The 57,671-nt window shown below is 37.1% G+C and carries 41 protein-coding genes, 2 tRNA genes and 1 rRNA gene (1 of these 44 running past the window's edge); 33 read left to right on the forward strand and 11 right to left on the reverse strand.

The window, feature by feature from the left end:
• Positions 1 to 12: 12 nt before the first annotated feature.
• From rrf to NDQ75_RS07045, 4 genes are all read left to right on the forward strand, one after another.
• Positions 13 to 122: ribosomal RNA gene (gene rrf / locus NDQ75_RS07030) — 5S ribosomal RNA — on the forward strand.
• Between the two features lie 349 nt (positions 123 to 471).
• Positions 472 to 765, forward strand: a complete 294-nt coding sequence (locus NDQ75_RS07035; RefSeq protein ID WP_202026752.1) for a hypothetical protein — start codon at positions 472 to 474, stop codon at positions 763 to 765.
• Entirely contained in the window at positions 765 to 2,600 is a 1,836-nt protein-coding gene (gene mutL / locus NDQ75_RS07040; RefSeq protein ID WP_202026753.1) for a DNA mismatch repair endonuclease MutL, read from the forward strand. The genes NDQ75_RS07035 and mutL overlap by 1 nt, the downstream gene beginning before the upstream one ends.
• A gap of 21 nt (positions 2,601 to 2,621) precedes the next feature.
• Positions 2,622 to 3,365, forward strand: a complete 744-nt coding sequence (locus NDQ75_RS07045; protein ID WP_202026754.1) for a rhomboid family intramembrane serine protease — start codon at positions 2,622 to 2,624, stop codon at positions 3,363 to 3,365.
• A 47-nt stretch (positions 3,366 to 3,412) separates the two neighbouring features.
• On the opposite strand, the gene NDQ75_RS07050 is transcribed toward NDQ75_RS07045, so the two are convergent.
• Positions 3,413 to 3,655 (reverse strand): hypothetical protein, encoded by a 243-nt coding sequence (locus tag NDQ75_RS07050; RefSeq protein WP_202026755.1) that lies wholly within the window; start codon positions 3,653 to 3,655, stop codon positions 3,413 to 3,415.
• Positions 3,656 to 3,845: 190 nt separating this feature from the next.
• Here NDQ75_RS07050 and NDQ75_RS07055 point away from each other — a divergent pair, with 190 nt between their 5' ends.
• From NDQ75_RS07055 to NDQ75_RS07070, 4 genes are all read left to right on the forward strand, one after another.
• The gene (locus NDQ75_RS07055; protein ID WP_202026756.1) at positions 3,846 to 4,721 is read left to right on the forward strand and encodes a peptidyl-prolyl cis-trans isomerase; all 876 of its coding nucleotides are present in this window, start codon (positions 3,846 to 3,848) and stop codon (positions 4,719 to 4,721) included.
• 7 nt (positions 4,722 to 4,728) lie between these two features.
• A complete protein-coding gene (locus NDQ75_RS07060; protein ID WP_202026757.1) occupies positions 4,729 to 6,198 on the forward strand; it encodes a peptidylprolyl isomerase in 1,470 nt (489 codons plus the stop codon).
• A 19-nt stretch (positions 6,199 to 6,217) separates the two neighbouring features.
• Positions 6,218 to 7,171 carry an AAA family ATPase gene (locus NDQ75_RS07065; RefSeq protein WP_202026758.1) on the forward strand — a complete coding sequence of 318 codons (954 nt, stop codon included), beginning with the start codon at positions 6,218 to 6,220 and terminating at the stop codon, positions 7,169 to 7,171.
• A gap of 444 nt (positions 7,172 to 7,615) precedes the next feature.
• Complete coding sequence (locus NDQ75_RS07070; RefSeq protein WP_202026759.1) at positions 7,616 to 9,877, forward strand: aconitate hydratase; 2,262 nt, start codon at positions 7,616 to 7,618, stop codon at positions 9,875 to 9,877.
• A gap of 436 nt (positions 9,878 to 10,313) precedes the next feature.
• On the opposite strand, the gene NDQ75_RS07075 is transcribed toward NDQ75_RS07070, so the two are convergent.
• Positions 10,314 to 11,246, reverse strand: a complete 933-nt coding sequence (locus NDQ75_RS07075; protein WP_202026760.1) for a DUF4380 domain-containing protein — start codon at positions 11,244 to 11,246, stop codon at positions 10,314 to 10,316.
• A gap of 358 nt (positions 11,247 to 11,604) precedes the next feature.
• Between NDQ75_RS07075 and NDQ75_RS07080 the strand changes: the two genes are divergently transcribed.
• Genes NDQ75_RS07080 through NDQ75_RS07100 form a run of 5 tightly spaced genes read left to right on the forward strand, consistent with a single transcriptional unit; the run spans position 11,605 to position 21,118 of the window.
• Positions 11,605 to 13,224: a sulfatase family protein gene (locus NDQ75_RS07080; RefSeq protein ID WP_202026761.1), complete on the forward strand. Its 1,620-nt coding sequence runs from the start codon at positions 11,605 to 11,607 to the stop codon at positions 13,222 to 13,224.
• Positions 13,225 to 13,236: 12 nt separating this feature from the next.
• The gene (locus tag NDQ75_RS07085) at positions 13,237 to 14,421 is read left to right on the forward strand and encodes a mandelate racemase/muconate lactonizing enzyme family protein (protein ID WP_202026762.1); all 1,185 of its coding nucleotides are present in this window, start codon (positions 13,237 to 13,239) and stop codon (positions 14,419 to 14,421) included.
• Between the two features lie 10 nt (positions 14,422 to 14,431).
• Positions 14,432 to 17,098, forward strand: a complete 2,667-nt coding sequence (locus tag NDQ75_RS07090; RefSeq protein ID WP_202026763.1) for a glycoside hydrolase family 2 TIM barrel-domain containing protein — start codon at positions 14,432 to 14,434, stop codon at positions 17,096 to 17,098.
• Between the two features lie 4 nt (positions 17,099 to 17,102).
• Positions 17,103 to 18,587: a sulfatase family protein gene (locus tag NDQ75_RS07095; RefSeq protein ID WP_202026764.1), complete on the forward strand. Its 1,485-nt coding sequence runs from the start codon at positions 17,103 to 17,105 to the stop codon at positions 18,585 to 18,587.
• 53 nt (positions 18,588 to 18,640) lie between these two features.
• Complete coding sequence (locus NDQ75_RS07100; protein ID WP_251762022.1) at positions 18,641 to 21,118, forward strand: alkaline phosphatase D family protein; 2,478 nt, start codon at positions 18,641 to 18,643, stop codon at positions 21,116 to 21,118.
• A gap of 9 nt (positions 21,119 to 21,127) precedes the next feature.
• Here the strand turns inward: NDQ75_RS07100 and cysS are convergent, their stop codons facing one another.
• Positions 21,128 to 22,612, reverse strand: coding sequence for a cysteine--tRNA ligase (cysS, locus tag NDQ75_RS07105; protein ID WP_202026766.1), 1,485 nt, complete (start codon positions 22,610 to 22,612; stop codon positions 21,128 to 21,130).
• Between the two features lie 64 nt (positions 22,613 to 22,676).
• Positions 22,677 to 23,357 carry a GTP cyclohydrolase I FolE gene (gene folE / locus NDQ75_RS07110; protein ID WP_202026767.1) on the reverse strand — a complete coding sequence of 227 codons (681 nt, stop codon included), beginning with the start codon at positions 23,355 to 23,357 and terminating at the stop codon, positions 22,677 to 22,679.
• 181 nt (positions 23,358 to 23,538) lie between these two features.
• On the opposite strand from folE, the gene NDQ75_RS07115 reads away from it, so the two are divergent.
• The 4 genes from NDQ75_RS07115 (at position 23,539) to NDQ75_RS07130 (ending at position 27,099) form a co-directional block, all read left to right on the forward strand.
• Entirely contained in the window at positions 23,539 to 24,891 is a 1,353-nt protein-coding gene (locus NDQ75_RS07115; RefSeq protein ID WP_202026768.1) for a T9SS type B sorting domain-containing protein, read from the forward strand.
• Between the two features lie 125 nt (positions 24,892 to 25,016).
• Complete coding sequence (locus NDQ75_RS07120) at positions 25,017 to 25,457, forward strand: SRPBCC family protein (RefSeq protein ID WP_202026769.1); 441 nt, start codon at positions 25,017 to 25,019, stop codon at positions 25,455 to 25,457.
• 54 nt (positions 25,458 to 25,511) lie between these two features.
• The gene (locus tag NDQ75_RS07125; protein WP_202026770.1) at positions 25,512 to 26,426 is read left to right on the forward strand and encodes a bestrophin family protein; all 915 of its coding nucleotides are present in this window, start codon (positions 25,512 to 25,514) and stop codon (positions 26,424 to 26,426) included.
• A gap of 28 nt (positions 26,427 to 26,454) precedes the next feature.
• Positions 26,455 to 27,099, forward strand: coding sequence for a class I SAM-dependent methyltransferase (locus NDQ75_RS07130; protein WP_202026771.1), 645 nt, complete (start codon positions 26,455 to 26,457; stop codon positions 27,097 to 27,099).
• An 83-nt stretch (positions 27,100 to 27,182) separates the two neighbouring features.
• On the opposite strand, the gene NDQ75_RS07135 is transcribed toward NDQ75_RS07130, so the two are convergent.
• Both NDQ75_RS07135 and NDQ75_RS07140 read right to left on the reverse strand, forming a co-directional pair.
• A complete protein-coding gene (locus NDQ75_RS07135; RefSeq protein WP_202026772.1) occupies positions 27,183 to 28,715 on the reverse strand; it encodes an OmpP1/FadL family transporter in 1,533 nt (510 codons plus the stop codon).
• 187 nt (positions 28,716 to 28,902) lie between these two features.
• Positions 28,903 to 30,069, reverse strand: a complete 1,167-nt coding sequence (locus tag NDQ75_RS07140) for a hypothetical protein (RefSeq protein ID WP_202026773.1) — start codon at positions 30,067 to 30,069, stop codon at positions 28,903 to 28,905.
• A 98-nt stretch (positions 30,070 to 30,167) separates the two neighbouring features.
• On the opposite strand from NDQ75_RS07140, the gene proS reads away from it, so the two are divergent.
• The 6 genes from proS to NDQ75_RS07170 all read left to right on the forward strand — a co-directional run bounded on the left by proS (position 30,168) and on the right by NDQ75_RS07170 (position 33,886).
• The gene (proS, locus tag NDQ75_RS07145) at positions 30,168 to 31,643 is read left to right on the forward strand and encodes a proline--tRNA ligase (protein ID WP_202026774.1); all 1,476 of its coding nucleotides are present in this window, start codon (positions 30,168 to 30,170) and stop codon (positions 31,641 to 31,643) included.
• A gap of 86 nt (positions 31,644 to 31,729) precedes the next feature.
• Positions 31,730 to 31,801: transfer RNA gene (locus NDQ75_RS07150), tRNA-Glu, on the forward strand.
• Positions 31,802 to 31,860: 59 nt separating this feature from the next.
• Positions 31,861 to 31,932 (forward strand) — tRNA-Glu (locus NDQ75_RS07155).
• A 62-nt stretch (positions 31,933 to 31,994) separates the two neighbouring features.
• Positions 31,995 to 32,246 carry a 30S ribosomal protein S20 gene (rpsT, locus tag NDQ75_RS07160; protein WP_202026775.1) on the forward strand — a complete coding sequence of 84 codons (252 nt, stop codon included), beginning with the start codon at positions 31,995 to 31,997 and terminating at the stop codon, positions 32,244 to 32,246.
• 94 nt (positions 32,247 to 32,340) lie between these two features.
• Complete coding sequence (locus NDQ75_RS07165) at positions 32,341 to 33,273, forward strand: peptidylprolyl isomerase (protein WP_202026776.1); 933 nt, start codon at positions 32,341 to 32,343, stop codon at positions 33,271 to 33,273.
• A gap of 67 nt (positions 33,274 to 33,340) precedes the next feature.
• A complete protein-coding gene (locus tag NDQ75_RS07170; RefSeq protein WP_202026777.1) occupies positions 33,341 to 33,886 on the forward strand; it encodes a YfiT family bacillithiol transferase in 546 nt (181 codons plus the stop codon).
• Between the two features lie 108 nt (positions 33,887 to 33,994).
• Here NDQ75_RS07170 and NDQ75_RS07175 read toward each other — a convergent pair whose 3' ends face one another.
• From NDQ75_RS07175 to NDQ75_RS07195, 5 genes are all read right to left on the reverse strand, one after another.
• Positions 33,995 to 36,835, reverse strand: coding sequence for a M16 family metallopeptidase (locus tag NDQ75_RS07175; protein WP_202026778.1), 2,841 nt, complete (start codon positions 36,833 to 36,835; stop codon positions 33,995 to 33,997).
• 108 nt (positions 36,836 to 36,943) lie between these two features.
• On the reverse strand, positions 36,944 to 38,287 hold the full coding sequence (locus tag NDQ75_RS07180) for a RagB/SusD family nutrient uptake outer membrane protein (protein WP_202026779.1): 1,344 nt from the start codon (positions 38,285 to 38,287) through the stop codon (positions 36,944 to 36,946).
• 10 nt (positions 38,288 to 38,297) lie between these two features.
• Positions 38,298 to 41,696: a TonB-dependent receptor gene (locus NDQ75_RS07185; RefSeq protein WP_242513600.1), complete on the reverse strand. Its 3,399-nt coding sequence runs from the start codon at positions 41,694 to 41,696 to the stop codon at positions 38,298 to 38,300.
• A 161-nt stretch (positions 41,697 to 41,857) separates the two neighbouring features.
• Positions 41,858 to 43,000: a FecR family protein gene (locus tag NDQ75_RS07190; RefSeq protein ID WP_202026781.1), complete on the reverse strand. Its 1,143-nt coding sequence runs from the start codon at positions 42,998 to 43,000 to the stop codon at positions 41,858 to 41,860.
• Positions 43,001 to 43,080: 80 nt separating this feature from the next.
• Positions 43,081 to 43,617 (reverse strand): sigma-70 family RNA polymerase sigma factor, encoded by a 537-nt coding sequence (locus NDQ75_RS07195; RefSeq protein ID WP_202026782.1) that lies wholly within the window; start codon positions 43,615 to 43,617, stop codon positions 43,081 to 43,083.
• 284 nt (positions 43,618 to 43,901) lie between these two features.
• On the opposite strand from NDQ75_RS07195, the gene NDQ75_RS07200 reads away from it, so the two are divergent.
• The 10 genes from NDQ75_RS07200 to NDQ75_RS07245 form a co-directional block, all read left to right on the forward strand.
• Positions 43,902 to 45,050 (forward strand): helix-turn-helix domain-containing protein, encoded by a 1,149-nt coding sequence (locus NDQ75_RS07200; protein WP_202026783.1) that lies wholly within the window; start codon positions 43,902 to 43,904, stop codon positions 45,048 to 45,050.
• A 460-nt stretch (positions 45,051 to 45,510) separates the two neighbouring features.
• Positions 45,511 to 46,644 carry a COG3904 family protein gene (locus NDQ75_RS07205; protein ID WP_202026784.1) on the forward strand — a complete coding sequence of 378 codons (1,134 nt, stop codon included), beginning with the start codon at positions 45,511 to 45,513 and terminating at the stop codon, positions 46,642 to 46,644.
• 75 nt (positions 46,645 to 46,719) lie between these two features.
• On the forward strand, positions 46,720 to 47,097 hold the full coding sequence (locus NDQ75_RS07210; protein ID WP_202026785.1) for a hypothetical protein: 378 nt from the start codon (positions 46,720 to 46,722) through the stop codon (positions 47,095 to 47,097).
• A 397-nt stretch (positions 47,098 to 47,494) separates the two neighbouring features.
• Complete coding sequence (locus NDQ75_RS07215; protein WP_202026786.1) at positions 47,495 to 47,914, forward strand: HYC_CC_PP family protein; 420 nt, start codon at positions 47,495 to 47,497, stop codon at positions 47,912 to 47,914.
• A 126-nt stretch (positions 47,915 to 48,040) separates the two neighbouring features.
• Entirely contained in the window at positions 48,041 to 51,820 is a 3,780-nt protein-coding gene (locus NDQ75_RS07220) for an efflux RND transporter permease subunit (protein ID WP_202026787.1), read from the forward strand.
• A gap of 91 nt (positions 51,821 to 51,911) precedes the next feature.
• The gene (locus NDQ75_RS07225) at positions 51,912 to 52,256 is read left to right on the forward strand and encodes a four helix bundle protein (RefSeq protein WP_202026788.1); all 345 of its coding nucleotides are present in this window, start codon (positions 51,912 to 51,914) and stop codon (positions 52,254 to 52,256) included.
• Between the two features lie 50 nt (positions 52,257 to 52,306).
• Complete coding sequence (locus NDQ75_RS07230) at positions 52,307 to 53,521, forward strand: TolC family protein (RefSeq protein ID WP_202027704.1); 1,215 nt, start codon at positions 52,307 to 52,309, stop codon at positions 53,519 to 53,521.
• A 99-nt stretch (positions 53,522 to 53,620) separates the two neighbouring features.
• On the forward strand, positions 53,621 to 54,202 hold the full coding sequence (locus tag NDQ75_RS07235) for a DUF3347 domain-containing protein (RefSeq protein WP_202026789.1): 582 nt from the start codon (positions 53,621 to 53,623) through the stop codon (positions 54,200 to 54,202).
• Between the two features lie 84 nt (positions 54,203 to 54,286).
• Complete coding sequence (locus NDQ75_RS07240; RefSeq protein ID WP_202026790.1) at positions 54,287 to 56,902, forward strand: heavy metal translocating P-type ATPase; 2,616 nt, start codon at positions 54,287 to 54,289, stop codon at positions 56,900 to 56,902.
• Between the two features lie 20 nt (positions 56,903 to 56,922).
• A protein-coding gene (locus tag NDQ75_RS07245; protein ID WP_251762023.1) for an efflux RND transporter periplasmic adaptor subunit crosses the window boundary here: on the forward strand, positions 56,923 to 57,671 show its 5' end (the start). It continues 1,015 nt past the right edge of the window; the window shows 749 of its 1,764 coding nt (coding positions 1-749); it begins with the start codon at positions 56,923 to 56,925; its stop codon lies beyond the right edge, outside the window.

Below are 57,671 nucleotides of genomic sequence, written 5' to 3' on the forward strand. Positions count from 1 at the left end.
ATGGCCAAGACTTAAGGTGGTTATAGCGACGGGGCTCACCTCTTCCCATTCCGAACAGAGCAGTTAAGCCCGCCAGCGCCGATGGTACTACATCCTTGTGGGAGAGTAGGTCGCCGCCTTCTTTTAGGATCCCGACTTCCATTTGGAACGTCGGGATTTTTTTTGCCCAATCCGGCCGTCCCCGCCCGAAAGGAACTCTACAGTAAAAATCTTCATTTATATTATTTTTCTTAATTACAATAGGCATACCTTCCCTACATACTTGAATATGTTATTTGTTATTGGAATATAGGATATGTGGATAATCACTTTTTTGAATTAATAGATTAACAATTTTTGGGAGCAAGAGACCTCAAAATTGCTTGTTTTTGACTAATTTTGATGTTCAGCGCTAAATACAAGAAAACGTAACGTAATTGTTTATTGGAATAGATTGTATTTAAACCTGTGTAAACAAAAAACAACACTATTTTGGGACTTCCATCACTTTTTAAGACTAGAGGGAATAAGTCGTATAACTATACGCCTCGATATTATGATGAAAGAAAAGAACGTTTAGAAGAGCTTAAAAAAAGTAAGGAAAAACGTTCTGATGATGAGTATTTTAAAGGATATCGAAGAAAGAGTTTTAGGGATGATTGGAAAACAGTGCGAAAATCCCGATCCAATGACAATTCCCGACTTCGTCTTGTTGTTATTTTCATAATCCTTTTAATGTTTGCAATTGCAGCGATACGTTATATTAATTTAGATTCTCTTATTTAATGGCAGATATTATTCAGCTTTTACCAGATCATGTTGCTAATCAAATTGCGGCAGGAGAGGTGGTACAAAGACCGGCTTCTGTTGTTAAAGAACTTATTGAAAATGCGGTTGATGCTGGCAGTTCTTCTATTAAATTGATTATAAAGGATGCTGGTAAAACGCTTATACAGGTTGTTGACAATGGCAAGGGGATGAGTCCAACCGATGCTCGTCTGTCTTTTGAGCGACACGCAACTTCTAAAATTAAGTCGGCTGAAGACCTTTTTCAACTTCATACCAAAGGATTTCGCGGAGAAGCTTTGGCTTCTATTGCAGCGATTGCACATGTAGAAATGAATACGTGTTTGGAGGATGAAGAAGTAGGTACGCATCTTAAAATTGAGGGAAGTGAAGTGGTTGCTCAGGATGTTACTGTTACCCCGAAAGGAACTTCTTTATTGGTTAAAAATTTATTTTTTAATATTCCCGCTCGCAGGAATTTCCTGAAATCTGATACGGTAGAATTACGCCATATCATAGATGAGTTTCACCGAGTAGCACTAGCACATCCTTCTATTGAATTTGATTTTTATAACAATGGCAGCGAGTTATTTAAACTTCCAGCTTCCAATTTGAGACAACGTATTGTTCATATCTTTGGAGGAAAAACCAATGAAAAATTGGTTCCCGTAGAAGAAGATACCGAAGTTGTCAATCTTAGTGGTTTTATTTGTAAACCCGAATTTGCAAAAAAAACAAGGGGGGAGCAGTTTTTCTTTGTCAACAATAGGTTTGTTAAAAATTCTTATTTACATCACGCTGTTTGTAGTGCGTTTGAAGGTTTGATAAAAGAACAAACGCATCCGAGTTATTTTTTGTTTTTAGAGGTAGATCCATCAGGAATAGATATTAATATTCATCCGACTAAAACAGAAGTGAAGTTTGATGATGAACACGCGTTGTACGCTATTTTGCGCTCTTCCGTAAAACATAGCTTGGGTCAGTTCAACGTAGCACCGGTGTTGGATTTTGATCGAGATTCTAATTTGGATACTCCATACAATTATAAAACTAGAAGCGCTGACTTTCCTTCTGTAGAGGTAGATGTTAATTTTAATCCGTTCGAGAAAGAGAATAAGGGGAGTGTTTCTGTTCATTATCCCAAGAAAGAAAAGCAAACGGGGAGCTGGGAGAGTCTTTATGTAGGTTTGGAAAGAAAATCAGATTTTAGTTCTATTGAGTTAGAATCAGAAGAAGTTACAGGCTCATTATTTAAAGATGAAACTGAAGAACCTTCCGCAACTACCTATCAATTACATCGAAAATATATTGTTACTACAATAAAATCTGGCATGGTGATCATCAATCAGCATCGGGCACATCAAAGGGTTTTGTATGAACAATATTTAAAGAATATTACGGTAGACAAGGGAGTTAGTCAGCAGCTACTTTTTCCGTTGACATTGAGTTTTTCCCCTTCAGAAATAGCATTACTTAAAGATCTTCAAGATAGTTTGGAGAATACAGGATTCATTTTTTCTGACTTTAAAGAAGATGAAGTTGAAGTTACCGGTATACCGTTGAATATTTCAGAAAGTGAAGTGGGGATGATTGTAGATCAACTATTGTCGGATTTCCAAGCGGAAGTTCCCGAAAGTTCTCTATCCCAAGCCGATATTCTGGCCAAAGCTATGTGTAAAACCTTAGCTGTTAAGAGTGGAGAGGTTTTGAATTTGGCATCTCAAGAAGCGTTGGTTAATAATCTTTTTGCTACCAAAGAACCCACGGTTTCTCCTTTTAATAGGCCAACATATATTACCATGACCGTAGAAGAAATAGATAAAAGATTTTTATAATATTGAAATAAATTCCAAATAATGGGCAGAATTACAGATGCAGTAAAGCATTTATTAATTATAAACGTGTTGTTTTTTATAGCGACACAGCTTTTAGGACAGCAGATGTATGACCTGTTTTCCTTATGGTTTCCTAAAAACGAACATTTTCAGCTCTGGCAAGTAGCCACCCATATGTTTATGCATGGAGGATTTATGCATATTCTTTTCAATATGTATGCCCTATGGGCTTTTGGAACTCCATTGGAACAAATGTGGGGCAGAAATAAGTTTTTCTTTTTTTATTTTTCCGCAGGATTAGGGGCAGCACTTATTCATACTCTTGTTAACTATTATTATTTTAATGATGGTTTGCAGACATTGGTAGCCAATGGTTATAATGAGGCGAATATTATGGATATCATCAGTCAAGGAAAATACGACACTTCCTGGCGAGAGATTATGGGCGAATCTACCATGAAAAACTTTTTAAGTGCTTACATGACGCCTGCCGTTGGAGCTTCCGGGGCGATTTATGGAATTTTAGTCGCTTTCGGGATGATGTTTCCAAATGCAGAGCTTATGCTTATTTTTCTGCCGGTACCTATTAAAGCAAAATACTTTATCCCGGGGTTAATATTATTGGATTTATTCTCGGGCATTACAGGTTTTTCGGTGTTCGGCGGGGGTATTGCACACTTTGCCCATATTGGAGGCGCACTTTTTGGTTTTATTATGATGTGGTATTGGAAACGAAATCAATTTAATAATAACAGGTGGAATTAACCTTTATCTCGATACATCAATTTCCCGATAGTTGAATAAAAGCTTTTTTATTTTTCTTTGTAATACACTCCTCGATGGGGTTTTAAGGCATCGCGAACGGGAATCATATTTTCTTGTTCTACAACGAGGAAGGCTATAGAATGTTCGTTTGGGATTATTTCTTCAGTGCCAGATTTTAGGTAAGGTAAATTTTGAGTGGTCATGAACTCCTGTAAATGAATTTCATAATGTTCTGCAGTTTTTAAAGCGGTGGGACTTCTAAAATCCCATATAAGTTTCAATAAAGGCATTTTGTTATTTTTTGCAAAGATAGTTTCATTTTCAAAATGGATGCCCTTTTTTTCTTCAGCAGAAATAAAAATGCATTTTAGCGTCTAATGCCTACCAACTATCTTATAGCGTTGTTAAAATACTTGATTAGTACCCCCTAATTGTTATTTTTGTCGGAATTGAAGCCTGGGCTTTAATAATAATTCTAGAATGCGCAAGAATCTTTATTTTATATTTTCGTTTTTATTGATGACTTCCTGTGGTTATTTTACTTCAGAACCAGTGGAAAATCCTGTGGCCAGGGTAGGCGAAAATTACCTTTTAAAATCCGATTTAAAAAAGAATATCAATACCGATAAGATTTCAAAGGAAGACAGTATTGTCATAGCCAATGACATCATAAAAAATTGGGCACAACAGCAATTACTTTTGGAAAAAGCAAAGCTGAACCTTTCGGATGAAAAACAAATGGAGTTTGAAGAATTAGTAAGGCAGTACCGAGCAGACCTTTATATTAATGCTTACAAGGAAGGGCTAGTGGAAAAATCCATGGACACGACCGTTACGTATGCAGAGTTGGAACGTTTCTACCAAGAGCACAAAGAGAATTTTAAGCTGAATGAAGATTTAGTAAGGTTACGTTATGTTATGCTTTCCAATGATTTTTCGGAAACGGATAAAGTGCGGGATGCTTTCAAGAGATTTAATAGTAAAGACAAAAAGTATCTTAAGAATGCTGCGTTGAAATTTAATGCCTATTCTTTTAATGATTCCATTTGGGTAAAATCTTCTTCAGTTGTACAAAAAATACCTGGAATCCACTCAGATAATAAGAACGATTATTTAAAAAAATCACATTTTTTTCAGCTATCCGATTCTTTAGGAGTATATTTGGTGGTTGTAAATGAAGTGCTTAATAGAACGGAAATTGCTCCGTTGGAATATGTAGAACCAACGGTAAAGAAAATTATATTGAACAAAAGAAAGTTGGAATTCATTAAAAACTTAGAAAAAGATCTTTTAGATGAAGCCACACGAAAGAAAGAGTTTGAAGTATATACCAAACAAAAGAATAGTAAAAAATAGAATGGAAATGAAAAGAATTATAGGTGTCGTAGGAGGAATGTTGATGATGGCTACCATGCCAATTTTTGCCCAAGAAACAACGGTGGATACTGTTGCCGTTGAGAGTAATAGTTTTGTGGTAAGTAACGACACTACCAATGTTGGAGAAGGGGTTTCTGTAAAGAATGATAGCGTACCAGTGGATAATACTCGTGAAAAAATTGATGGGGTTGCTTCTGTGGTAGGTGATTACGTTATTTTGGAATCTGATATCGATAAAAGTTTTCTAGATATGAAAACCCAAGGAGTTGCCACAGCTAACATTTCTCGTTGCCAAGTTCTTGGGAAACTAATGGAAGACAAGCTTTATGCACACCAAGCGATACAAGATAGTATTGTGGTTTCCGATGTAGAAATAAATAGTACCGTAGATAGACAATTGCAATTCTTATTGTCGCAACCGCAAATAGGTTCAATGGAAAAGCTGGTAGCTTTCTATGGAAAAGAGGATGAGCAAAGTTTAAGGGAAGAACTTTTTAAGGTTGTGAAGGCACAGGAACTTTCACGAAGAATGCAGGCAAAGGTGGTAGAGGGAATAGAAATTACACCTGAAGAAGTGCGCCAGTGGTATACCAATATCCCAGATGACGAGCGCCCTGTATTTGGTGATGAAGTAGAGATAGCACAGATTGTGAAAATCCCTGAACCTTCGAAGGAAGAAGTGGAAAAAACCATAAATAAACTGAAAGAGTTTAAAAGGGATGTAGAAGAGAACGGCTCTAGTTTTGCCATCAAGCAAACTTTATATTCTGAAGATCCTGGGAAAGCTCAGAATGGAGGTGTTTATTCAATTACTAAAAAATCGGGATTCGTACAGGAATTCAAAGATGCTGCCTTTAGTTTAAAACAAGGGGAGATTTCCGAGCCTTTTAAAACTGAATTTGGGTACCATATTTTATATGTAGAAAAAATAAGAGGGCAGGAGCGCGATGTTCGCCATATATTATTACGTCCAGAGATTTCCAGCGAAGCTATTGAAGATACTAAAGCAGAATTGGATAGTATCCGTTCTAAAATTATGCAAGGTAAGTTTACATTTGAGGAAGCTGCCCGAAATTTTTCTGATGAAAAGGAGACACGTTTTGATGGAGGTGTATTAAGAAACCCAGAAACATTCGATACTAAGTTTGAGCTTACTAAAATGGACCCTGCGTTGTACGGACAAATTAGTCCGCTACAGGGAGATGAAATTTCCCAGCCTTTAATGGAGGAAACACGTACGGGAGTTCAGTTTAAGCTGCTGAAAGTTATTAATCGTTTCAAATCCCATAAGGCAGATTACTCACAGGATTATGTTAAGATTAAAGAGTTGGCATTAAAGGAGAAACAGTTCAAGGAAATTGGGGAATGGATGGAAGAGAAAATTGAAGACACCTATATTAATGTAGCTCCAGATAATAGAGACTGCGATTTCGCCAATAACTGGTCAAAAAAATAAAACCACCAACACCAACCCCATGTCTGACGTTACTGCTGTAGAAAATCTAGTAAAAAAGCACGCTGCACTTAAGAAAGAAATAGCCAAGGTTATTATCGGTCAGGAGCATGTTGTAGACGAAATATTGTTGTCTATTTATTCTGGAGGTCATGCCTTGTTAATAGGAGTGCCTGGATTGGCAAAAACCTTAATGGTAAATACTATTGCTACTGCTTTGGGATTGGATTTTAAAAGGATTCAGTTTACACCGGATTTAATGCCCAGTGACATATTGGGGAGTGAAATATTAGATAAGAATCGGGAGTTTACCTTTTTAAAAGGACCCATTTTCTCAAATATTATTTTGGCGGATGAAATTAACCGAACACCTCCCAAAACGCAGTCCGCTTTGTTGGAGGCTATGCAGGAAAGAGCGGTAACGGTAGCTGGACATCACTACAAACTTGCGTTGCCTTATTTTGTGTTGGCTACCCAAAACCCTATTGAGCAGGAAGGGACGTATCCATTGCCCGAAGCCCAATTAGATAGGTTTATGTTTGCCATTAATTTGGAGTATCCATCTTTTGAAGAGGAAGTGGCCGTTGTAAAGGCTACTACAACAGACGACGCTGTTACAGTTAATTCGTTATTTACAGCGGAAGAAATTGTTTCCATTCAGCATTTAATACGTCGTGTGCCAGTAGCAGATAATGTTGTTGAATATGCTGTTAAATTAGTTGGAAAAACCCGTCCTGGAAGTAATTTGGCAACCGACAACGTTAATCAGTACGTAGATTGGGGAGCGGGACCGAGAGCTTCTCAAAATCTAATTTTGGCCGCAAAGGCGCATGCCGTGGTAAACGGAAAATTCTCTCCTGATATCGAGGATATTCAAGCCGTTTCCAAAGGAATCTTAAGACACCGTGTACTTAAAAATTACAAAGCTGACGCAGAAGGTGTTTCCATAGAAGAAATAATTACTTCTTTATTTTAGGAAAGAGCCTGATGCTGGAAGCCGGAAGCTCGATGCTGGAAGTCTGAAGTTAAAGGTTAAAAGTTAAAAGTATTCAGTTTTTAAATTGACACACTTTATTGAACGCTCCGTACAACCTCGAACCCCTCCAACACCCAGTAGCCAAACCCAACTTCCCAATTAACTAATCAACCATCCCATTTCCCTCTCAACTTTTTTAACAAAAAACTACGAGTTTGATAATCAAACCATCGGAATCTTAGTAAATTAATTTTTTAGCTTCAGTGTTTTTGCTTAAATCTCAAAAAAGAAGAATTTATTTTGCCTAAAATCGGCTAAAAATTATTTTTAACTGAATTATTTTTAAAATTTCAGCAGGTGCTGAATGTTTTCTTAAAAACTTTATTAACTCTAGGGTTTTTCGTATTTTCGCATCACTTTCAAATTAAATAATATACAAATAATATGGCTTTTGATATTGATATGATTAAGAAGGTGTATGCTACTATGGCAGAGCGAGTAGACAAGGCTCGTGAGCTTACTGGCAAGCCACTCACCTTATCGGAGAAAATACTTTATTCGCACCTTTGGGACGGGCAACCTACCAAAGCTTTTACAAGAGGTAAAGATTACGTAGATTTTGCACCAGATAGAATTGCCTGTCAAGATGCAACAGCGCAAATGGCACTTTTGCAATTTATGCAAGCTGGAAAGCCTAAAGTGGCAGTTCCAACTACGGTACATTGTGACCACTTAATTCAAGCAAAACAAGGAGCCGCTCCAGATTTAAAGCGTGCGAACGAAACAAGTAATGAAGTATTCGATTTTCTTGGATCAGTATCAAACAAATATGGCATTGGTTTCTGGAAACCAGGAGCAGGTATTATTCACCAAGTAGTATTGGAAAATTATGCATTCCCTGGAGGAATGATGATTGGTACCGATTCCCACACTGTAAATGCAGGTGGTTTGGGAATGGTAGCTATTGGTGTTGGTGGTGCCGATGCAGTGGATGTGATGGCTGGAATGGCTTGGGAATTAAAATTTCCAAAACTTATCGGTGTTAAATTAACTGGTAGCCTAAACGGTTGGACATCAGCTAAAGATGTAATTCTTAAAGTTGCTGGTATTCTTACTGTAAAAGGTGGTACAGGGGCAATTATAGAATATTTTGGTGAAGGAGCTAAAAACCTATCTTGTACTGGTAAAGGTACAATTTGTAACATGGGTGCGGAAGTTGGTGCAACTACTTCTACTTTTGGTTACGATGATTCTATGGAGCGTTACCTACGTTCTACCGATAGAGCAGATGTAGCTGATGCGGCCAATGAAATCCGTGAGTATTTAACAGGGGATGATGAAGTATACGCAAACCCAGAGCAATACTTCGATGAAGTTATTGAAATTAACCTAAGCGAGTTAAGACCACACTTAAACGGTCCTTTTACGCCAGATTTGGCAACTCCTGTTGGTCAATTAGGTGAAAAAGCAAAAGAAAACGGTTGGCCAATTAAAGTAGATTGGGGACTAATAGGTTCTTGTACGAACTCTTCTTATGAGGATTTAACACGTGCCGCTTCTATTGCAAAACAAGCAGTTGACAAAGGGATAAAACCAAAATCCGATTTTGGTATTAATCCAGGTTCAGAACAAATTCGTTACACAGCAGAACGTGATGGAATCTTAAAGATATTTGAAGATTTAGATGCTACCATCTTTACCAATGCTTGTGGACCTTGTATCGGACAGTGGGACAGAAGCGATCTTAAAGGGGAAGAAAAGAATACCATTGTGCATTCATTCAACAGAAACTTCTCTAAGCGTGCCGATGGTAACCCAAATACACACGCATTTGTAGGTTCTCCAGAAATGGTAGCGGCTATCGCTATCTCTGGTCGTTTGGATTTCGATCCAATGAACGATACGCTTTTGAATGAAAATGGTGAAGAGGTGAAGTTGGAAGAGCCTCGCGGAATTGAATTGCCGCCAGAAGGTTTTGCAGTTGAAGATGCTGGTTACGTAGAGCCTCGTGAAGATGGTAGTGGTGTAGAAGTTGCGGTTAGTCCAACATCGGAAAGATTGCAATTGTTAACGCCTTTCGAGCCTATCGGAGATGAAATTAAAGGAGCAAAATTATTGATAAAAGCCCACGGTAAATGTACTACTGACCATATTTCTATGGCGGGACCATGGTTACGTTACCGCGGACATTTGGATAATATCTCTAACAATATGCTTATTGGTGCGGTTAACGCATTCAATATGAAAACAAATTTTGTAAAAAATCAATTATCGGGTGAATACGGTGGTGTTCCAGATACTGCTCGTGAATACAAGGCCAAAGGCGTTTATTCTGTTGTAGTAGGAGACCACAACTACGGTGAAGGTTCTTCACGTGAGCACGCAGCTATGGAGCCAAGACACTTGGGCGTAGCCGCTGTAATTGTAAAGTCTTTTGCACGTATCCACGAAACAAACCTTAAGAAACAAGGTATGTTAGGATTGACTTTTGCAAATGAAAAAGATTACGATTTAATTCAAGAAGATGATACTTTTAACTTCTTAGATCTTAATGAATTTGCGCCAGACAAACCGCTAACGGTAGAAGTTGTACACGCAGATGGTTCTAAAGACGTTATTAAGTTGAATCACTCATACAACGATTCCCAAATTGCTTGGTACAAAGAGGGATCGGCATTAAACCTTATTAAAAAGCAGAACGCTTAAGAAAATAAGATTATTATTTATAGAAAAGCTCCTGAGAAATCAGGAGCTTTTTTAATTATGCACTATTCTTAAAAAAGTAACAGCATACTTACCCATGCTATTTTTAGAGGTAAGCGACGTAAAGGATTACTACACTTTATATTCTGGTCGTTGGACTTTATATTCCGGCTATTGCATTTTATATTCTAACTATTGAACTATATATTCCCGCAATTGTACTGTATATTCTTGTCGTTGCACTTTATATTATAGCAATTGTACTTTATATTCTTGTTGTTGCACTTTATATTTAAGCGATTGCACTGTATATTCTAGCTATTGTACTTTATTTTCTTGTTGTTGCACTTTATATTTAAACGATTGCACTTTATATTCTTGTCGTTGGATTTTATATTCGAGCTATTGCACTTTAAATTCTTAAGTGTTTATTTTTTAATCAATGAGATACAGTTTTCTCAACAAAATCAATTAATTCAGTTGAGATTTTATTTGAAGGGATTTCTTTGGGCAATGGTAAAACAATCCAGGTCACATCATAATCTACTTTTTCATTAGTTGCTAAAGTGCTGTATTTACCGTGGTTTTCCAGTTCTATATACTGTAATTCGGTATTCATAAAAATTTCAATCTCGCCGTGATTAGGGGCAATCTGGGAAGGTGTCAAATCCTTCATTTTTTTTATGAATAGAAGTCCGCTAGCATTAACATGTGCCAGCCAGCCACCTTTTGTAAATCCAAATAACTTTTGTTTTCCTTGGTAGCGTTCGTCGTGAATCACGTAAGTTATTCCCAAAGTTTCCTTTGCGGAAAGGCTAGAACGTGATAATGGATCGGTTTCTTTTCTGAAGAAACTCATGCCGCCATAAGGCACTACGGTAACCTCCCATGGTCCGTTTTTTACGGTTTCTTTACCTTTATTTATAAGTTCGTATGCCAGTTTTAGGGCGTTCTTGCTATCGCCCTTTTCAAACTTCTTGATCATTTGTAAGCTACTTGTAGTATCTACTTCGCTTTCGAATGCGTAATTAGCTTTACTTTTTTCAACCTTATAAGCACCTTTATGTAAACTATAATAAGGCGGCCATCCCCATTCGTTTTGAGGCGCAGGCCATAAAGTAGAACCGAAATTAGGTAAGCTATCTGCCGCCTGCTTTAAGATTTCATTACCATCATAGGTTAAAGACGTAATACGGGCTCCTGTATTGGCATCTATCTTAATTTTAACATTCTTATTTGTGACCTGATATACATTTTCATTGGTTTGGCAATAGGAAAATGTCGCTGTGAGACCTACAAAAAACGTGTATAAAAGTTTTTTTTGAATGTTTTGCGTAATGATTGATGATACGCGTTTGATTGGTTTTTTCATAAATAGACAGTGTCTTGTGGGTGGTTTTAAATTAATCAAATAAAAGTTTTTTGTTATTTACTGAATTATAAAAGTTCTAAGCAGTTTAATTTTCTGGTATTGAGTCATTTAACATGATTTAGTACCCTACATGGTTTTTACGTTTTTTATAAACAGATGATGTTTGATAAACTTTTTTTTCTGAAAAAGAAACATTAAGTATTTTTAAAGTCTTTTTGACGTTTAATCTAAAAAACATAAAGTTTCATTCGTAAATATATATTTTTTTATGAAATGTCCACTAATCACGTTTAAACTCAGAAATAGGATTCTTTGGGCATTCCATTTGATCTATAATTAATAAACAAAATTCCAACAGATGAAATATCAACTCTCAATCGTAATTGCCTTATCGGCTTTGTTTTTTTCATGTAATACCAGTTCCGAAGGAGGAAAAAATGAAGAGAAAAAACGACCGAACATTCTATTTATAATGTCGGATGACCATGCTTACCAAGCCATCAGTGCTTATAATAATAAGCTAATTGAAACCCCGAACATTGATAGAATAGCCAAAAAGGGAATGCTGTTCACCAACGCAAGTGTTACCAATTCCATTTGTGCTCCATCGAGAGCTGTAATTTTAACAGGGAAACACAGTCATATAAATGGAAAAGTAGATAATCAACATCCTTTTGATACAACACAAGTTACTTTCCCGCAGTTGTTTCAAAAAGCAGGCTACGAAACTGCTATGTTTGGTAAACTTCATTTTGGGAACAATCCAAAAGGTTTTGATGAATTTAAAATTCTTCCAGGACAGGGCGCATATTACAATCCGGAGTTTATTACGAAAAAAGAAGGAAATGTAACCATTCAAGGCTATGTGACGGATATTATTACTGATATGACGTTGAATTGGTTTCAGAAAGAAAGAGACACTACAAAGCCTTTTTTAATGATGTACCTGCATAAGGCTCCACACCGTGAATGGTTACCGGCCTTGCGTCACATTGAAAAATTTACCAGCCAAGAATACCCAGAGCCAGAAACGTTGTTCGACGATTATGAAGGTAGGGGAACGGCTGCTAAAACTGCTGAAATGAGTATTCTCAAGCACATGAATTATAGCGGTGATAACAAAATTGTACCGGAAATAGTTGAAGAGTTGGGAATTACTACCGATTCTTTATGGAATCCCGGTGGATTTGCCCGTGAAATTGGTAGGATGACTCCTGAACAGCGTGCCGCTTGGGATTCTATTTACATGCCAATTAACGAAGATTTTAAAAAGCGTTTTGCATCAATGGACAGCGTGGAATTAATGAAATGGCGTTACCAACGATACATGCAGGATTATTTAGGAAGTATTGCTGCGGTGGATGAAAACGTAGGCCGTGTATTGGATTATTTAGAGGAAAGCGGTCTGGCAGATAATACCATTGTAGTTTATACCTCCGATCAAGGGTTTTACTTAGGCGAGCACGGTTGGTTTGATAAGCGTTTCGTGTATGATGAGTCTTTTAAAACACCTTTATTGGTTCAGTGGCCTGGTGTTATTGAAGAAGGCTCCAAGAATACACAAATGGTACAGAATTTAGATTTCGCCCCAACCTTTTTGGAGGCTGCTGGCATAGAAATTCCCAACGATATGCAGGGAGAAAGTTTGATTCCGCTTTTTAAAGGGGACACTGAAAACTTTAGGAACGCTGCTTACTATCATTACTACGAATATCCTGGGATACATTCCGTAAAAAGACATTATGCAATAGTAACCGAGGAATATAAATTGATTCATTTTTATTATGATGTGGATGAGTGGGAGCTGTATGATAGAAAGAAAGATCCAAAGGAGTTGAAGAATGTTTACAACGACCCAGAATATGCGGAGGTTAAAGAAAAACTACATGAAGATCTTAAAGCTTTAAGGAAAAAATATAAAGACTCAAAAGAGTTGGATCAAAAGTACATCGATCAATACGAGAACGGAGGACACTAGATTAAAAAACACATGGAACGAAGAAGCTTCATAAAAACAACAGGGTTGGCTTTGGCAGGGTCGGCAATACATTTTTCTTTTTCTGAATCTGTTATAGAGGAAATTAATTTATACTTGATACAGGTTGATGCAAAGAGGGATTTTAGCCACGGATCTTGGAAAACAAGACAGCACGTTTTTATGAGTGTTCACAGTGGAGGAAAAATAGGATGGGCAGAAGCCAATCCTTCCCATAATAATGCCAATTTCGATTTTAAGAAGTGGGCCTCTTTCATGGAAATGTGTAAAGGGGAAACCGTCGCCGATGCCTTGCTAAGGTTGGAAAAATTATATGCTGAAGATTCCATAAAAAGAGGTCAAATTGAATTCGGACAAATGGCGCTATATGATCTTTTGGGGAAGCTGGAAAACAAAAGCGGACTTGAAATTTTGGGATATTTCGGAAGATCACCTGTAAATGCCCTTTACACGATTTTAGATAAAGACGTGGAAAAGGCGATTCTCAAATTGAAAGATTTACAGAAAGCTACCAAATTCAATGCGCTAAAAATTAAACTTTTCGGTAAGCTTGAACTGGATGAAAAACTAATAAAGGCAGTTCGAGATGAAATTCCCAACAATTGTTATCTGTTGGGCGATCCCAATAGAGGGTACAAAGGGGAAACCATTCCTTCTTTGATTTCTATTGTAACTAAGTTGAAAGAAGCCGGACTGGATGGTTTGGAAGATCCTTCAGAAATGACTGAGGAAGAATGGGTGCAACTTCAACAAGCTGTGCCAGCAATAGACTTGGTACCAGATCATCCGTTGAGGCCTGCCAAAAAAGCGCTCCATAGTTATAAAAAAGGGATGGGAAATCTGTATAATTTCCATCCAGAAACTATGGGGGATTGCAACGACTTAAAAAAACTTTTTCTCCAGATAAGAAAAGATGACCAAAAGATAATGGTGGGCGACGATAGCTTTGTGGGACCGGCCTGTAATTTTTGGCAACATATTGCCATTGGTATGAATGCTGAATGTTGTGAAGCTATTGAGAAACCTAATGAAAATGACATTTTTCAAAAAGTATTGGAACATAAACCTACGAAAGTTGATAGAAATGGGAAGGTTTCATTGGTGCCAGAAGCTGGATTTGGAATGTTTATTAATGAAAAGAAACTAAAAGGATTAGCACAGGGATATGCAAGTTTTTAAAATGATAGCGATGAATAATTGTAAGCAGTTTTGGTATGTTTTTTTGGTGTGTATTCTACTTCTTAACGGACTGAATGCGCAAACTATTAGTATAAACAGTGGCTGGAAGTTTCATAAAGGTGATTTGGAAGATATTTCAAATACTCAAACTGAAAACTGGGAACTGGTTAACCTTCCTCATTCTTGGAATAGTGAAGATGCTTTTGACGACGAAGATGGATTTTATCGTGGAACAGGGTGGTACCAAAAAAGTATTTTTATCAAAGAGACTTCCAAAAATCAACGATTGTTTATTTCTTTTGAAGGAGCCAATCAGGTTACGGGGGTTTTCGTAAATGGAATTGCTGTTGGAGAGCACAAAGGTGGCTATACAGGTTTCCGTTTTGATGTTACCGATGCCGTAGAGTTTGGAAAAGAAAATGTATTCAAGGTTAAAGTAGACAATAGTTTAAATGAAAACATTCCTCCACTTTCAGCTGATTTTACTTTTTATGGTGGAATTTATAGGGATGTGTATCTATCACATAAAAACCCAATTCACTTTAGTACTTATCAAGGTGCAGAGCATGTATTTGTTAATCAGGAATTGTCCAACGGAAAAGCGGTTCTTTCCATTGATGCGGGCGTAAGTAACCTTTCAAATGCTTCAGAAAGAATTGTTGTTGAAACCACTGTTTTCAATACAAATTGGGAAGAAATCGTAAGTGCTTCAGAAAAAATTAAAGTAGGTAAATCGGCAACAAAGGATTTAGAACAAAAATTGGTGTTGAAAAATCCAAAACTGTGGACTCCTGACCGGCCTTACCTTTATAATTTGGATACTGAAATTAAATCTGCTAACGGTGAAGTTCTAGATAGTTACAGGACAACTATTGGTGTTCGCAGCATTGCTTTGGATGACAATGGGATTTTTCTGCTAAATGGAAAACCTTTAAAGCTTGTTGGGACTAACAGGCATCAGGATTTTGAAGGTTTGGGGAATGCTTTGCCTAATCAATATCACGAGAATGATATAAAACCAGTAAAAGAAATGGGGGCTAATTTTATGCGTATGGCCCATTATCCTCATGATCCAAGAGTGTTGGAGATGTGCGATAAATATGGAATTTTGGTTTGGCAAGAAATTCCCATCGTAAATAGAATTACAGAAACGGATGCTTTTACGAAGAACAGCGAAACCATGCTTAAGGAAATGATTGCACAATACCGGAATCATCCTTCTATCGTGATGTGGGGTTTTATGAATGAAGTAATTCTTCGGCCGTTGGATGATGTAAAAGGGGATACCGTTAGAAGAAATGAATACTGGGGAAATATTTCAAAATTGACCAAGCATTTAAATTCGGTAGTCAAAAAAGAAGACCCTGCCCGACTTACGGTAATTGCCAATCACGACCGATACGATGCTTATGAAAGGATGGGCTTGAATAGTATTACCGATGTTATCGGTTATAATATTTATTACGGTTGGTACGGTGCGCGCTTTGAGGATTTGGATGATTTTACGGATAAAATTAAAAGGGATCATCCTGAAAAAGGTTATATTATTGCGGAATACGGTGCAGGAGCCGATCCCAGAATACATTCTTACGTCCCAGAACGCTTCGATTTTTCGATTGAATGGCAACAGCAATATCATGCCTATTATTTAAATCATATTTTGGAAAGCGATAAAGTTACGGGTGCTACCATTTGGAATTTAGCCGATTTTGGTTCGGAAGAAAGGGTAGATGCCGTCCCGAATATTAACAGCAAAGGGGTTTTAAATTTTGACAGAACTCCCAAAGATGTGTTTTACTTGTACAAGGCCGCATTAAATGAAGAGCCTTTGGTAAAAATTGCCAGCTCCGATTGGAATTACCGTGCAGGTGAAGGAATAGCAAGCAGTACTCAGGAAATAACGGTTTATTCCAATGCTAATGAGGTGGCATTATTTCATAACGGTAATAAAACAGCTACAAAGCCTACCGAATTTTATACAGCTACATTTGATGTGCCTTTTGTGAATGGAAAAAATGTTTTAAAAGCAGTTGCTACGATTAATGGTAAAACAACGGAAGACATTTTATCAATTGACTTTAATTTAATCCCTGAGAATTTAAAGACTGCGGATTTACCCAACGATTTTCAGTTAAAAGTAAATGTGGGGTCGCCATTTTATTTTGTGGATCCTGCTGCAAAGGAAATTTGGCTTCCTGAAAAAGCCTATACTAAAAATAGTCACGGATACCTTGGCGGAACTAAATATCAACGACAAAGTTGGAATAGCAAAAAATTAGGGAGCGATCAGTCCATTGCATTGACCAATTTAGACCCGCTTTACCAAACCATGCGTGATAGCATTGAAGGATACAAGTTTGATGTCCCGAAAGGACGTTATGAAATTACGTTGCATTTCGCAGAATTGTACAGCAAAAAGCCAAGTAAAGAACTGGTGTATAACTTAGGCGATGATGCCGCCAGTGCTGTGGCCAAAGAAGACCGTACTTTTAACGTATTGGTAAATAATAAAGAATACCTGCATCATTTTAGTCCAATAAAAAACCATGGTGAATTCACACCCATCGTTGAAAAGATGGAGGTTTTTGTAGGTGATGATGAAGGGATTTCCATCGATTTCCAAAGTAAAAAAATCGGAGCGATTTTGAATGCAATTGAATTACGAAAAATTAACTGATCACATGATGAAAAAACTAGCAACTATATTTCTTGCTGCAATTTTGCTTTTTAGCTGCAAGCAAGAAGCCGAAAAGAAGGAAACTTCCGAAGAAAATAAAAAAACGAATGTTCTACTTATCGTAGCGGATGATCTTGGCGAAGAGGTTGGATGTTACGGAGATCCGTTTGCGATTACTCCAAACATGGATAAATTTGCTTCAGAAGGATTGCAATTTACGAATGCGTACGTTACCCAAGCTTCTTGCAGTCCGTCCAGAAGTAGTATTTTAACAGGGTTGTATCCGCATCAGAACGGGCAAGTCGGACTCTCACATTTGGGGATTTCAATGAACAAACAATACCCCAGTTTGTTTTCTATTTTGAAAGGAAATGGCTACCGAACGGGAATAATTGGAAAATTGCATGTAGAACCTTATGCCTCTTTTCCGTATGATTATGGAATGGGCGGTTTCGATACGAATGACGTGATGCTTTCCAAAGAACAATTAACAGTAAATGTGATTAACGAAGACGGAAAAGAAGTTGTTGAAAAGGAAAAATTCACCCGTTTTCATATGCCTGCTGTAGCAGATTCTGCAAGTGCTTTTATTGATCGCGGAAAGGAGAAGCCTTTTTTCTTAATGTTAAACTTTTTAGACCCACATCGACCTTTTAAGAATCGAATTAACGGACATCCGAAAAAGATGCTTTCTGCGGAAGACATAGAAATTCCGAAATATTTTTCAAAAGACTCCGATGTTTCCATGGAAGAAGTGGTGGGTTATTACAACGGCGTAACAAGATTTGATGAAGGCTTAGGCTATGTTTTGGAAATGTTGGACAAAAAAGGAATTAGGGATAATACATTGATTATTGTTTTAGGAGATCACGGTGCACCATTGGATCGTGCCAAAACAACATCTTATGAAGCTGGTTTACGAATCCCGATGTTGGTGCAGTTTCCAGATAACAAATATTCTGGGATGAAAAATGAAACTTTTGTTTCTACACTGGATATTTTGCCAACCATTTTGGACCAACTGAATATTAATGAGTTGCCAAAAGATGCACAAGGGATTTCATGGTTACAATTATTGGATAATAAAGTGAAACCGAGAACCTATATCGCTGGAGAATACACGCAGCATCTACCAGAGCATCTTTTTCCGCAGCGAACCATCAGGGAAGGGGATTTTAAACTTATTTACAATCCGATGGCGTCTTTTTACAAGGAGAATTTTAAGGCACCCAAGAATACAACAAAATATGATTTGGTTAAACGCTATAAAGAGTATGCTGCTTATGAAACCTTTGAGTTGTACGACTTAAGTAAAGATCCGCATGAGTTCAATAACATAGCAGAGGATCCTGTGTACCAAAATCAGCTAGCTTCTTTAACTAGTATTCTTAAAGATTGGCAAAGAGGAACAGATGATCCATTGCTGAAGGAGTCATATCAAGAAGAAATTAAAAAAGAGATTAAGAAATATATTGATACTAATTTTTAGTCACTATGTCGCCACTTAAAAGAAGGAAGTTTTTAAAAAATCTAAGTCTCACGGTGCCATTCATTTCTACGCCATTTGGTAGCGTTTTTGCCAATGAGTCTTTGGGTGTTTTTAACGAGGTTCAAAAAAGCGATTCTTTCTCTTATGATTTTAAGGGCAAAAACGATCGTATTTGGATTGGTAATGATTTTTTAACCAAACCTTTGGAAGATTGGCGGCAGCAAGACGGAAAGCTCACTTTTACGGGTGCAGGAAATGAAGGCAGTGTTTATGTGCTTACCCATGTGCTAACTGGGCTGGAAGGAAACTTCAAGATGCAGGCCAGTTTAGGATTAAAGAACGTTTCCGAAGAAGGTATAGTTGGTTTTTCGCTAGGCGTTCAAGATAAAACGGATCCCAGTAGTATTAAAGCGGCTTGTTACCATGGAGAAGGACTGTTTGTTGGGGTTTCCACGAGTGGAAAAGCGATCTTGGGAGAAAAGGAAATAAAGCTTCCTAATGACTTCAGTTTTGAGCGTTTTACCATTAAAATTGAAGTCAGCAATGCCAATTCCCGCACTAAATTGGCAATGAATGTTATTGACGGTAACGGATTGGAGTCTACTATTGAAGAGCAATTGGATACTCCGTTAAAAGGATTAGTGGCACTTCAAAATGGAACCAAAAAAATAGCAGGTGTTCCCTTGTCCGTGGAAAACCTTTCAATGGAAGGAACGATGCTGGAATCGGTTCCAGAAAATAGTTTTGGTCCGATTCTTTGGTCTATGTACACCTTGTCTAACAACATCTTAAAAATTACTGCACAGTTGCCACCAATAGGCGAGAAGGATAGCCAAAAAGTACAGCTTTATTTATCTCAAAACAGGAAATGGAAAAAGGCCGCTTCTGCTACCATCGATACCGATGCTTACACTGCTATTTTCAGTATTGATGATTGGAATGCTTCTGAAGAAGTTCCCTATAAATTAGTGTATAAAATTGATGGGGAGCGTCATGAATATAAAGGCACCATAGCAAATGAACCCAAAAATGAAATTCTAAAATTTGGAGCACTCACTTGCCAACATTACGATGCTTATCCATATCGACCTTTGGTAGAGAATTTGGAGAAAAGCAATCCAGACATGCTTTATTTTTCAGGGGATCAGTTGTACGAATATAATGGCGGATATCACATGAAAAGGGAGCCGGAAGATATGTCCATTTTAAGTTATTTAGGCAAATGGTATATGTTTGGTTGGGCTTTTGGTAATTTGATGAAAAATAGACCAACTATTTGCACGCCAGACGATCATGATGTTTTCCAAGGTAATTTATGGGGGGAAAACGGTGAGTTGATTTCTTTGGAAGACTGGAAAAAAAGTCGCGATGCGCATGGAGGTTTTGTTCAAACGCCCAAAATGGTTAACGTGGTAAATAAAACCCAGTGTGGACATTTGCCTGCGCCTTTTAATAAAGAAAAGTTACCTTCTGGAATGACTACTTGGTATACCGACATAAATTATGGTGGTATGAGTTTTGCCGTTATAAGTGACCGAATATTCAAATCTGGGCCTGAGATAATAAGAAAAGGGGATGGACGTATAGACCATATAAAGAAAAGACTTTCGCCAAATGAGCTTGAATCAAACGAGCTTAGTTTTTTAGGTGAAAACCAAATGGAATTTTTAGAGAAATGGGTAGAGGATTGGCAAAACGTATCCATGAAAGTATTATTGAGTCAAACACTCTTTGCCAATGTGGGAACGCACCACGGGAATGAAAAGCAATTTCTGCACGGGGATATGGATTCTGGCGGATGGCCAAAACAGCAAAGGGACGAAGTGTTGCGACTTATTCGTAAAGCCAATGCTTTTCATATTAATGGCGATCAGCATTTACCTTTCATGGTGAAATATGCCATCGACGAATCCCAAGACGCCGGATGGACTTTCTGCTCTCCTGCAATCTCCACAGGATATCCACGTTGGGGACAGCCCGACTTGGTGAATATTCCATACACTAACCGCCCTGCGCACAACTTGCCAAATACAGGGAACTACAGGGACGTTTTTGGAAATGATAATTTTATTTATGCCGTTGGGAATCCGGATGATGATTTTTCTGAAGAGTCGAATAGATACAAAAAAGCACAAAAGAAAGCCTCTGGATACGGACTCGTAAGTTTCAACACAAAAGACCGAACTATAAAAATGGAGGCCATACGGTTTTTAGCTAATTTGGAGTTGGATAAACCAGAGCAAAATACCTATCCAGGCTGGCCGTTAACCATTCATCAATTGGATAATGATGGAAGAAAAGCTGTGGGATACTTACCAATACTTAATTTTAAAAAGGTAAATAGTTTATTGAAAATTTATCATCAAGAGACTGGAGAATTGATTCAAGCGATACGGGTAAGCGGAAATGAGTTTAAACCAAAAGTATTTGAACTTGGAATGTACACTTTGGTAATAGGCGAAGTTTCCGAAGAAAAAAAGATTACCGATGTCAACATAACAAATGACCCTAATGAGATATTGGAGTGTTAAATTTTATAACTAGCTCAAACTAAAAGTAGTACCGTCTTTTCCGTCTTTTAATTGAACACCTAGTGCAGCCAGTTCATCCCTAATTTTATCGGAAGTAGCAAAATCTTTATTGGCTCTTGCTTCTGCGCGAAGTTGGATGAGTAATTCTATAGTGCCGCCTAATTTATCAGAAGAGGTGTCTTGCGTATTTCTTTCATCTTGGAGTCCGAGTACATCAAAAACAAAGGCATGCATCGTTCCTTTAAGAATATTCAAATCTTCTTTGGTGATGGTGGCTTTATCTTCTTTTATAAGATTGATTTGTTTTACGGCATCAAAAAGGTGAGCGATAAGAATCGGACTGTTGAAATCATCGTTCATTGCTTCATAGCAGCGATCTTTCCACGCTTGGGCATCAAACGAAGAAGTGCTTGCAGTTTTCAAACCATCCAAATTATTAATGGCTTCCATAAGTCGATTAAATCCTTTTTCCGAAGCCAATAAAGCATCATTACTAAAATCCAAGATACTTCTATAATTTGCCTGAAGCATAAAAAATCGTGTAACGGAAGGCGAATAAGGCTTGTCTAAAATATCGTTATTACCCGTAAAAATTTCGTTTGGTAAGATATTGTTTCCGGTAGATTTAGCCATTTTTTTACCATTTAAGGTAAGCAAGTTGGCGTGCATCCAGTAATTAACTGGGCTTTGACCCGTAGAGGCTTCCGCTTGCGCAATTTCACATTCATGATGAGGAAATTTTAAATCCATTCCTCCACCATGAATATCAAAGTGTTCTCCCAAATACTTTGTGCTCATTGTGGTACACTCTAAGTGCCAGCCAGGAAAACCATCGCCCCAAGGTGAAGGCCAACGCATAATATGTTGAGGTTCTGCTTTTTTCCAAAGAGCAAAATCCTGTGGATTTTTCTTTTCAGATTGCCCAGCGGTTTCGCGGGTGTTATGGATAAGGTCTTCTACTTTTCGCTTGCTTAATTTACCGTATTCATTGGTTTCGTTAAACTTAAGCACATCAAAATAAACGGAGCCATTCACCACATAAGCAAAACCGTTTTCAATAATCTCTTTAATCACCTCAATTTGCTCAATAATATGTCCGGTAGCCGTTGGCTCGATGCTCGGCGGAAGGTTATTGAATTTATTCAAGGTATTGTGGAAATCAACCGTATATTTTTGAACCACTTCCATCGGTTCGATTTGTTCTAAACGTGCCTTTTTAGCAATTCTATCTTCACCGCTGTCTGCATCATTTTCAAGGTGACCGGCATCAGTAATATTTCTAACGTAACGAACTTTATAACCTAGATGTTTTAGGTATCTAAAAACCAAATCAAAAGACATAAAAGTCCTAACATTACCCAAATGCACATTACTGTAAACCGTAGGTCCGCAGACATACATACCAACGTAGCCTTCTGTAATGGGTTTGAATACTTCTTTTTCTCCGGTAATTGAATTGTATATCTTTAGTTCGTTAGTTTGATAAAGTTGCATTTTTGTTGTTAGGTGCTTAACGATTGTTGAATTATTTTTTTGGAAAAGTTTCGTTCAGCAGAAACTAAAATTGAGTATCTAGTTTGATGTAGTCTAAGAACTCTCTACGAACAGCTGGGTCTTTAAATTTACCACCAAATTCTGAAGTAACCGTACTACTTTCAATATCCCTGATTCCTCTTGAATTTACACATAAATGTTTTGCATCGATTACGCAGGCAACGTCTTTTGTGCCTAAAACATTTTGTAATTCCTGCACTACTTGCATGGTCATACGTTCTTGTACTTGCGGACGTTTCGCAAAATAATCAACAATTCTGTTCATTTTAGAAAGACCTACAACAGTGCCGTTAGAGATATAGGCAATATGTGCACGGCCAACAATAGGTAACAAGTGGTGCTCACAGGTAGAATAAACAGTAATGTTTTTTTCTACCAACATTTCACCGTACTTGTATTTGTTGGAGAATGTAGAGGCTTTAGGTTTTCTGTCAGGATGTAGACCGGCAAAAATTTCTTTTACAAACATTTTTGCTACTCGGCGTGGAGTTCCACGAAGGCTATCATCAGTCAAATCCAACCCTAAAGTCTCCATAATATTGTAAACCTGAGCTTCGATATGTTCTATTTTTTCATCGTCTGCCATGTCAAATGCGTCCGCTCTTAACGGCGTTTCAGCAGCAGATGACGCGTGATCATTCCCTATTTCTTCAAAGTGATCTTCTAAAGCTTTATCTATTTTCATGCTTTTAAAATATTTTTTTTAAAAATAACCAACTATATTAGGTGCTTCAACGTATAATTATAAACCTTGATGATTATCAATAAAAAAATTGACAGCAAAGATACGTATTTATAACCTATTAGCGTTAACTAAATGGTAACTTGCCACTAATTTATTTAATAAACTTTTTTAAACTATACTAATGAAGAACATTGCCCCGATTCTCTTAGTTGTAATTTTTGTTGGAACCTTTCAAAACTACGCACAATCTATTTCTCCAGATTGTATTGATGCTATTCCTATTTGTAAAGATATTTTAAATAGCGGTACCATAGAAGGTATTGGTACAGATGATTTTAATGGCGCACTGAACAGCGGTTGTTTGTTGCAAGGCCAGAATAACGCTGTAGAGTCTAACTCGGTTTGGTTTCGTTTTACGGCCACAGCAACAGGACAACTTGGTTTTAATATCCTACCAAACACTCGAGGAGAAGATCTGGATTTTGCGGTGTATGGCCCGAATCCTGTTTGTGGAAGCTTAGGAAATCCCATTGGTAATGACGGCACGGTAGTAAACTGTGGTGTTTCTAACATTGTGCAAGATTTCTTTAACGATAACGATTACACAGGAGTAGGTATTAATCCAGCTACTGGAGACCAAAGTGTGACATATGCGCCTTATATGCAAGTGCAAGAAGGAGAGGAATATTTGCTTTTGGTAAACAATTATTTTGGTGAATCGGATGGTTTTTCCTTAGAATTTACGGGAAATGTTTTTACTGCTTCTCAAAGTGTTTTGGATTGTTCGGAAGTACCCGATTTGCTTCAAGAGCCGGAAGAGGTTTTGTGTGAAGGTGATGTACAAACGTTAGATGGTACTTTCGCTCCGGCTACTAACTATAGATGGTACGTGGATGATACTCCCGATGATGGAACTGATAATTTTAATTTAATTGCGGGGCAGAACAGTGCTACTTTAGACGTTACGCAAACAGGTATTTACAGGGTTGAAGCAATATATCCGCAGGGCTATTCAGAATACGATGATGTTTTTGTTGAGTTTTTACCGGTTCAAGATCCAATTATTACCAATATTGACTTAGTGGAATTTTCAAACAATAATATCATTGATATAACCGTTGAAAATCCGGAGGAATACGAATTTCAGTTGAATGATGGTGATTTTCAGGAAACAGGGTATTTTACCAATGTTCCTGTTGGTTTAAATACGGTTACTATTAATCATTTAAGTGAATGCGGAACATTGGAAGAGGAAATCATGGTTTCTGGATATCCAAAGTTCTTTACTCCTAATGGAGATGGTATTCACGATACTTGGAATGTAGTTGGCTTAGACATGAACACCACTGGGCGGGTATACATTTTTGACCGATACGGAAAACTATTAAAGCAGCTGTATACCACTTCCCAAGGCTGGGACGGTACTTTTAATGGTACGCCCATGCCAGCCACTGATTATTGGTTTAAAGTGGAATTTATAGATGATAGCAATGAAGAAAAAATATATAAAAGTAACTTTACGTTGAAACGTTAACCCCTAAACAGATACTTCATTTACTTAGTGTGATGTAAAGCCTTTTAGAAGGCTATTCGATTTGATGCTTTGCTGTGAAAGCTGGCAGTTGAGAATTGAGACAATTCACTTAAAATTAAAAATTGATGAAGGATCAAACTATTATACAAGAGATTACATTAAATATTTCTGCGGAAAAAGTATGGGGAGCCCTTACCGATCCCGATAAAATGAAAGATTGGTATTTTGATGTTCAAAACTATTCGTTGGAGCAGTTCAATGAATTTTACTTTTACGAACCAAACGGAACCAATTTTAAACATGTGTGCAGAATTTTGGAGATTATGCCGCAAAAAAGAATTCGCTACACATGGAAATATCCAGACTATTCAGATGGGATTTCGGTGGTAAGTTGGCAATTATCTACTGTCAAAAAGAATGTTACTCATGTAAAGCTTACGCATAGTGGCGTTGAGAATTTTGCTGATGCCGGCAGCGATCTCTCAAGGGACAACTTTGTTGCGGGATGGAAAGAAATTGTGAACAAGGCACTTCCAGCGTATCTAAAGAAACAAATGGTGGGGTAGTTGTTTTTAAAATTGATATCTTTAGCCGTGTATAACAACCAAGCAACATAAATAATGCTCATTTCAAAAAAAGTTAACCTCTATAGGATTTTTAGTGGTACATGGCGCTATTTTTTAACGGAAATAATTGCTTGTGTTTTGGCGTATTTCTTTTTTCGGTATATCGATTCCTTGCAGATTTTTGATACGATTGTAATCAATAGCATTATACCTACAATTTTAGGTACCGCTTTGGCATTTTTTATAGGTTTCAACAACAATCAAGCTTACGATCGTTGGTGGGAGGCAAGGAAAATTTGGGGCGCTCTGGTAAACAATTCCAGAACATGGTGCAGACAGGTTTTGTTTTATATCGAAGATTTGAATGATGTAGATCCTACCGAAAAAAAGATTTTGGTACATCGCCATATAGCTTTTGTGTATGCTTTAAATGAAAGTTTAAGGGATTCCAACGCGAAAGATTATAGAAAGTATCTCTCGAAGAATGATATTGAAATTGCCGAAAAAGAATCTAATGTTCCCAATGCAATTCTAAATATACAAACTGAACACTTAAACGATTTGTACAAAAAGGGCGCGGTAGACGGATTTAAATTTATGGAACTTAACGAAATGCTTATCAATTTTTGTGATGAAATGGGCATGTCCGAAAGAATTAAAAATACAGTTTTTCCAACGACTTACAATTTCTATACCCGCTTGTTTATATGGATTTTTATTGTGTGTGTTACCTGGTCTTCAGTAGACGACATGGGGGCTTGGTCGATAATTGCGGGTATTTTGGTGGGTTATATTTTCTTAACTACACACAAGATTGGGATGGCTCTCTTAAATCCATTTGAAAATATTCCAACGGGTGTCTCTTTAGACCAGATTACGAGAACTATTGAAATTAATCTTTTGGAAGCCCTTAAAGAAAAAGATATACCCGAGCCTTTAGCTTCGGTAAATGGCGAATACATTATGTGATTTTTCTTCGGAATTAAAACCGTTTCCAATGGAAGACAATAAATTAAAAGAAATAGAAGCCCAACTTCGATGTCCGTCTGGGAGTGGGGGAGTAGATATGGGGAATGAAATGTACCGAAGTAACCTTGGGATGATTGCCAAGGCTATTGAAGCGGTATCGCCTGAAAAAGATGATACAATTTTAGAATTGGGTCATGGAAATGCTAGACATTTATCCTTTTTGTTTTCGATGCAAAAAGCCGTGAAATATTTCGGATTGGATATTTCTGAAACCATGCATCATGAAGCTTTAAAGAATTCAAAAGAGTTCAATGAAGCCACATCGTTCAAATTATATGACGGCGGGGAACTTCCTTGCAAAGATGCTTTGTTTGATAAAATTTTCACGGTAAACACCATTTATTTCTGGGAAAACCCATTGGGTATGTTGAAAGAGCTCAGAAGGGTTTTAAAACCCAGCGGACAATTGGCTATTGCATTTGCCCAACAAGAATTTATGGAAAAATTGCCGTTTGTTGGAAAATCTTTCACTTTATACAGCACTACTTCGCTTAAGGAATTGATTCAAAAATCACCTTTTGAAATTAAAAACATTCTTGAGGAATCGGAAACCATAAAATCCAAAACAGGCGAGATTTTTACTCGGAATTATGCTGTGTTTTTATTGAACTGAAAAGGTTAAACTACAGTAATATATGAATAAAGTGGATCTTAAATTTTCTTTATTTTCTAATCTCTATTCTTTTCTCTAAAAAATTATAAATTAAATGTAATAGATGCAGTGATATTTGTGTTCTTATTGTCTATTGCAGCAGTGGACGTAAGTCCTGTATCGTATAATTGAACATTGTATTCTCTCTGCATCTGACTAAAACCAAGATCGAAACGTGTAGGTCCGAAGTTATAGCCTAAACCAAAGGAATATCCCATTAAATCGCCCATGGTAAATTCGTTTTTATAAGGACTGCCTTCATATCGATAACCGCCTCTTAAACTTAGATTTTTAATTCGATATTCCCCACCAACACGAATGGTGGAAACAGCTTGAAATTCGTTGCTTATGGCTGCGTTTTCATCTGCAAAAAATGGATCTCGGCTGGGTCTTAATTCGGCATTAGACATATCCTGGTAGCTGTAGTCCGCACTTATAAGTCCGTGACGGCCAAAAATAAAGGCCAAACTACCGCTGTATTTCCCAGGGATGTAAATATCATAGCTTGGGAAAAATTGAGTTGAATTAGGGGTTGCTTCAGAATAGGATGGTTCAGCATCATTAGGATCAGCAAAAAAGTCACTATTGATGGACTGGAATAATTCATCTGTCATATTATACCAAGTAGGGGATTGGTAGCTTGCTCCTAGACGCATAAAATCATTCAGCTTTGCGATAGCTCCTAAGTTAAATGAAAATCCGTTTCCGTAGGTGAATAAATCGTTATCGAATTGTACGTATTGCAATTTCGAATTTGAATCGTATCCAAACTCATCAAATTGTGTGATTCTTCTTCGTTCAATTCCGTGGAAATTGAAATTTACACCGAGATACAGACTTTCCTCGTATTGAGAGGCAAAGTTTAAGGTGTATCTATTATCGCTTCCTGAGGAAATAACCAATTGCTCTTGATTTATTCCGTTGGAAAAAGTGGCGTTGGAAATATAGTTGGTTTCATCGGGATTATCTGGCGTAGCTGGATCGATTATGAAATTTTGATAGCCCAAAAAACCTTGCTGGGCGCTATAACCTAAATCTCTACCAATGTTAATGTAGGCTTCGGTTATAGATTCTCCAATTCGTGTGTTTAAATCATCAACAGTGGTTCCTCTGGCGTTATTTACAAAGAAGTCCGCAATCGAAGTGTTTCCAGTACCGACTGCAAGATATTCATTTTCAAAATTGTTGCTTAGCTCATAATTAAAGGCCATGCTAAACTTTTTCCAAGGAGAGTTTTGGTTGCCATTTTTAAAAACCATCGCTCCACCAATTTGATTTATTCTGAATTTATTTAAGTCGGTATCACTGGCCCCGTTAAAATAATTGGTAGCATTTTTCACATTATAATTAGTGGCTGAAATCGTAAACACTGTATTGTTGAAAACCGCAGACCCAGCAGGGTTTGCATTAATGGCAGACATGTCTCCACCCAATGCCCCAAAGGCTCCACTCATGGACTGGTAGCGCGCTGTACCATTTAAATTGTCGCTTCCGTAAAGTGCAACGTCATTTCGATTTTGACCAAAGGTTGCAACCGTCAGCAAGGATGCTGCCACTAATAAGAAATAATTTTTCATCTGTTCTTTTTTTATTTTTTTAAAAGGTCAGGCCTGCCTTGCCGGTAGGCAGGTGGGATTTACCATTCATTATTTAGTTAGTTCTATGATTAACCGTAATGATTCATTCCCTGATTCAGAATTAAATTGAAATGTGAAAAGAAACCGGGAAATATATAATTGATAAATCCCGGTAATATATTGTTAATTATCCGCCTCTTCTTGAAGAACCGCCGGAAGATCTTGAACCCCCTCCGGAAGACCTAGAATATGATCCGCTACTTCTACTGGATCCAGAAGATCTTGAATAAGATCCACTGCTTCTGCTTGAAGAGCTCGGTCTCGAGTAAGAACCACTACTTCTACTGGAAGAGCTTGGTCTTGAGTAAGAAGAATTACTTCTACTTCCCGATGAAGACCTAGAATACGTGGAATTTCTGCTCGATGAAGAAGATCTAGCATCACTTCCTCTAGAATATCCAGAAGATCTGCTGTAACCAGAACTTCTATCTACGCCAACTCTTGCGCTGTTAGAATATCCGCTTCTTCTTACAGTACTGCTACTTCTACTTTCTCCGACTCTAGAAGATCTAGAATACCCTCGAGAAGTTCTAGCGCTTGTACTGGTGCGTCTTATATTATCGTTTCGTCTAGCCACGGCTGAAGTTGTTCTACCGTAATAGCCTCGTCTAGAATTTGTATACGCATATCGATTTCCGTAGTAAGGGTGATATGGGCGATACCATCCTGGTCCATACCAAGGGTTGTAAGGTCCCCAACCGGCACCCCAGCCCCAACCAGCGCCCCAGCCCCAGCCGGCACCCCAGCCTACGCCCCATCCAGGGCCGTAAAATCCGCCTCCGTACCAAGGTCCCCAGAAAGGATCATACCATCCTCCCCAGCCGGCACCCCAGCCCCAACCAGCGCCGTAACCCCAGTTGTTGCTGTATACATTTACAATCGTCTTCTCAGGATTTTCTCCCCAACCTGGGTTTCCTTCCCTGTATTCAGAAGCGTAACTTTTTACAATATCGGTGCTGTCAACTTCCGCACTGGAATAACTGTCCACATCGGTAAAAACATCGTTTTGTTCTTGGTAGGCAATAGCGTTGTCCAACATTTGCGAACGACTACTAAAATAACTCTCATAGTCGGTTATGGCCAAGCCACTAGACTCAGTTTGTTCTCTTTCCTGTTGTCTGTTGTTATTGGTGTTGTTTGCATCATCGTAATAAACGATTTCATCATTATAGATTCCATCATTATCATAATAAGATGCTTGTTCATAAGAACCGCACGAAGCTGCAAGGATTCCAATAACAAAAACAGTTAAAAAGTGTATTGATTTTTTATGTATATGTAGTGTTTTCATCATTGCAAAAAATTATTGTTGAACATAGCAAAAATAGTTAGTTTTGTCAAACTATATTTTACATTTAACAAAGGTGCAACATTTGTGCCAAACTATATATAATGGGTAAGAATTTAACGAAACGAAGCGAAGATTATTCAAAATGGTATAACGAGTTGGTGATGAAGGCCGAACTTGCTGAAAATTCTGCGGTTAGAGGCTGTATGGTGATAAAACCTTACGGATATGCTATCTGGGAAAAAATGCAAGCACAGTTGGATAAGATGTTTAAGGAAACAGGACACGAGAATGCCTATTTTCCTCTTTTTATACCAAAATCCTATTTAAGTAAAGAGGCCGACCATATTGAGGGATTTGCTAAAGAATGTGCTGTTGTTACGCATTATCGATTGAAAAATGCTGAAGATGGAAGCGGAGTAGTAGTAGATCCTGACGCTAAACTGGAAGAAGAATTAATTGTAAGGCCTACATCTGAGACCATTATTTGGGATACTTACCGAAAGTGGGTACAATCCTACCGCGATTTACCTATTTTGGTAAATCAATGGGCGAATGTGGTTCGTTGGGAATTGAGAACACGAATGTTTTTAAGGACTGCTGAGTTTTTATGGCAGGAAGGTCATACCGCACACGAAACAAAGGAAGAAGCTATTGCAGAGGCAGAGCAGATGATGAATGTGTATGCGGATTTTGCTGAAAATTTTATGGGAGTTCCTGTAATTAAAGGAGTGAAAACGGATAGCGAGCGTTTTGCAGGTGCTTTAGAGACCTATTGTATCGAAGCTTTGATGCAAGATGGAAAAGCATTGCAAGCCGGAACTTCGCACTTTTTAGGACAGAATTTTGCTAAAGCGTTTGATGTAAAGTTTGCCAATAAGGAAGGAAAGCAAGATTACGTTTGGGCAACTTCTTGGGGAGTTTCCACTAGGTTGATGGGCGCTTTAATAATGACACATAGTGATGATAACGGTTTAGTGTTGCCACCTAAATTGGCGCCTATTCAAGTAGTGATTGTTCCTATTTATAAAGGAGAGGAACAATTGGATGCCATTAGTGAACGCGTGGAACCTTTGGTAAAAGAATTGCGCGCAAAAGGCATTTCGGTAAAATTTGATAATAGGGATACGCATAAGCCTGGTTGGAAGTTTAATGAGTATGAGTTGAAAGGTGTACCCGTGCGATTGGCTATTGGAATGCGGGACATGGAGAACAATACATTTGAAGTTGCAAGAAGAGATACCCTTTCAAAGGAAGTTGTAGCGGCAGATTTGGTAGTAGATAAAATTGAAACACTTTTGGAAGAGATTCAAGAGAATGTCTTTAATAAAGCTCTTGAATATCGGGAGAGCCATATCACAAAAGTGGATACTTTTGAAGAATTTAAAGAATTGTTGGAGTCCAAGGGCGGATTTTTATCAGCACATTGGGATGGAACCGCAGAGACTGAAGATAAAATTAAAGAGCTAACAAAAGCTACAATTCGTTGTATTCCTTTGGATGCTGAAAAAGAATCTGGAAAATGTATTTATTCCGGAAAGCCTTCAAATCAGCGAGTTCTGTTTGCTAAGGCATATTGATGGAAAAAAAATCCAAAAAAAACTTTTCTAAGTATTGCATGATTTAAAAATAGTTGTATTTTTGCATCCGCAATTAAGAAAAAAACGGTCCGTTCGTCTAGGGGTTAGGACGCCAGGTTTTCATCCTGGTAACAGGGGTTCGATTCCCCTACGGACTACAAAGTAAAAGTTCAGTAAAATAAAAGCGGTTTTTTATCGCTGCTCGAAAGAGTAAATTGGTCCGTTCGTCTAGGGGTTAGGACGCCAGGTTTTCATCCTGGTAACAGGGGTTCGATTCCCCTACGGACTACAACAAAGTATAACAGGGAATGTAGAAAGTAATTTTCTACGGTTTGTAAAAATTAGGAAAAGATGGCAAATCACAAGTCGGCATTAAAAAGAATAAGAAGAAACGAATCAGTTCGTTTAAGAAATAAATATCAGCATAAAACAGTTCGTAACGCAATTAAAAAATTACGTTCAACTGAAGATAAAAAAGATGCAGAAACTCTATTGCCATCTGTAATTAGCATGATTGACAAATTGGCTAAGAAAAACATTATACACGCTAACAAAGCTGGAAACCTAAAATCTGGATTGACTAAAAGAGTTGCCGCTCTTTAATTCCAACAACGTTAGTTATACAATATGAAACGCTCCGCTCTACTGTGGGGCGTTTTTAGTTTAAAAAAATAATCGTACATAAAATTTATTCACTATGGAAAATGGTATCTACGCAAAGTTCAATACCTCAAAAGGAGAAATACTTGTTAAGTTAACACATGATAAAACCCCAGGAACAGTTGGTAACTTTGTTGCACTGGCAGAAGGGAAAATGGAAAATAGCGTAAAGCCACAAGGGAAACCTTATTACGATGGACTTTCTTTCCATAGGGTGATTAATGATTTTATGATTCAAGGTGGATGTCCGCTTGGAACGGGGACAGGAGATGCTGGCTACAAATTTGATGATGAATTTGATGCCTCGCTTAGACATAACAGGCCTGGTGTTTTATCAATGGCCAATGCAGGTCCTGGCACCAATGGTTCCCAATTTTTTATTACACATGTGGAAACACCTTGGTTAGACGATAAACATACCGTTTTTGGCTTTGTAGAAAGTGGTCAGGATGTAGTGGACGCCATTGCCCAAGGTGATAAAATTGAAACTTTGGAAATTGTTCGAGTAGGGGATGAAGCTGAAAACTGGAATGCTATTGAAGCTTTTAGAACCTTTGAAGGGGAAAGAGAAAAAAGAATTGCGGAGGAAAAAGCAAAAGCAGAAGCCGCATTGGAAAAGTTAGCTGCTGGATTTGATAAAACAGAAAGTGGTTTACGCTATAAGATGATTCAGAAAGGAAATGGAGCTAAAGCAGAGAAAGGAAAAACAGTTTCTGTTCATTATAAAGGACAATTGGAGAACGGACAAGTTTTCGATTCTTCATATCAAAGAAATCAGCCTATTGATTTTACTTTAGGAGCCGGACAAGTAATTTCCGGTTGGGATGAAGGTATTTCTCTACTTCACGTAGGCGATAAGGCGCGCTTCGTAATTCCTGCTCATTTAGGGTATGGCGCTCGTGGTGCTGGTGGTGTTATTCCTCCAAACGCAACGCTTATTTTTGACGTAGAACTTGTGAACGTTAAATAATATTGTTTTAATAATAATTTGAAGTCCTGTTACGCGTAAGTGTAACAGGATTTTTTATATTTGGGGAATGACTACAATAGACTTAAAATCGCTACAATATCCCATTGGGAAGTTCGAAATCCCAGAAACCGTTTCTGCTTCTGAAGTTAAAAAATGGATTAAGGTTATCGAGCGCTTTCCATACAAGCTTGAGAACTTAGTAGAGGATTTTGACGATTTACAGTTGGATACTCCGTACCGCCCGAACGGATGGACGGTCAGGCAAGTAATCCATCATATGGCGGATAGCCACATGAATAGTTTTATTCGCTTTAAATGGGCACTTACGGAAGATAGACCTGTAATAAAAGCATACTTTGAAGACCGTTGGGCAGCATTACCTGATTCAAAAGACGGAGAAGTAGAGTGGTCGTTAGATTTAATCGAATCCTTGCACGGAAGATGGGTAGTACTGCTAAAGAACCTAACCGAAACACAACTTGCAAGAACCTTTATTCATCCGCAAAGTGAAAAAGAAATCCGTTTAGACCAGCTGATAGCGATGTATGCTTGGCATTGCGAACATCATTTTGCGCACATAAACAATCTCGCCAAGCGGGAAGAGTGGGTGTAGTTGATCTATTGTGTTTGGCTTCTAAGAAAGTTTTTAATATTGAAATTGAAATAAAAAAAATAAGCTGCCAGTTTTTACAGGCAGCTTATTTTTTCTAGGTTATAATATTTATTTTAATTCTTTTTTATTCCCTAGGTCTTCAGGAAGTAAAATGGTTTCTACGTAATTCTCATTATCAAAATAAGTATTCGCAGCTTTCTTAAAATAAGCTGAGTTCACTTTTTCTAAACCTCTTTTTGGATCTAAAATTTCTTCGGGATTCCAGTTGTAAATAGTAGCACTTTTGAGCTTAGAGCTCCAATATTGGTTGTACTTCAAACCATCTTTGGCCCTGTTAATTCGTGTTTCAACAATTTTTTTAACGTCTTTTTCTGAGGCTCCATTTTCTTTTATATTGTTGATAACGTCATGTACTTTTTCAATTAATGCATCTTTGTTTTCAGGAGAGCATGTAAAACGAACATGCATTCTGTACCAATCGTAAGGTGCGTCTGTAGCGAATCCAGAAACTTGTACGCCATAAACTCCAGACATGTTTTCTCGTAATTCTTCAGTAAGTTTAATGCGTAATAAGTCACCTAAAAGACTAACCGTTAAACCTCTATCCAGCGTGTAATCTAACGTGCCAGTAAACCTAAGATCTACTTTTGCTTTATTTTCTTTACCCTTTTTGACTGTATTTTTATGAATCCCATTTACCCGTCGTAAGTTTATATCTCTCCACTCTTTAATTGAATTTCTATCGGTTGGAAGTGTCGCTAGATACTTTTTACTAAGTGTTTTTAGTTTTTCAATATCAAAACTACCCACAAAGATAAAAGTGAAGCCATTAGCCGATGAAAAGCGCTTTTTGTAAAAATCAAAAGCCGTATCAAGATCTAGCTCTTCTTGCAATTGGTTTACAGTTATCGGTGTTCCCCTTAAATGATTATTGGTCATTATCTTGCTAATTTCATTATCGAAAATAGCATCTGGGCTAAGGGTATCGTTTTTAGTGTTTGCAATCATTCTTTGCTTTTCGGCTTCAAATTGTTTTATATCTTTATTAGGGTTTGTAAAGTATAAATGAAGCATTGTAAGCATTAATTCTAATTCTTCAGCAGTACTGCTACCAGAAAATAATTCCTCATAAAAGTTTATATACGGCGTTATTGATACGGTTTTTCCCATGGTAAGTTTTTCAAGCTCTAAGCCAGATATATCGAGCATTCCGCTTGAACCGATAATGCTTCCTGCATTTCTAGCAGAAACATAAATAGAGTCAGGAGCTAAAGAACTTCCGCCTGGACGGTAACCATGAAGGGATATTAAATCGTTTTGAAGCATAGTTGGTTTGGCGATAACTTTTACACCGTTACTCAACTCCCAAGTAGTTACATCAATTTTTTTATTGTAATCCTTATTAACAATGCTGCCTTCTTCATTTATAGTAACTTCTATTTTCTTATCCGCCAGGTTGTCAACATAGGGTTCTAAATTTCTACTCTTCGTTTCAGAAATTAAAGTTTTTATTTTTTCTTCTGAAGGAATTGCAACATTTTTCTTTTCTGGGGCTTTTACTATAACGGTCAATCCATCATTCGTAATCCATTTCTTAGCTAGAGCATTAACCTCAGCTAAAGTAATGGAGGGTAGAAATTGTTTGTAAAAATTGTATCTAAAACTTTCCCCTGGAAAAGGGTCATTGTAGGTGAAGTTATCAATAAGTTTTTCTACATAGTATTTAGAAGGAATTTTCCCCTGCTCTTTTTCAAAAAGAAGTGCATTGTTCAAAAGATATTCCTTGTAGCGGTTTAATTCTGATATTGTAAAACCGTGTTGCTTAATATTTTCGTTAATACTTAATAAAGTAGAAACACCTTCTTCTATTTGTTCTTCCTTAAGGACGCTTCGTATGTATAGCGATTCTTTGTCTGCTAAAAAGTTTCCTAACCCTGCTGTTGAAGACAAAATAGGTGTGTCTATCTCTAATTCTGCTTCAGAAAGACGTGCTTTAAGCATACCTGAGAATAAAGAACGTACGATTGAATTCTTATAGTCTTTTAAAGTAGTTTGAACTTGTGAGTTTTTTTTGTAGTACAAAGAAATATTTACATTCCTTGCTTCTATATCTGTTGCAATTTTTACAACAGGCTTTGTGTTGTTAGGAATGGAAAACTTTGTTCTTTGACGTGGTTTTTTGTGGAATGATTTTAACGAACCAAATTGTTTTTTAATCATTTTTTCTGTTTCATCAAGATTGACATCACCAACAATGATAACCGCCATTAAATCGGGACGATACCAATCGTTGTAAAAGTTAGTAACCGATTCGTATTCTGAATTTAGGATAACGTCTAAAGTTCCAATAGGCAATCGGTCCGCGTATCTGGAGTTGTTTGTCATGGCGCCAATTGTTTGATCGTACAACCTGGCATTTGCAGTATTTCTAGCCCTTAATTCTTCTGCGACTACTCCCCGTTCTTTGTCTATTTCCTCTGGATCAAAAGAAATTCCATCAGCCCATTCCCGTAAAATCTTTATGCTTGTTTTAAAGTATTCTTTATTATCTGTCGGAACGGTTAATTTATAAACAGTTTCATCAAAACTGGTATGAGCATTTAAATCTGCTCCAAAAGAAACACCAATACTTTGTAAATAATCAATTAGCTTATTTTTTTTAAACGATTTTGTTCCATTAAATGCCATGTGTTCTATGAGGTGAGCCAACCCGAGTTGATCTGGATCCTCTAAAATAGAGCCCGCATTAATTACCAAGCGTAATTCTGCTTTAGCACTAGGCTTTTTATTCTTCTTTACGTAGTATGTGAGTCCGTTATCTAAAGTTCCTTTCTTTACGGAAGAATCAAAGGGAATTTTGTTCTGGAGATCATTAAATGTCTCTTTACTTTGCTGAGCTGTACCAATAAAAAGGCAAAGCGCTAAAAGCATGCAAAAATAGTTTTTCATGAGATTTCAGTTTAAAATGTACTCCATAACCAAAGACAAAAAATGCCTTTGATTACGAAATACCGATTCAAATTAATATATGTTTAGTGTAGTTGCTGTTAGTTAATCTTATTCGTATCCTGGGTTTTGATCGGTCAATGTTAAAAATTCATTGCCTTCAATCTCTGATTTTGGTATAGGCAAGATGTATTGATTAACGGAAGTGAGATTGTTTTTTAAATCCATAGCCTTATTGAAACGGATTCCAGCAAACCAATCTGATCCATTTTCAAAAGCCATTTCTTTTATGTATTCTTCAAAAATCTCATTTTCTAAAGCGGCAGTTGTATTAGCTGTAGAAGGATCGTTTCCCGCCCTTTTTTTAATAATATTTAAGGCTTGTCTGGCAGTTTCCAGATCATTGGTGCCTTTAAGAATTGACTCTGCCTTTATAAGATGCATTTCTGACAATCTTAAAAAGAATGTAGGACGGTAGCTTGCTTCATTGTTGGTTTTTAGCACGCTAGATTCGTTGTAGGTAGCGGGTTGTCTCGGGTCGTTCTCCATTAAATTGGTGAACCAACCTTCTCCAACACGCCCAACATAGAAGCGTTTTCGGTTATTCTCTTCTATATCGGAATTGGCATCTCGATACGTCATAAAAATGTTTTCAGTAGAGTTGATGCCTTTGTCAAATACATCAGAAAAACTGTTTTCTAAGCTCAAATACCCGCTATTGATTACCTCATCTGCCATAATCACAGCTTTATCGTATTCTCCCATATATAAAAGCACTCTGGCTTTAAGCGCCATGGCTGCTAGACGGGATCCTCTATAGTTAACTGTAAATTCTGGAGCTTCGGAAATAGCATCATCCAAGTCTGTTAAGATTTGTTTATATGACTCTTCAACCGTACTTCGTTTTTTGGATCGAGTTGTAAAATTTACGGGTTCCGTTCTAACAATAATTCCTAATTCGCTTGAACGATCGTAGAATTGCCCAAAATAACGTAATGCATCAAAAGTGGCCATAGCTCTTAAAAATTTTGCCTCGCCGATGATCTCTTTTTTATCTTCTGAAGAAATTTCTTCGATAGAAAGTTCAGAAGTTTCTTTTATAGCGTTGTTGGCAGCATCTATAACTCCGTAAAAAATAAGCCAATAACTTTCTACTGTTGAATTGTCGGATTGTAAATTATTTTCAAAAAATTCGGGATCGTATTCACCTGTACCAGTTTGATTCATTGTCCCTATTAAATTACTTGGGATAGTTTCTGAATACATATAGTAGTATGAGCTAGTGAACGAAATGATTTTACTGTATACTCCATTTAAAAGAGCTCGAGCATCGTCTTCATTTTTAACAACGTTTTCTGGTACTAAATTATTTGGAGGGTCTTGATCGATAGCGTCTGCCAAATTACACGAAGAAAAGAACCAACTTATAGCTATAATTATTAAAATATTTTTCATGATAGTTTTTTTAGAATCCAATATTTAAACCAATTGTAAATGACTTTTGCGGAGGAAATCTGTTGGTGTCCCTTCCGGCTCCAGAGATGTCATCGTTGAAAACTGAGCCTCCTTCTGGGTTGGCGCCTGGATAGTTTGTATATGTCCACAAGTTTTGTGCAATTCCGTATAGAGCGATGGAGTTTACAAAACCAATATTATCTATTACATTTTTTGGAAAATTAAACCTAAGATTTAAGGTGTTAAGCCTTAAATATGAAGCATCATGTACATAATAGCTGGAAGCTCTGTCGTTATTGTTTGGATCTCTATAAACCATTCGAGGTTGGCTTGTAGGGTTTTCTGGGGTCCATGCATTTAAAACTTCCAATGTTTTATTTTCTGCTAAATATGTACTTGTAAAATTAATCGCTCTAGTTTGCGAAAACCAAAAAAGCTCATTTCCGATTGAATAACTAAATTGTGCCGCAAGTGAAAAGTTTTTATACCGAAAAGTACTACTAAAACCGCCAAAAACATCTGGTTGTGAATTGCCGATTATAGTTTGGTCAAAATCATTTATCACGCCATCTGGAGTGCCATCTGGGCCAGAAATATCTTTGTATTTTAAATCTCCAGGAGCAGTGAACTCTTCTTGATAAATGCCGTTTGGAGCTGCTGAATTGAGAGCATCAATTTCTGTTTGATTTTGAAAAATTCCTGTCGATTCGAATCCATATATCAACCCGATAGGGCTTCCTTCCCTAAGACGACCGCCATCAAGTCCCGGAAAACCTACAATAAATCCGTCCGAGTCCTTATAATCTTCAGATATCTTTTTAAGTTTGTTTTTGTTTCGGGTAGCATTAAGGCTAACATTCCAGCCAAAATTGGGTTTGTTAATAATGCCAATATCCAATAATAGTTCAAAACCTTTGTTTTCCGTATGTCCAACATTGGCAAGAACAGATGTTACTCCCGTATTTCCAGGTGTTTTAACTGGAAAAATTACGTCTTCTGTGTTTTTTTCGTAATATCCAACGCCCCCATTAATAACATTATTGAATAAAGAAAAATCCAATCCTAAGTCTAATTGTTTGGTAGTTTCCCACTTTAGTTCATCATTCCCCAGCTGTGATAATATTACAGAAGGGTTGTTGGCATAATCATCTGTTTCGTACAGTGTGCGCCATTGATACGGTCCGAAATCCTGCTGGCCGGTAAGACCATAACTAGCACGTAGCTTTAATTCATTTACTAAATCGCTGTCGACTAAAAAATCTTCATTAGAAATTCTCCAAGCGGCAGCAGCGGCAGGGAAGAAGGCATATTTATTGTTTACCGCAAATTTTGATGAACCATCGATTCTAGCTGTTAATGTGAGTAAGTATTTTTGATTGTAGTCGTAATTGGTTCTTCCAAAATATGAAATAAGCCCAGAGCCTTGTTCATAGGCTTGCCCACCATTACTTACTGTTGCGCTGGAAACATTATTAAGAACATCATTGGAAAATCCTGTACCAAAGGCTTTGTTGTAAGAAGATTTTATTTCCTCAAAAGAAGTACCTAAAACAGCATCTATATTATGCTTCGCATTGAAAGTGTGCTTGTAGGTGAGGGTGTTTTGCCATTGTAGAACAGTGCTAATACTTCTACTGTTTTGTGCATAACCATCCCCTTCGCCGGTAAACCTGAACCATCCTCCGCGAAAAGTATAGCTAGGATAAAAACTGGTCTGGTTTCCGTTGTTATAATTTACAGAAAGTCTTGTTTCAAAATTTAAGTCTTTTGTAAAATCGACTTGCGAGTAAATAGAACCCAATAATAGAAAAGTTTCATTGTTATTAGTTGCTTGCCCTAAAGCTACTGGGTTTTCAGTGAGCGAAAATTCTGAATAAGCATAATTACCTTCTTCGTCGAAAACGGGAATATCAGGCCGAAAAGTGTATATTCTATTTACCAATTCTCCATCAAGTGATGATTGGTTAAAGAAGGAGGTCTGTAAATTAGTACCAAACCTTAAAAAGCTGGTAACGTCACTGTTTAAATTCAAGTTTAATGTGTAACGTTCGCTATTAGAACCTTTAAAGCCACTTTCTGCATTTAAGGCCGCTAATGAAATAGCATATTGACTTGCCTGTCCACCACCCCTAATGCTTAAGTTGGCATAGGTTGAGGTAGATAAACCAGGGCTTAGTTCTTCTTCCCAGTCAGTATCCTCATTACCAAAATACGATCCATCTAAGACACTTTGTGAAAAAGCATCGCCCGTATTATTGTTTGTAACTGCTTGGGTCCAAACTTCTTTAAATTGAGAGGCATTAAGAACATCTAATGTTTGTGGATTTTGGATGGTAGTAGAAACATCAAAATTTATGGTTGGTTTATTAAATTTTGATCCTTTTTTGGTGTTTATAATTATCACCCCATTCGCAGCTCTGGAACCATAAATGGCAGCTGAGGAAGCATCTTTTAGAACGCTAATAGATTCAATATCATTCGGATTGATATTAGCAATGGGGGTGCTCAACCCCTGAATGTTTAATTGGTCACCAAGACGCTGTCCTTCTGCTCCTCCAGTAGGAATGTTACTTTCTGGAACAACTGGTACTCCATCAATTACGAATAAAGGTTGATTGGAACCCGATAGAGAAGATGTACCACGAATCCTTATTTTAGTGGCAGCGCCAGGTTGTCCATTTGGTGTATTTACAGAAACCCCTGCTACTTGACCTTGTAAAGCTTGCTCAACATTTACCGTAGGTGCTTGGTTGCTAAAGGATTTCATATTGACATTGCTAACCGCACCAGTTAGATTTTCCTTTTTCACTTCTCCATATCCAACCAAAACAACTTCATCTATTGATTGAATGTCTTCTTCTAGTTCAACATTCATAAAAGCATTGGTGTCTACAGTTACTTCCTTGCTTTTAAAACCGATGTAGCTAAAAACTAAAACCTCATTGATGTTGGCCTGAATTGTAAATTCACCTTGGCTATTTGTGGTAGTTCCAATATTTTTGCCCTGTATTTTTACCGTCACGCCAAGTAAAGGAAGTCCGCTAGGATCGGTAACTGCACCCTGAATACTACTTTGTTCTCTTGATTGAGAGCTATTTTTGTTTGGGAAGGATTCTTTTCTTAAAATTATTTGCTTCTTGTTAATGACGTATTTAATGTCAGTATCTTCAAATAATGCTATTAAAACATCTTTTAAAGAACGCTGTTTTACGTGTATTGTAACCAGTTTTTTTACGTCAACTTCCTCGTGATTATACAAAAACTTAAAATCAGTTTTCTTTTCAATCTTCTTTAGGACATTTTGCAGTGGTAATTGGTTGGCATTTAAATCAACTTTTGTTTTCTGTGCTAGGGAATTCGCCTGAACTGTAAAAATTGAAATAATTAACAAGAGGGAAGTTAGTTTCATTTTTAGATAAAAACATGATGAGTAGGGCTCTCGAGGCCCTCGAAATAGTCTATTTTTCATACATTTGTATAGTTTGGTTATAATTGCTCAATTGTGGCTTGACGTTTATACAGGAAATGCTGCAACATTTCCTGTTTTTTTCTATATTATTTCATACTTTCTCATTTTCTTGGTTTGTTGATTATTATTTTACTGTCTTTAATTTTATACTCAAACGGGACGCTTAATTGGAAGGAGTTTAATATTTCTTCGATCGATTCTTTATCGAATGTAGCCGTAAATGTTTTTGAATTCAGTTCGGAATAAGTATTCTCGATTTCAACATTGTATTTTCGTTCCAATTGGCGAATAACTACAGAGAAAGGCTTTTCTGATACAATCAATTTGCCTTCGAGCCAAGATACGTGTGGAGTTACGTCTTCATTTGTTACTTCAATCTTATCAAGCTGAACACGTGCTACCTGATTTGGAAGTAAATATTGATTTTTGAATTTCTTTGAAGGACTTTCGATAGCTATTTTACCTTCCACTAAGGCAATTTTGGTCGTGTTTTCATCAGAATAAGAAGATACGTTAAAACTTGTACCCAATACTTTAATAGCGGCTTTTGGTGTTTTTACGATGAATGGCTTTTCTTTATTTTCACTTACTTTAAAATAGGCCTCTCCAGTTAATTTTAAAACCCTGGAGCTATTTGAGGTAAAATGATTAGAAAACTGAATGGAGCTTCCCGCGTTTAATCTAACAACAGAACTGTCTTCTAAAACAACCGTATAATTCTTACCATTTGGGACTTTTACCGTTTGTAAAGCCTCTTTTTTATCAGTACCCGAAAGAAACTTTATGCTATTTTCACTTTGAACAGCAACAACGGTACCTTGTTCATTTTTTAATATTTCATCTTTTTCGGTAACGCTTTTGGAAAGTATTTGGTCATTTTCAAGTACCACAACTGATTTATAGATTTCCTTCTGGGAACTTTTTGGTGAGGTAATGGTTTTAAACATAATTATGCTTCCAAAAACCACTCCAATGAAAATGGCAGCAGATAGGTAGCGTAAAACGTTACGCTTATTGGAAGCCTTTGCATTTAGGGAGTGCTTATCTTCAAGGAAATTCCACTCTTTTGCAACATCAATTTCACTTATTCTTTTCAAGTCATTGGCTGTTTTGAGGTCCTGAAGCTTGGTGTAAAGTGCCTTGTTTTTTTCAGACTTGTTCAGCCAGTTGTGTAACTCATCCTCCTCTTCAGCCGATAATGGTTGATGAAGGCTCTTTATAATTATATGTTTTACAGTATTCATTTTAATTAGCTAAACCCATTGGGTGTTCTAATTATTAGATCTGCATTTTTGGAAATAGGGTGATGAGAAGGTCAATTATTTTAGGAAAAAATAGAATTTTTAATTGAAAAGAACAATATAGTCTTGTTTTTAAGTGAGTTACGTAGGATTTTATACGATTTTTTTATTTGGGTTTTTACAGTGTTTACTGAAACCCCTTGTTTTATACCCGCATCTTTATAACTCATGCCCTCCAAAACGCATAATACAAATACTTCTTTACATTTGGTCGGTAGTATATTTATTTCTGAAAGCAATTCCTCTTTTCCTTCGGAAGAAATAATCATGCTTTCCATTGAATTTTCGGTTGGAATAGCTTTTACAATTCCATTTTCGAGAGGTTGAAATCTTTTTTCTCTTTCAATATGTTTTAAGGAGTTATTAATTACAGATTTAAACAAATAACTTTTTAAATCTTGAATATGATCTAATTTTTTTTTCTCCAAAATAGAAAGAAACACTTCTTGAACAATATCTTTAGATTTATCCACGTCTTTTACATACCAATACGATTTGTTGCATAAATCGATATAATGGGACTTAAATAATGATTGTATGTATTTATTGTGTATAGACAAGAGGGAAAATTAATGCAAATTGAACCGATAAAAATAAAAAAAATTTGTAAGATTTCTATCAATTGATTTTCATCTCCCCGTTTTTGGTAAAAGGCTGACTCTGGATAGCGCTTTTATTAAATTCTAGTCTGGGCAATTACTTTACTTCTTTAAAAACCTTTCTTGTGAGATACAAATATTTTCCAAATAAAAGAATAGAAGTGAGAATCGCCTAATTGTACTTTTCAGAATGATTACATACGCTTTAATCAATAAAAATTTCCATATTTGTACTTTTACCAACATTGGACTTAAACTACAATATAATTTCGTTTGTTGATGCGCTTGGTGTTATACAAGGGCTTATTCTTGGTTCATTGCTATTAGCGGTACATCAAGATAATCGGAAATCTACTTTATTTCTAGGGTTATTTATTTTAGCATATTCATTAGAGTTGTTACCCACCATTTTGGAAGATGTGAAGTTGATTGATTGTTACCCTAGACTCACTTATTTGCCCTTCGATTTTAATTGGTTGTTATTCCCACTTTTCTATAAATATGTTAGGCGTATTTCTGTACTTTCTGAAAAAGTAAATTACATTTATTTATATCCAGGCATTCTGTCCTTTGTTTTCCAAGTAATAGTTTTTTGTTTTCCTTTAAGTGTTCAAACCGCTATTTATGAGTCTATTACGTATCTTATTTTTTCTTTATTTGGAATTATTTATTCTTATTGGATAGGGATAAAAACAGTTCGTTGGATTAATTCCCATATAAATGAAGTTCGTAATCAGTTTTCAAAAACTGAAAAAAGGGAACTTAAATGGGCAAAGATGTTTGTTATCGTTGGACTGTTGTTTATTACATGTAGCGTTGTTTTCGTAATTTTTGCAGACTCCTTTTGGGTTCATCTCTCCTTTTCATTGATAAATGTAGCATTACTGTATTGGATTTCTCTCCGCGGAATTTTACAAAAAAATGTTTCTTCCTTATTTGGGAATAGCACTTTCAGTAATGAAATTCCGCTGGCACCAGAAGTAGTGGGAGAAGTCAGTGATGCAGTTTCCAACACGGGAAGCGAAGGTATTTTGGAAGAGAATGAATTTAATAAACAAAAGCAACTTGTTGAGAAAGTAACCACGGCGGTCATTCAGAACGAGTTGTTTAAAAAAGAAGACCTCACGATAATTGAAATTTCAAAAGAAGTAAACGAACATCCAAGAACTATTTCAGCAGCGATAAATAAAGTCCAGCAATCTAATTTTAATTCTTTTATCAATTCTTTTCGAATTGAAGAAGCCAAAAAAATATTGATTTCTCCACGGGCAGAAAATTTAAGTATCGAAGGCGTAGGTAATGAAGTAGGATTTCATAGTAAAAGTGCTTTTTATGCTGCTTTCAAAAAAATAGTAGGGAATACTCCGGCTCAATATCAAAAACAAAACTCTTGATTTTCTTCAGGATAAGCAATATTCAATAGTATACATTTTCGGGATATTCGATTGTTGTTCCCTGATCCTTCCTTAAATACTTCTACATTATTCAAGTACTGATTCCTGATTTCAGCATATTTAAGTCCGCTTTTTATGCACTTTGGTACTGAATTCTGAAATCCATACGCTTCTACTTCCTGATTCTTAGATATATCGCATTTAATTTAGAAATCTTTGTAAAGCCAAACGAAACTATTATACAATTTTGGTAACATATGAAAAGAACCAGCAAAATTCTTTTAGTGCTTTTACTGCTATTATGGGGGACATACGTTCTTTGGGAAATTCAATTGCAAAGATGGATTGAAATCACCAAAAATGGTGGAGCAGTGTTAAGAGTTGACTTAATTATTGTGTTGCCGTTCTTACTAATTTTTTCGTTTTACGTAATCCAAATAATAATAAAAAATAGGAAACAATGACACAAATGATTTACAAACTATTGGTGACCATCTTAGTGTTTTTTTCACTGAATGGCATGCAGGCTCAATCACTTAAGAAATTGCTTAAAACTAAAAAGGCAAATAGTCTTGAAAAGTGTGAAAAGAAAAATGGTTATTGGTATCAAGGAAAATGTTGGGCAAACTTTAAAGATTTTGATGATAATATTACCAAAGAAGACGTCGATCGAGTAGTGGCTGAACAAATGGAGATTGCTAAAGATTATGGGCTAAGTATTGGTGGAGATAACAAAGCAGTGACTTTCTTTATGCCACAAACAGACGGTAAGCAAATATTTGTTGTAACAGTTTATAATGAAAACAACCAACAATATACGCTTTTACAGATGGGGGAATTTATTGAAGGTAAATCAAATAACCTACAAGCCATTCTCATTGAAGGACATATTATGGATTTTGGGGAGGACGAGGAAGCAATGAAAGAAGCGGTTCTAGCGGGGGGGGCTGTCGAAACTAGAATGGAAGGTTTGGGTGACGACCGAAAGTTAATCAGCCACGGAGAAATGACATACATGAACAGTGAAAAAGCAGTGCCATTTACATTAAAAGCAGGAGCAGAGCTGGTTGGTATGGGTGATACTACGCTTGAGGTAAAAGGAGATGAGGTTTATCTAAATGGAACTTTGGGAACCAAGAGTTACAAACAATTTAAAGACCTCTTAAAGAAGCATCCAGAAGTAAAAACTGTTGTATTGCAAAAAGTACCTGGGTCTGTAAACGATGCAGTGAATATGCATACCGGTAGACTAATTCGTGAAGCCGGCCTTAATACCAAAGTATTGCCCGATAGTGATATTGCATCTGGAGGTGTCGATCTGTTTTGCGCAGGAAATGAAAGAATTGTAATGCAGGGGGCTAAATTGGGTATACACTCTTGGGGAGGCGACGGACTTAGCGCAGGAGATTTGCCCAAGGACCATCCTGCACATCAGTACCAACTTGCCTATTTTACCATGTGTCTAGGTGAAGAAAAAGGCCCCGATTTCTATTTTCTAACACTTGATTCTGCCCCTGCGGATGGCATGTATTATATGACTGATGAAGAAATTAGAAATTGGACAGTTGCAACAAAATTTGAAAAAAAGAAATAATCGAGAATAGTCAAATATTAAAATTAACAAACAATGAAAAATTTAATAAACTTTTTTGCCGTAATGATAGTTTTAGTGAGTTTGTCATTATCCGCTCAGGATTCCACATTTGAAGCCACAAACACGAATGTCCTACACAATTTACCAGAATATGTCGTGATCACTTCAGAAAACACTAAGCTTTTAGGAGGTATAAATATTACTATAGATTATAAGAAGTCTCAGTACCAAGATGCGCTTGAGGAACTTGAAACATTGCTACAAAATAGAAAGAAAATGCGAATTAGAAACCAAACAGATCTACTTAATGCATTATCTAGTTTAGGATTTGAATATGTTGATGCTTACAACGCAACGGCTGGAACCATCGGGGCAGCTGCTGGCAATGATGTTGATATCTTTGGTAGTCAGGCTAAATACCGTATCAATATGGTATTTCGGAAGAAGTCTTGATTTTAAATAGTAAACATAATTTATTATCTCATAGAAAGCATCAAATAGAAATTTTTAATCGCTACTTAGATCATATAATTTGATCTGTTCAAACAATAATAAAATCACTTTTTGAAGCCAGTCGAATATGTTGTTTGCAAAAAATGAGTTTAGTTTTTAGTTTAAATGTGGGTTGGTTTGAGTTAAAATGCCGAGGGGTGGCTACCTCTCGGTATTTTACATATATATTTATAGCTGTGGTTAAACCGAAGTCAGAATTTATACGGGATTCTAAGGCTTTCTAAGCCGCCTTTTAAAAAACAAATATCCTAGCAAAACGCTACAGAAAAGACTGTAACAACAATTAAAATTTCGTTAATTTCAGCAAATACTTTTTAAATTTTGTAATTTTACAGCGATGAAAAGGGTTTTCCAAAAAATAGTGTCGGTTGTGATGGCTTTGGTGGTAATGTTTACCACGATGTCGTTTACATTGGATTTACACTATTGTGGAGACGCTTTGGTTGATTACAGTTTTTTTACAAAACCCGAAAGTTGTGGCATGGACAAAGTGCTGCCTGCAACGAATTGTGAAAATACTACAATGAGCAAAAAATCATGTTGCTCAGACCAAAAAATAGTCAAAGAAGGTCAAGATGACCTAAAAACAGCGTTTAATACTCTTACTTTTGAGCAACACACTTTTGTTGCCGTATTTTTTTACACTTATAAAAATCTGTTCGAAGGATTTGATAAAAATTTCATTCCTTACCAAGATTACTCGCCGCCTTTTATTGAACGGGACGTTCAGACACTTTACGAGACTTATTTAATTTGATTTTTAGACAGTAGTCCCGAGGTTTATCGGGAAATTCAGCCCAACGGAAAACCGTTAAGGGCTTGTTCTGCTTTCAGTATGGCTAAATAGCTACCTATTTGTATAACTGTCTAATTATCATTTTGTATGCTCAACAAAGGTATAAAATTTCTTATAGAAAATAAGTTGGTTTCGGTACTGATGCTCTTCCTTTTTGTGGGTTGGGGTTTGGTTAACGCACCTTTTGATTGGGACACGGGAGTATTGCCAAGAGACCCCGTAGCTGTGGATGCCATTCCAAATATTGGGGAGAATCAACAAATTGTATTTACCAAATGGGAGGGACGTTCACCTCAAGATATTGAGGACCAAATTACCTATCCTTTAACTACTGCTCTTTTAGGTACTCCAGGGGTAAAAACCATTCGCAGTTCTTCAATGTTTGGAATATCAAGTATTTATATCATTTTTGAAGAAGATGTAGAATTCTATTGGTCGCGAAGCCGAATTCTTGAGAAACTCAATTCCCTGCCAAGCGGGTTGTTGCCAGCGGGTGTTAACCCCGCTTTAGGTCCCGATGCTACTGGTTTAGGCCAAATTTTCTGGTACACACTGGAAGGTCGCGATGAAAGTGGTGAGGTTACAGGTGGATGGGATTTACAGGAGCTTCGTAGTTTACAGGATTATTACGTGAAATATGCACTTTCTTCTGCTGCTGGTGTAAGTGAGGTAGCATCCATTGGCGGTTATGTTAAAGAGTATCAAGTGGATGTTGAGCCCGAAAAAATGCGTCAATATAATATTGGGTTGGGCGATATTGTAAAAGCGGTTAAAGAAAGTAATCAGGATATTGGTGCGCAAACCCTTGAAATGAACAATGCGGAATATCTTGTAAGAGGCCTTGGTTACATAGAGTCCATTGAGGATATTGAAAATGCTGTAGTAAAATCTGATAATTTTATCCCGATTCGGATTAAAGATGTGGCGAGGGTTCATTTGGGGCCAGCATCAAGACGCGGTATTTTAGACAAGGAAGGTGCCGAGGTTGTTGGTGGTGTCGTGGTTGCGAGGCATGGTGCCAATCCGATGGAAGTAATTTCCAATGTAAAAAAACAAATTAAAGAACTCAGCGACGGACTTCCTTCAAAAGAACTTGCAGACGGAAGGACTTCACAAGTAACCATTGTTCCTTTTTACGACCGTACCGAACTCATTCACGAAACTTTGGGAACCTTGAATGAAGCCCTGACCTTGGAAATTCTAATAACCATTTTGGTCATTATCGTAATGGTTTTCAATCTTCGAGCTTCTATTTTAATATCGGGATTGTTGCCCGTAGCCGTTTTGATGGTTTTTATCGCCATGAAACTCTTTAATGTGGATGCGAATATCGTAGCACTTTCAGGTATCGCGATTGCAATTGGCACGATGGTGGATGTAGGGGTAATCCTTGCCGAGAACATGATACGCCATTTGGAAGATGAAAAATTACGATTACAGAGCAACGGTAAACCTTATTCTACAAACGAAATAATTTATAATGCTACTGCAGAAGTTTCAGGAGCTATTTTTACAGCTGTAATGACAACCATTGTAAGCTTTTTACCTGTCTTTACCATGATAGGAGCTGAAGGCAAATTGTTTCGTCCTCTAGCTTTTACCAAAACAATGGCACTTGCCGCATCTTTGGTAATTGCACTATTTATCATTCCTCCGTTAGCCGCCATATTTTTTAAAAATACAAGCCTCCGTAAAAGAACGCGTTATATCATAAATATAACTTTAATTGTCGTTGGTTTAGTGGCAACTATTTTTGGGTATTGGTTAGGTCTTGTCCTTGTTGCTTTTGGAATGAACAATATTTTAAGCGCTTACTTCAAAAGGCAGGTGTATCAGTTTTCATCGTTTAATTTTTCACTTACCGTTACAACCATACATTTAATAATTTCAGTCATAACCATTGTTTTCTTGCTGGCAGAATATTGGCGACCGTTAGGATTCGATAGAAGCCTTATCATGAATCTAATTTTTGTCGGAATATGTTGCTTTGGAATTTTAGGTATGTTTTCATTGTTGCGCCGTCACTATGACGCAATCCTGAAATGGGCCCTCGAGAATAAAGCACTTTTCTTAATAATTCCTAGTACATTATTCATTTTTGGACTTCTTATTATGCGGAATACAGGCAAAGAATTTATGCCAGCCCTCAATGAAGGTTCTTTCCTACTAATGCCGACATCGTTACCACATGCCGGCGTGGAGGAGAATAAGAGAGTTTTACAACAATTGGACATGGCAGTAGCCACCATTCCAGAAATTGAAACCGTTGTGGGAAAGGCAGGGCGAACAGAGTCGGCTCTTGATCCTGCGCCACTTTCTATGTATGAAAATATTATTCAGTATAAATCTGAGTTCATGCAAAACTCCGAAGGGAAAAAACAACGTTATAAAGTAAATGAAGACGGATTATTTTTACTGAAAAACGGCAAGTACCATGTAAATCCAAACAATAAGGTTGAAAATGATGCTAATTACACCGCTGAACAACTGCAATCTATCGTAGAAAAAGCCGATTTGATTGAAGATGATAACGGAGAGTATTACCGAAACTGGCGTCCGCAAATTGAAAATCCAGATGATATTTGGAATGAAATTGTGAGAGTAACAAAGCTTCCTGGAATTACATCCGCACCCAAGTTACAACCCATAGAAACCCGATTAGTGATGCTGCAAACTGGTATGCGCGCACCAATGGGCATTAAAGTTAAAGGGCAAGATTTACAGGAAATTGAAGCGTTTGGGCTAAAGTTGGAAGAAATTTTAAAACAAGCCGAGGGCGTCAAGGAACAGGCGGTATTCGCCGACCGTATCGTAGGGAAACCTTATCTGTTAATTGATATAAAACGGGATCAATTAGCACGTTATGGGATTTCGCTTATGACGGTTCAGGAAATACTCGAGGTAGCCGTTGGTGGTGTTCCTTTAACGCAAACTGTTGAAGGTCGTGAACGTTATAATGTTAGGGTGCGTTATCCAAGAGAATTACGGGATAACCCTTCGGATTTAAAAAATATATATGTCCCAGTTGAAAATGGTAGTTCTGTACCTCTAGGGGATTTGGTAGACATTCGTTATGAGCAGGGACCGCAAGTAATCAAAAGTGAAGATACATTTTTAGTAGGCTATGTGCTGTTCGATAAATTGGATGGTTTTGCTGAAATTGATGTAGTTGAAAATGCGCAGCAATTAATTCAGAATAAGATTAACGAAGGAGAGTTAATTGTACCGAAGGGTGTTAGTTATAAATTCAAGGGAACTTATGAAAACCAATTGCGTGCCGAAAAAACATTGTCGGTTGTTGTGCCTTTATGTTTATTGATAATTTTTCTCATTCTTTATTTTCAGTTTAAATCGGTAACCACTTCATTAATGGTATTCACAGGAATCGCGATAGCATTTGCTGGTGGATTTGTAATGATATGGCTTTTTGGACAGGATTGGTTTCTCAATTTTAGTGTATTCGGTGAAAACCTTCGCGACTTGTTCAACTTAAAGACGATAAACTTAAGCGTTGCGGTTTGGGTAGGTTTTATTGCTCTTTTTGGCATCGCTACCGATGATGGCGTAGTAATGGCCACTTATCTCACACAAACCTTTAGTAAAGAAAAGCCAAATGATATCACAGGAATCCGCGTTGCCACTCGCGAAGCGGCAGGGAAACGTATCCGCCCTTGCTTAATGACCACGGTAACAACTGTATTGGCTTTATTGCCAATACTTACATCCACGGGAAAGGGAAGCGATATCATGATTCCGATGGCTATTCCAATAATTGGGGGAATGCTAATTGATGTTACTTCTTATTTTCTACTTCCAGTTTTATACAGCTGGCGGGAAGAGGGAAAGTTGAAAGTGAAAAGTGAATAGTAGAAAGTGAAGTTGGAAGCTAGATGCTAGATGCTAGACGTTAGAAGTTAGAAGTTAGAAGTTAGAAGTGAAAAGTTAAAAATTAAGTATTGTGAAAAAAAGTGTTTTAAAAGAGAAGAGTTTTGAGTTTGCAGTGAAAATTGTGCGATTGTCAAAGCAATTGAATCAGCAGAAAGAATTTTTTCTATCTCGTCAGCTTTTAAGAAGCGGAACAGCAGTAGGAGCTTTGATTTGCGAGGCTGAGCTTGGTGAAAGTAGGGCAGATTTTTCCCATAAAATGAATATAGCTCTTAAAGAAGCGAATGAAACTCACTACTGGATTGATTTACTCATAGCTTCAGAAATAATGAATAGCGAACAAGTTAAGGCTGAAAAATCTTTGGTCACAGAAATAGTTGCAATGCTGGTTGCCACCTTAAAAACGATTAGAAAATGATTTCAGTAATTTACAGAAACTCAACAAACAGAATGTTTGAATCATTAAAGATGATTCTCACTTTTCACTTTTCACTTTTCACTTTTAGCTTTTTAAGTGCGCAATCCCTCGAAGTTTACATCAACCTTGCTCAAAAAAATAACCCTAATATTCAAGCTTACGACTTGAAATACAACATTGCAAAAGAAAAAGTAAATGAGGCCAATACATTGCCCAATACCATAGTTAGCGCAGGTTATTTTGTGAGTGAACCGGAAACACGAACAGGGCCACAAAGAGCGAAGTTTTCTATTTCACAAATGTTACCTTGGTTCGGTACCATATCGGCAAGGGAAAATTATGCAAGTTCGATGGCCGAATCTGAGTTTGTAGAAATGATCGTTGCTAAACGAAAATTGGCACTTTCGGTTTCGCAATCCTATTATCAATTGTATGCAATTAAAGCGAAACAACAGGTCTTGGAAACAAACATCAATTTACTGCAAACCTACGAACGCTTGGCTTTGACTTCTTTGGAGGTAGGAAAAGCTTCAGCCGTGGATGTTCTTCGATTGCAGATTCGACAGAATGAATTGAGACAGCAAAAGGAAGTTTTAAAGGAAGATTTTATCGCTGAAAAAGCAGCATTTAATAATCTCTTGAATCAAGATGAAAGTATTGAGGTTGAGGTGATTTCAGAAATAACAGTTCCTGTTGAAGATATTGTTTATGGAATGGAAGGTTTGGAGCTAAATCCAGAACTGATAAAATACGACAAACTTTATGAATCCATTGAGCAATCCGAATTGCTCAATCAAAAGGAAAGCGCACCAAACATTGGTTTCGGATTGGATTATGTGCCGGTTTCAGAAAGAACCGACATGGACTTTAGCGACAATGGAAAAGATGTCGTGATGCCAATGGTTTCACTATCTATTCCAATTTTTAATAAGAAATATGCTTCGACTTCCAAACAAAACGAACTTAGGCAAATGGAAATTGAATCTCAAAAAACAGAACGACTGAATACACTCAAAACAGCTTTTGAAAAAGCAAAATCTCAACGTAACCAGGCACGTATTCAATTTTCAACTCAACAAAAAAATCTAAAGCAGGCAGAAGATGCAGAGGAAATTCTGATAAAAAATTACGAGACAGGCACTATCGATTTCAATGACGTGCTCGATATACAGGAATTGAAGTTGAAATTTCAAATTAATCAAATAGAGTCGGTTAAAATGTATTTTGTGCAATCAGCACTTTTAAACTATTTAACGAATCAGTAATGAAGAAAATATAAATAAATTAGAAGGGTGAACAAGTCAGAATTCAAAACCGACTTCCAATCCAATTAGAATTAATAACAATTATAAATTTATAAAACGATGAAATCAATTAAAAGAAAATTAGGTACGATAGCTTTAATTGCAGCAATTATTACAGTTTCTTGCAAAAGTGAGAATAATAAAGAAGCGAAATCTAATGAAAATCAGAATGTAAGCACAGAAGTTAATGTAGGCAAAGAGACTGCTAATCCAAACCAAGATGTTACTTCAGAAACTATTTTGAATAACTATTTTGACCTAAAAAATGCGTTGGTAAACGATGACAATGAGAATGCAAAAACGTATGGAAAAACTTTCGCTAAAAACATTGTCGCTATGGATATTTCCAACTATTCTGACTCGGAAAAAGCTAGTTTAAATGAAATTATTCAAGAGGCTAAAAAGAATGCGCAACAGATTGCTGAGAGCGATATTAAAAATCAAAGGGTACATTTTAAAAGCTTAAGCAAGGAAATGACAGCGATGCTGCGTATCACAGGTACGTCTAACAAAATTTATGAGCAATATTGCCCAATGTACGATGGCGGAACTGCTTGGTTGAGTAGGAGTGAAGATATTAAAAATCCATATTATGGTAGCTCAATGTTAACCTGTGGTAAGGTTCAACGGGAGATTTTATAAATAATAAACGTAATAAGTGAACTACGAAATAAAGTAGGATAACACTTTAAGTCATTACGTTACTGAATTTCTAAAGACTAACAGATGAAACACACGTATCAAATAGAAGGTATGACTTGTATGGGCTGTTTAAGCAGTGTTAAATCAGCTTTAAGCAGCATTCCAGAAGTGACAGAAATGGAGGTTGATTTGGAAACTGCTACCGCCACCATAGAAATGGAAAAGCATATCCCCATTGAAAAATTGGAAGAAGCGGTACAGTCAAAAAGCAAGAAGTACCATGTTCATCCATTGAAACCCGATGGAATTAAAACGCGCACTTTCGATATTAATGGAATGACGTGCAATGGATGTAAATCCCATGTGGAAAAAGTGCTTTCTAAAGTGAATAGCGTGGAAAACGTATCTGTTGATCTGGAAAAGGCAGAAGCTAAAATCGAGATGAAATCGGATATCTCAATAGAGAAGTTTCAAGATGCTTTGAGTAAGGATGGAGGAGCATATACAATTTACAAATCAGGTAAACGCCCCGAAGTTTCAGAAAATAAGAAAATACAGAAACAAAAAGGCAAAGGGAACGGTACTTACTATTGCCCGATGCATTGTGAGGGCGATAAAACTTATAATGCTCCGGGCGACTGCCCAGTTTGCGGAATGGATTTGGTTGCAATGGAACCTGATCTTTCTGCGGAAGATAAAACTTATAAAAAACTGCTTAAAAAGTTTTGGATCGCTCTGGCATTCACGCTTCCAATTTTTTTAATTGCTATGTCAGAAATGCTTCCTGATAATCCGTTATACAATATTTTGGAGCTAAAATATTGGAATTGGATTCAGTTTGCACTTTCCATCCCTGTGGTTTTTTACGCTACTTGGCTGTTTTTTGAACGTGCTTACCGAAGCATCAAAACATGGAATTTTAATATGTTTACCCTAATAGGAATTGGTGCTGGCGTAGCTTGGTTGTTTAGCTTATTTGGTATGTTAGTACCCAATTTTTTCCCAAATCAGTTTAAAACAGAAACAGGAACGGTTCACGTTTATTTTGAGGCAGCTACTGTAATTCTTACACTGGTGTTACTCGGACAATTACTGGAAGCCAGAGCGCATAGCAAGACCAATTCCGCAGTAAAAGAACTTTTAAAATTGGCACCGAATAAAGCCGTGAAGGTTGTAGATGGAGAAGAAAAGGAAGTGGCTATCGAAGAAATAAAATTGGGGGATATACTACGCGTAAAACCTGGCAATAAAATTCCGGTGGATGGCGTAATCGTTGAAGGAGAAACCTCGGTTGATGAATCCATGATTAGTGGAGAGCCTTTACCAGTAAACAAATCAACGGATGATAAAGTTAGTAGCGGCACGATAAACGGTAATCGTTCCTTCCTAATGAAAGCAGAAAAAGTAGGTGCAGATACCTTACTTTCCCAAATCATTCAAATGGTAAACGATGCTAGTCGTAGCCGTGCGCCCATTCAAAAATTAGCGGATACCGTTTCCGGTTATTTTGTGCCGGTTGTTGTGATGATAAGTATCGTAACTTTTGGTATTTGGGCCATTTGGGGACCGGAACCAGCGTATGTCTATGCCTTGGTTAATTCCATAGCCGTATTAATTATCGCCTGTCCTTGTGCTTTAGGACTTGCAACGCCCATGTCGGTTATGGTTGGCGTAGGTAAAGGTGCACAGAATGGTGTGCTGATAAAAAATGCGGAAGCATTGGAAAAAATGAACAAAGTAGATGCCCTTATTATCGACAAAACGGGAACCATTACCGAGGGGAAACCCACGGTAGAAAAGGTCGGTTCTTTTGGGAATAATCTGAGTGAAATCGAAGTGTTGCAGTATATTGTTTCTTTGAATAATCACAGCGAACACCCGCTAGCAGAAGCCACTTTAAAATATGGAAAAGAACAAAATGCTTCAATTTTAAAAATTACTGATTTCAACGCCATTACTGGAAAAGGGGTGGAAGGTAGAATTAATGATAAAAAATTGGCTTTAGGAAATGAAAGTATGATGGAGTATGCGAAAACTTCTGTTTCAAAAGAAATGGTTGAAGAAGTGCAGAAATATCAAAAACAGGGGAAAACGGTTTCTTACTTAGCTGTTGATGGTAAAAGTGTAGGATTTGTAGTTATTGGGGATAAAATTAAGGAAACGAGTGCGAAAGCCATCAAAGAATTACAGGATAAAGGAATTGCTGTAATCATGTTAACAGGTGATAATCACGATACGGCAAAGGCAGTGGCCAACGAACTAAACCTAACCGATTTTTATGCTGAAATGCTTCCGCAAGACAAATTGAAAGAAGTGGAAAAACTACAAAACGAAAGCAGGACGGTAGCGATGGCAGGGGATGGTATTAACGATGCGCCAGCTTTAGCCAAAAGTGATGTAGGTGTCGCCATGGGGACCGGTACCGATGTCGCTATAGAAAGTGCCGATATTACATTGGTAAAAGGAGATCTCCATGGTATTGTGAAGGCACGAAATCTTAGTGAAGCGGTAATGAGAAACATCAAACAGAACCTGTTTTTTGCCTTGGTATACAATAGTTTAGGAATTCCAATTGCTGCGGGCTTGCTCTATCCAATTTTCGGGATCTTGCTCTCCCCAATGATAGCTGCTGTGGCAATGAGTTTTAGTTCAGTCTCTGTGATAGCAAATGCACTTCGGTTAAGATCGAAAACTATTTAGTTTCCTTCAAAAAAAGATAGATGGAAAAGTTTTATAAAAGCAAAAATAGCATGACAAAGAAAAATATATTACTCACTTCAGTTGCGCTCATCATAGGTTTTATGGTTGGGTGGCTTATTTTTAGCGGTTCTTCCGAAGAAATAAAATCTGTTGAGAATCCTTCCGAAGCGATTACAAATCATGACCATGATGCAGTGGGGAAAAATCAAATGTGGACATGCTCGATGCATCCGCAGATTATGCAGCCCGAGCCGGGAGATTGCCCAATTTGTGGGATGGATTTAATTCCAGCGGAATCGGGTGCTGATGGATTGGCTCCCAACGAAATTAAAATGTCCAAGAACGCTGTGGCATTGGCCAATATTGAAACGACTATTGTTGGTAGCTATTCCAAGAATGGTGAAAACACGATTTCTCTTTCCGGAAAAATCAAACCAAATGAAAATAAAACTTTTACTCAGTCTGCCCATTTCAATGGTAGAATTGAGAAGCTATATGTGAAAACCTTGGGAGAGACCTTGCGGAAAGGGCAAGCAATTGCGGTTGTCTATTCGCCAGAATTGGTAGCTGCCCAACAAGAGCTCATTACGGCTACCAAATTGAAAGAATCCCAACCAAAGCTTTTTGAAGCTGTTAAAAATAAATTTAAAATTTGGAGAATCCCTTCCGATGAGGTGAACCAGGTAATAAAATTGGGAACGGTTAAAACAAGCCTTACAATTTATTCCCATATTGATGGTGTCGTAACTGCTTTAAATGTGTCTGAAGG

Source organism: Galbibacter mesophilus (assembly GCF_023721415.1).
Taxonomy (GTDB): domain Bacteria; phylum Bacteroidota; class Bacteroidia; order Flavobacteriales; family Flavobacteriaceae; genus Galbibacter; species Galbibacter mesophilus.

Excerpts from the sequence above, each read along its gene's own strand:
- NDQ75_RS07060 (WP_202026757.1), top strand. The coding sequence starts at position 4,729 with ATGAAAAGAATTATAGGTGTCGTAGGAGGAATGTTGATGATGGCTACC.
- NDQ75_RS07185 (WP_242513600.1), bottom strand. The coding sequence starts at position 41,696 with ATGAAACTAACTTCCCTCTTGTTAATTATTTCAATTTTTACAGTTCAG.
- NDQ75_RS07220 (WP_202026787.1), top strand. The coding sequence starts at position 48,041 with ATGCTCAACAAAGGTATAAAATTTCTTATAGAAAATAAGTTGGTTTCG.
- NDQ75_RS07125 (WP_202026770.1), top strand. The coding sequence starts at position 25,512 with ATGCTCATTTCAAAAAAAGTTAACCTCTATAGGATTTTTAGTGGTACA.
- NDQ75_RS07165 (WP_202026776.1), top strand. The coding sequence starts at position 32,341 with ATGGAAAATGGTATCTACGCAAAGTTCAATACCTCAAAAGGAGAAATA.
- mutL (WP_202026753.1), top strand. The coding sequence starts at position 765 with ATGGCAGATATTATTCAGCTTTTACCAGATCATGTTGCTAATCAAATT.
- NDQ75_RS07235 (WP_202026789.1), top strand. The coding sequence starts at position 53,621 with ATGAAATCAATTAAAAGAAAATTAGGTACGATAGCTTTAATTGCAGCA.
- NDQ75_RS07045 (WP_202026754.1), top strand. The coding sequence starts at position 2,622 with ATGGGCAGAATTACAGATGCAGTAAAGCATTTATTAATTATAAACGTG.
- folE (WP_202026767.1), bottom strand. The coding sequence starts at position 23,357 with ATGAAAATAGATAAAGCTTTAGAAGATCACTTTGAAGAAATAGGGAAT.
- NDQ75_RS07230 (WP_202027704.1), top strand. The coding sequence starts at position 52,307 with ATGATTCTCACTTTTCACTTTTCACTTTTCACTTTTAGCTTTTTAAGT.
- NDQ75_RS07240 (WP_202026790.1), top strand. The coding sequence starts at position 54,287 with ATGAAACACACGTATCAAATAGAAGGTATGACTTGTATGGGCTGTTTA.
- cysS (WP_202026766.1), bottom strand. The coding sequence starts at position 22,612 with ATGCAACTTTATCAAACTAACGAACTAAAGATATACAATTCAATTACC.
- NDQ75_RS07215 (WP_202026786.1), top strand. The coding sequence starts at position 47,495 with ATGAAAAGGGTTTTCCAAAAAATAGTGTCGGTTGTGATGGCTTTGGTG.
- NDQ75_RS07205 (WP_202026784.1), top strand. The coding sequence starts at position 45,511 with ATGACACAAATGATTTACAAACTATTGGTGACCATCTTAGTGTTTTTT.
- rpsT (WP_202026775.1), top strand. The coding sequence starts at position 31,995 with ATGGCAAATCACAAGTCGGCATTAAAAAGAATAAGAAGAAACGAATCA.
- NDQ75_RS07140 (WP_202026773.1), bottom strand. The coding sequence starts at position 30,069 with ATGATGAAAACACTACATATACATAAAAAATCAATACACTTTTTAACT.
- NDQ75_RS07050 (WP_202026755.1), bottom strand. The coding sequence starts at position 3,655 with ATGCCTTTATTGAAACTTATATGGGATTTTAGAAGTCCCACCGCTTTA.
- NDQ75_RS07070 (WP_202026759.1), top strand. The coding sequence starts at position 7,616 with ATGGCTTTTGATATTGATATGATTAAGAAGGTGTATGCTACTATGGCA.
- NDQ75_RS07170 (WP_202026777.1), top strand. The coding sequence starts at position 33,341 with ATGACTACAATAGACTTAAAATCGCTACAATATCCCATTGGGAAGTTC.
- NDQ75_RS07095 (WP_202026764.1), top strand. The coding sequence starts at position 17,103 with ATGATGAAAAAACTAGCAACTATATTTCTTGCTGCAATTTTGCTTTTT.
- NDQ75_RS07190 (WP_202026781.1), bottom strand. The coding sequence starts at position 43,000 with ATGAATACTGTAAAACATATAATTATAAAGAGCCTTCATCAACCATTA.
- NDQ75_RS07135 (WP_202026772.1), bottom strand. The coding sequence starts at position 28,715 with ATGAAAAATTATTTCTTATTAGTGGCAGCATCCTTGCTGACGGTTGCA.
- NDQ75_RS07065 (WP_202026758.1), top strand. The coding sequence starts at position 6,218 with ATGTCTGACGTTACTGCTGTAGAAAATCTAGTAAAAAAGCACGCTGCA.
- NDQ75_RS07055 (WP_202026756.1), top strand. The coding sequence starts at position 3,846 with ATGCGCAAGAATCTTTATTTTATATTTTCGTTTTTATTGATGACTTCC.
- NDQ75_RS07180 (WP_202026779.1), bottom strand. The coding sequence starts at position 38,287 with ATGAAAAATATTTTAATAATTATAGCTATAAGTTGGTTCTTTTCTTCG.
- NDQ75_RS07085 (WP_202026762.1), top strand. The coding sequence starts at position 13,237 with ATGGAACGAAGAAGCTTCATAAAAACAACAGGGTTGGCTTTGGCAGGG.
- NDQ75_RS07120 (WP_202026769.1), top strand. The coding sequence starts at position 25,017 with ATGAAGGATCAAACTATTATACAAGAGATTACATTAAATATTTCTGCG.
- NDQ75_RS07090 (WP_202026763.1), top strand. The coding sequence starts at position 14,432 with ATGAATAATTGTAAGCAGTTTTGGTATGTTTTTTTGGTGTGTATTCTA.
- NDQ75_RS07130 (WP_202026771.1), top strand. The coding sequence starts at position 26,455 with ATGGAAGACAATAAATTAAAAGAAATAGAAGCCCAACTTCGATGTCCG.
- NDQ75_RS07080 (WP_202026761.1), top strand. The coding sequence starts at position 11,605 with ATGAAATATCAACTCTCAATCGTAATTGCCTTATCGGCTTTGTTTTTT.
- NDQ75_RS07175 (WP_202026778.1), bottom strand. The coding sequence starts at position 36,835 with ATGAAAAACTATTTTTGCATGCTTTTAGCGCTTTGCCTTTTTATTGGT.
- NDQ75_RS07075 (WP_202026760.1), bottom strand. The coding sequence starts at position 11,246 with ATGAAAAAACCAATCAAACGCGTATCATCAATCATTACGCAAAACATT.
- proS (WP_202026774.1), top strand. The coding sequence starts at position 30,168 with ATGGGTAAGAATTTAACGAAACGAAGCGAAGATTATTCAAAATGGTAT.
- NDQ75_RS07115 (WP_202026768.1), top strand. The coding sequence starts at position 23,539 with ATGAAGAACATTGCCCCGATTCTCTTAGTTGTAATTTTTGTTGGAACC.